Annotated in this window: 52 protein-coding genes (1 of these 52 cut by a window edge); 24 read left to right on the plus strand and 28 right to left on the minus strand. The window is 53.2% G+C overall.

The window, feature by feature from the left end:
• Positions 1-12: 12 nt before the first annotated feature.
• Positions 13-831, minus strand: a complete 819-nt coding sequence (gene cof, locus FDX01_RS21040) for an HMP-PP phosphatase (RefSeq protein ID WP_137400406.1) — start codon at positions 829-831, stop codon at positions 13-15.
• A gap of 123 nt (positions 832-954) precedes the next feature.
• Here cof and FDX01_RS21050 point away from each other — a divergent pair, with 123 nt between their 5' ends.
• Both FDX01_RS21050 and queC read left to right on the plus strand, forming a co-directional pair.
• Positions 955-2,655: an SgrR family transcriptional regulator gene (locus FDX01_RS21050; RefSeq protein WP_137400407.1), complete on the plus strand. Its 1,701-nt coding sequence runs from the start codon at positions 955-957 to the stop codon at positions 2,653-2,655.
• Positions 2,656-2,719: 64 nt separating this feature from the next.
• On the plus strand, positions 2,720-3,415 hold the full coding sequence (gene queC, locus FDX01_RS21055; RefSeq protein ID WP_115259230.1) for a 7-cyano-7-deazaguanine synthase QueC: 696 nt from the start codon (positions 2,720-2,722) through the stop codon (positions 3,413-3,415).
• 104 nt (positions 3,416-3,519) lie between these two features.
• On the opposite strand, the gene fadM is transcribed toward queC, so the two are convergent.
• From fadM to bolA, 9 genes are all read right to left on the minus strand, one after another.
• Entirely contained in the window at positions 3,520-3,918 is a 399-nt protein-coding gene (gene fadM, locus FDX01_RS21060; protein ID WP_096758059.1) for a long-chain acyl-CoA thioesterase FadM, read from the minus strand.
• A gap of 106 nt (positions 3,919-4,024) precedes the next feature.
• The gene (locus FDX01_RS21065; protein WP_096758060.1) at positions 4,025-4,399 is read right to left on the minus strand and encodes a helix-hairpin-helix domain-containing protein; all 375 of its coding nucleotides are present in this window, start codon (positions 4,397-4,399) and stop codon (positions 4,025-4,027) included.
• Positions 4,400-4,545: 146 nt separating this feature from the next.
• On the minus strand, positions 4,546-6,420 hold the full coding sequence (gene ppiD, locus FDX01_RS21075) for a peptidylprolyl isomerase (protein ID WP_137400408.1): 1,875 nt from the start codon (positions 6,418-6,420) through the stop codon (positions 4,546-4,548).
• Positions 6,421-6,623: 203 nt separating this feature from the next.
• Entirely contained in the window at positions 6,624-6,914 is a 291-nt protein-coding gene (gene hupB / locus FDX01_RS21080) for a nucleoid-associated protein HU-beta (RefSeq protein WP_219352570.1), read from the minus strand.
• Positions 6,915-7,104: 190 nt separating this feature from the next.
• Entirely contained in the window at positions 7,105-9,459 is a 2,355-nt protein-coding gene (gene lon, locus FDX01_RS21085; protein ID WP_096758062.1) for an endopeptidase La, read from the minus strand.
• Positions 9,460-9,646: 187 nt separating this feature from the next.
• The gene (gene clpX / locus FDX01_RS21090; RefSeq protein WP_096758063.1) at positions 9,647-10,921 is read right to left on the minus strand and encodes an ATP-dependent protease ATP-binding subunit ClpX; all 1,275 of its coding nucleotides are present in this window, start codon (positions 10,919-10,921) and stop codon (positions 9,647-9,649) included.
• A gap of 251 nt (positions 10,922-11,172) precedes the next feature.
• A complete protein-coding gene (gene clpP, locus FDX01_RS21095; protein ID WP_096758064.1) occupies positions 11,173-11,796 on the minus strand; it encodes an ATP-dependent Clp endopeptidase proteolytic subunit ClpP in 624 nt (207 codons plus the stop codon).
• A 247-nt stretch (positions 11,797-12,043) separates the two neighbouring features.
• On the minus strand, positions 12,044-13,342 hold the full coding sequence (gene tig, locus FDX01_RS21100) for a trigger factor (protein WP_096758065.1): 1,299 nt from the start codon (positions 13,340-13,342) through the stop codon (positions 12,044-12,046).
• 346 nt (positions 13,343-13,688) lie between these two features.
• Positions 13,689-14,006 carry a transcriptional regulator BolA gene (gene bolA, locus FDX01_RS21105; protein ID WP_096758066.1) on the minus strand — a complete coding sequence of 106 codons (318 nt, stop codon included), beginning with the start codon at positions 14,004-14,006 and terminating at the stop codon, positions 13,689-13,691.
• Positions 14,007-14,313: 307 nt separating this feature from the next.
• Here bolA and FDX01_RS21110 point away from each other — a divergent pair, with 307 nt between their 5' ends.
• From FDX01_RS21110 to FDX01_RS21150, 8 genes are all read left to right on the plus strand, one after another.
• Positions 14,314-14,892: a lipoprotein gene (locus FDX01_RS21110; protein ID WP_137400409.1), complete on the plus strand. Its 579-nt coding sequence runs from the start codon at positions 14,314-14,316 to the stop codon at positions 14,890-14,892.
• Between the two features lie 43 nt (positions 14,893-14,935).
• A complete protein-coding gene (gene ampG, locus FDX01_RS21115) occupies positions 14,936-16,411 on the plus strand; it encodes a muropeptide MFS transporter AmpG (protein WP_115259234.1) in 1,476 nt (491 codons plus the stop codon).
• 725 nt (positions 16,412-17,136) lie between these two features.
• Complete coding sequence (cyoA, locus tag FDX01_RS21125) at positions 17,137-18,084, plus strand: cytochrome o ubiquinol oxidase subunit II (RefSeq protein WP_115259235.1); 948 nt, start codon at positions 17,137-17,139, stop codon at positions 18,082-18,084.
• A 19-nt stretch (positions 18,085-18,103) separates the two neighbouring features.
• Complete coding sequence (gene cyoB / locus FDX01_RS21130; RefSeq protein ID WP_096758070.1) at positions 18,104-20,095, plus strand: cytochrome o ubiquinol oxidase subunit I; 1,992 nt, start codon at positions 18,104-18,106, stop codon at positions 20,093-20,095.
• On the plus strand, positions 20,085-20,699 hold the full coding sequence (locus FDX01_RS21135; RefSeq protein ID WP_096758071.1) for a cytochrome o ubiquinol oxidase subunit III: 615 nt from the start codon (positions 20,085-20,087) through the stop codon (positions 20,697-20,699). Before cyoB ends, FDX01_RS21135 begins: the two co-directional genes overlap by 11 nt.
• Positions 20,699-21,028, plus strand: a complete 330-nt coding sequence (locus tag FDX01_RS21140; RefSeq protein WP_096758072.1) for a cytochrome o ubiquinol oxidase subunit IV — start codon at positions 20,699-20,701, stop codon at positions 21,026-21,028. Before FDX01_RS21135 ends, FDX01_RS21140 begins: the two co-directional genes overlap by 1 nt.
• Positions 21,029-21,039: 11 nt before the next feature.
• Positions 21,040-21,930, plus strand: a complete 891-nt coding sequence (cyoE, locus tag FDX01_RS21145; protein ID WP_096758073.1) for a heme o synthase — start codon at positions 21,040-21,042, stop codon at positions 21,928-21,930.
• Between the two features lie 156 nt (positions 21,931-22,086).
• A complete protein-coding gene (locus FDX01_RS21150) occupies positions 22,087-23,451 on the plus strand; it encodes an MFS transporter (RefSeq protein ID WP_137400410.1) in 1,365 nt (454 codons plus the stop codon).
• 94 nt (positions 23,452-23,545) lie between these two features.
• Here the strand turns inward: FDX01_RS21150 and FDX01_RS21155 are convergent, their stop codons facing one another.
• A complete protein-coding gene (locus FDX01_RS21155) occupies positions 23,546-24,037 on the minus strand; it encodes a YajQ family cyclic di-GMP-binding protein (RefSeq protein ID WP_096758076.1) in 492 nt (163 codons plus the stop codon).
• A gap of 174 nt (positions 24,038-24,211) precedes the next feature.
• On the opposite strand from FDX01_RS21155, the gene panE reads away from it, so the two are divergent.
• From panE to FDX01_RS21170, 3 genes are read left to right on the plus strand one after another with little or no spacing between them, the layout of a single operon-like run.
• A complete protein-coding gene (gene panE / locus FDX01_RS21160) occupies positions 24,212-25,123 on the plus strand; it encodes a 2-dehydropantoate 2-reductase (RefSeq protein ID WP_137400411.1) in 912 nt (303 codons plus the stop codon).
• On the plus strand, positions 25,086-25,676 hold the full coding sequence (gene yajL, locus FDX01_RS21165) for a protein deglycase YajL (protein ID WP_096758078.1): 591 nt from the start codon (positions 25,086-25,088) through the stop codon (positions 25,674-25,676). The genes panE and yajL overlap by 38 nt, the downstream gene beginning before the upstream one ends.
• 32 nt (positions 25,677-25,708) lie before the next feature.
• Entirely contained in the window at positions 25,709-26,791 is a 1,083-nt protein-coding gene (locus tag FDX01_RS21170; RefSeq protein ID WP_137400412.1) for a hypothetical protein, read from the plus strand.
• A 100-nt stretch (positions 26,792-26,891) separates the two neighbouring features.
• On the opposite strand, the gene thiI is transcribed toward FDX01_RS21170, so the two are convergent.
• On the minus strand, positions 26,892-28,340 hold the full coding sequence (gene thiI / locus FDX01_RS21180; RefSeq protein WP_135912466.1) for a tRNA uracil 4-sulfurtransferase ThiI: 1,449 nt from the start codon (positions 28,338-28,340) through the stop codon (positions 26,892-26,894).
• A gap of 194 nt (positions 28,341-28,534) precedes the next feature.
• Between thiI and xseB the strand changes: the two genes are divergently transcribed.
• Genes xseB through FDX01_RS21200 form a run of 4 tightly spaced genes read left to right on the plus strand, consistent with a single transcriptional unit; the run spans position 28,535 to position 32,594 of the window.
• Positions 28,535-28,777, plus strand: coding sequence for an exodeoxyribonuclease VII small subunit (gene xseB, locus FDX01_RS21185; protein ID WP_096759458.1), 243 nt, complete (start codon positions 28,535-28,537; stop codon positions 28,775-28,777).
• Positions 28,778-29,677 carry a (2E,6E)-farnesyl diphosphate synthase gene (ispA, locus tag FDX01_RS21190; protein ID WP_137400413.1) on the plus strand — a complete coding sequence of 300 codons (900 nt, stop codon included), beginning with the start codon at positions 28,778-28,780 and terminating at the stop codon, positions 29,675-29,677.
• A gap of 24 nt (positions 29,678-29,701) precedes the next feature.
• Positions 29,702-31,564 (plus strand): 1-deoxy-D-xylulose-5-phosphate synthase, encoded by a 1,863-nt coding sequence (gene dxs, locus FDX01_RS21195; protein WP_115259241.1) that lies wholly within the window; start codon positions 29,702-29,704, stop codon positions 31,562-31,564.
• Between the two features lie 55 nt (positions 31,565-31,619).
• On the plus strand, positions 31,620-32,594 hold the full coding sequence (locus tag FDX01_RS21200) for an aldo/keto reductase (protein WP_137362731.1): 975 nt from the start codon (positions 31,620-31,622) through the stop codon (positions 32,592-32,594).
• A 58-nt stretch (positions 32,595-32,652) separates the two neighbouring features.
• On the opposite strand, the gene pgpA is transcribed toward FDX01_RS21200, so the two are convergent.
• From pgpA to nrdR, 6 genes are all read right to left on the minus strand, one after another.
• Positions 32,653-33,171 carry a phosphatidylglycerophosphatase A gene (pgpA, locus tag FDX01_RS21205; RefSeq protein ID WP_096758084.1) on the minus strand — a complete coding sequence of 173 codons (519 nt, stop codon included), beginning with the start codon at positions 33,169-33,171 and terminating at the stop codon, positions 32,653-32,655.
• Positions 33,149-34,126: a thiamine-phosphate kinase gene (thiL, locus tag FDX01_RS21210; RefSeq protein WP_137400414.1), complete on the minus strand. Its 978-nt coding sequence runs from the start codon at positions 34,124-34,126 to the stop codon at positions 33,149-33,151. The genes pgpA and thiL overlap by 23 nt, the downstream gene beginning before the upstream one ends.
• Positions 34,127-34,202: 76 nt before the next feature.
• Complete coding sequence (gene nusB / locus FDX01_RS21215) at positions 34,203-34,622, minus strand: transcription antitermination factor NusB (protein WP_096758086.1); 420 nt, start codon at positions 34,620-34,622, stop codon at positions 34,203-34,205.
• A 19-nt stretch (positions 34,623-34,641) separates the two neighbouring features.
• Complete coding sequence (ribE, locus tag FDX01_RS21220; RefSeq protein WP_003021575.1) at positions 34,642-35,112, minus strand: 6,7-dimethyl-8-ribityllumazine synthase; 471 nt, start codon at positions 35,110-35,112, stop codon at positions 34,642-34,644.
• Between the two features lie 86 nt (positions 35,113-35,198).
• The gene (ribD, locus tag FDX01_RS21225; protein WP_096758087.1) at positions 35,199-36,302 is read right to left on the minus strand and encodes a bifunctional diaminohydroxyphosphoribosylaminopyrimidine deaminase/5-amino-6-(5-phosphoribosylamino)uracil reductase RibD; all 1,104 of its coding nucleotides are present in this window, start codon (positions 36,300-36,302) and stop codon (positions 35,199-35,201) included.
• Between the two features lie 3 nt (positions 36,303-36,305).
• Positions 36,306-36,755: a transcriptional regulator NrdR gene (nrdR, locus tag FDX01_RS21230; protein ID WP_096758088.1), complete on the minus strand. Its 450-nt coding sequence runs from the start codon at positions 36,753-36,755 to the stop codon at positions 36,306-36,308.
• A 154-nt stretch (positions 36,756-36,909) separates the two neighbouring features.
• Here nrdR and FDX01_RS21235 point away from each other — a divergent pair, with 154 nt between their 5' ends.
• Both FDX01_RS21235 and FDX01_RS21240 read left to right on the plus strand, forming a co-directional pair.
• A complete protein-coding gene (locus FDX01_RS21235; RefSeq protein ID WP_117342111.1) occupies positions 36,910-37,449 on the plus strand; it encodes a DUF3251 domain-containing protein in 540 nt (179 codons plus the stop codon).
• Between the two features lie 298 nt (positions 37,450-37,747).
• Entirely contained in the window at positions 37,748-38,626 is an 879-nt protein-coding gene (locus FDX01_RS21240; protein ID WP_115259246.1) for a nucleoside-specific channel-forming protein Tsx, read from the plus strand.
• A gap of 177 nt (positions 38,627-38,803) precedes the next feature.
• Here the strand turns inward: FDX01_RS21240 and secF are convergent, their stop codons facing one another.
• The 5 genes from secF to queA are packed head-to-tail and all read right to left on the minus strand — an operon-like array spanning position 38,804 to position 44,267.
• Complete coding sequence (gene secF, locus FDX01_RS21245) at positions 38,804-39,775, minus strand: protein translocase subunit SecF (protein ID WP_096758091.1); 972 nt, start codon at positions 39,773-39,775, stop codon at positions 38,804-38,806.
• Positions 39,776-39,785: 10 nt separating this feature from the next.
• A complete protein-coding gene (gene secD, locus FDX01_RS21250) occupies positions 39,786-41,633 on the minus strand; it encodes a protein translocase subunit SecD (RefSeq protein WP_096758092.1) in 1,848 nt (615 codons plus the stop codon).
• A 27-nt stretch (positions 41,634-41,660) separates the two neighbouring features.
• Positions 41,661-41,993 carry a preprotein translocase subunit YajC gene (gene yajC / locus FDX01_RS21255; protein WP_052283894.1) on the minus strand — a complete coding sequence of 111 codons (333 nt, stop codon included), beginning with the start codon at positions 41,991-41,993 and terminating at the stop codon, positions 41,661-41,663.
• A 22-nt stretch (positions 41,994-42,015) separates the two neighbouring features.
• A complete protein-coding gene (tgt, locus tag FDX01_RS21260; RefSeq protein ID WP_096758093.1) occupies positions 42,016-43,143 on the minus strand; it encodes a tRNA guanosine(34) transglycosylase Tgt in 1,128 nt (375 codons plus the stop codon).
• Between the two features lie 53 nt (positions 43,144-43,196).
• Positions 43,197-44,267: a tRNA preQ1(34) S-adenosylmethionine ribosyltransferase-isomerase QueA gene (queA, locus tag FDX01_RS21265; RefSeq protein WP_137400415.1), complete on the minus strand. Its 1,071-nt coding sequence runs from the start codon at positions 44,265-44,267 to the stop codon at positions 43,197-43,199.
• 93 nt (positions 44,268-44,360) lie between these two features.
• Between queA and acpH the strand changes: the two genes are divergently transcribed.
• Together acpH and FDX01_RS21275 are read left to right on the plus strand one after the other, a co-directional pair.
• Positions 44,361-44,942 carry an ACP phosphodiesterase gene (gene acpH, locus FDX01_RS21270; RefSeq protein WP_137400416.1) on the plus strand — a complete coding sequence of 194 codons (582 nt, stop codon included), beginning with the start codon at positions 44,361-44,363 and terminating at the stop codon, positions 44,940-44,942.
• Positions 44,943-45,109: 167 nt separating this feature from the next.
• Positions 45,110-45,712: a peroxiredoxin gene (locus FDX01_RS21275; protein ID WP_048212444.1), complete on the plus strand. Its 603-nt coding sequence runs from the start codon at positions 45,110-45,112 to the stop codon at positions 45,710-45,712.
• Between the two features lie 46 nt (positions 45,713-45,758).
• Here FDX01_RS21275 and malZ read toward each other — a convergent pair whose 3' ends face one another.
• The 5 genes from malZ to phoB form a co-directional block, all read right to left on the minus strand.
• Positions 45,759-47,576 (minus strand): maltodextrin glucosidase, encoded by a 1,818-nt coding sequence (malZ, locus tag FDX01_RS21280; RefSeq protein WP_137400417.1) that lies wholly within the window; start codon positions 47,574-47,576, stop codon positions 45,759-45,761.
• Positions 47,577-47,714: 138 nt separating this feature from the next.
• Positions 47,715-49,088 carry a proline-specific permease ProY gene (gene proY / locus FDX01_RS21285; RefSeq protein WP_115259248.1) on the minus strand — a complete coding sequence of 458 codons (1,374 nt, stop codon included), beginning with the start codon at positions 49,086-49,088 and terminating at the stop codon, positions 47,715-47,717.
• Between the two features lie 81 nt (positions 49,089-49,169).
• A complete protein-coding gene (brnQ, locus tag FDX01_RS21290) occupies positions 49,170-50,489 on the minus strand; it encodes a branched-chain amino acid transporter carrier protein BrnQ (protein ID WP_135912471.1) in 1,320 nt (439 codons plus the stop codon).
• A 412-nt stretch (positions 50,490-50,901) separates the two neighbouring features.
• Positions 50,902-52,197, minus strand: coding sequence for a phosphate regulon sensor histidine kinase PhoR (gene phoR / locus FDX01_RS21295; protein ID WP_096759459.1), 1,296 nt, complete (start codon positions 52,195-52,197; stop codon positions 50,902-50,904).
• Between the two features lie 50 nt (positions 52,198-52,247).
• Positions 52,248-52,937, minus strand: coding sequence for a phosphate response regulator transcription factor PhoB (phoB, locus tag FDX01_RS21300; RefSeq protein WP_096758099.1), 690 nt, complete (start codon positions 52,935-52,937; stop codon positions 52,248-52,250).
• Positions 52,938-53,129: 192 nt separating this feature from the next.
• On the opposite strand from phoB, the gene sbcD reads away from it, so the two are divergent.
• The 3 genes from sbcD to araJ form a co-directional block, all read left to right on the plus strand.
• Entirely contained in the window at positions 53,130-54,332 is a 1,203-nt protein-coding gene (gene sbcD, locus FDX01_RS21305; protein ID WP_137400418.1) for an exonuclease subunit SbcD, read from the plus strand.
• Positions 54,329-57,460 carry an exonuclease subunit SbcC gene (gene sbcC / locus FDX01_RS21310; RefSeq protein WP_137400419.1) on the plus strand — a complete coding sequence of 1,044 codons (3,132 nt, stop codon included), beginning with the start codon at positions 54,329-54,331 and terminating at the stop codon, positions 57,458-57,460. The genes sbcD and sbcC overlap by 4 nt, the downstream gene beginning before the upstream one ends.
• Positions 57,461-57,653: 193 nt before the next feature.
• A protein-coding gene (araJ, locus tag FDX01_RS21315; protein ID WP_137400420.1) for an MFS transporter AraJ crosses the window boundary here: on the plus strand, positions 57,654-57,671 show its 5' end (the start). Its footprint extends 1,167 nt past the window's final position; only the first 18 of its 1,185 coding nucleotides appear in the window; its start codon is at positions 57,654-57,656; its stop codon lies off the right edge, out of view.

Genomic DNA, 57,671 nt, shown 5'->3' on the forward strand with positions numbered 1-57,671 from the left:
GGAAGGGATCTCTCATTCGGGGGAATAAGGTAGATGCGGATTATCCAGCCAATGTGTTAAAAAGTGCGATACCGCCTGATTGCGACAATGTCCAATCACCGGTAAATCAGGAAGCTCAGCAATTAATTGCGGCATGGCGTTGCCCATAATCAAACCTCGCCCTACGCTGCCCAGCATCTCGCGATCGTTCATCGCGTCACCAAATGCCATGCACTCGGCCATAGAAAAACCTAAATGGTCGCTCAGTACCGCCAGCGCGGAGCCTTTGTTACAGCCCAGCGGCAGCACTTCAAGACAGTCTACGGCGGAAAAACAGAGATTTGCCTGCTCACCTAGCGCCTCATTCAATTGAATGCGCAGGCGTATCAGGTCGTCATGATCGCCGCAGAAGCAGATCTTCGTCACCTGATGCGCGGGGATACGTTTCACATCCACGATCTGATAACGGAATCCGCTGTACACATGCGCCTTGAGGATCGACGGGATCTCCTGCCCGGTGAACCATCCATTGTCATTGAAGACATGCATGCTGGCCTGGGTATCCCACTTCTGATGCAGGACGATATCTGCTGCCTCGGGTGCCAGATCCTGACGATGCAGTACGTCCCCTTCCAGCGAATGAATACGCGTCCCGTTACCCGTTATCAAAAATGCGTCCAGCGAGAGGGTCCCTAAGATATGACGCATCTCCAGCACATGGCGGCCAGTGGCAAACGTCAGGGTGATGTCGCGTTCACGCAGGCGCGCCAGCGTCGAGAGTGTTTCGTCACCTAAATGGTGATTCGGCATCAGCAGGGTGCCATCCATATCAAATGCAGCCAGACGAGCCATTTCTTTCTCCACACTGTGACGCGGTTAACTTGTGGTTCAGTATCACCTGAGATATACGGAAGTAATAGTGAATAGATAAAACGAATTGTTCCGGGTTTATGTTGCCCGAAGGATGAAGTGCAAATGCGACTTTTGAATCGATTGAATCAGTACCAACGCCTCTGGCAGCCCTCAAACGGAGAGCCGCAGTCGGTCACCGTCGGCGAACTGGCTGAACGCTGTTTTTGCAGCGAGCGCCATGTCCGTACGCTGCTACGCCAGGCACAGGAGGCGGGCTGGCTGGCATGGGAAGCACGCTCAGGACGCGGAAAACGGGGACAATTGCGCTTTTTGGTCACGCCCGACTCGCTGCGCAATACGATGATGGAGCAGGCGTTGCAAAAGGGAGAACAGCGTAGCGTGCTGGAGCTGGCGCAGCTGGCTCCCGGAGAATTAAGAACGCTGCTGCAGCCGTTTATGGGCGGCCAGTGGCATAACGATACGCCAACCCTGCGTATTCCCTACTATCGCCCACTTGATCCCCTCCGCCCCGGCTTTCTCCCCGGTCGTGCCGAACAACATCTTGCCGGGCAAGTCTTCTCCGGACTGACCCGTTTTGACAGTACGACCCAGCGCCCCTGCGGTGATTTGGCCCACCACTGGGATATCTCCGCCGACGGCCTGCGCTGGGATTTCTATATTCGCTCCACGCTGCACTGGCATAACGGTGACGCGCTTAGCACCTCGCAGCTACATCAACGCCTGCAACAGCTGCTGGAGCTGCCCGCGCTCAATAAATTATTTATCAGCGTGAAGCGTATTGAGGTGACTCACCCTCAATGCCTGACGTTTATTTTACATCGCCCCGACTTCTGGCTGGCACACCGTCTGGCCAGCTACAGCAGTCATCTGGCGCACCCGGAACAGCCGCTCGTCGGCACCGGTCCGTTTAGGCTGACGCTGTTTACACCGGAGCTGGTCCGTATCGAGAGCCATGACCACTATCACCTCAGCCACCCGTTGCTGAAAGCCATTGAATTTTGGATAACACCGCAGCTTTTCGACCAGGATCTGGGTACCAGCTGCCGCCATCCGGTGCAAATTGCCATTGGCAAGCCTGAGGAACTGCCGATGCTTAGCCAGGTTAGTTGCGGGATCAGCCTCGGATTTTGTTATTTAACACTCAGGAAAAGCGCGCGACTGAACGTGCTTCAGGCGCGTCGGCTGGTCAATATCATCCACCGCTCTTCCCTGTTGCAGACGCTTGAGGTGGAAGAGAATCTGATTACCCCAAGCAATGCGCTGCTGCCAGGGTGGACCATTCCGCAATGGGATCAGTTGGATGAAGTGGCCCTGCCGGAAAAACTGACGCTGGTATATCACCTGCCAGTAGAGTTGCACGCCATGGCCGAACAGCTTCGCCAGGTACTGGCAACGCTGGGCTGCGAGTTAACGCTGATTTTTCACAATGCCAAGAACTGGGACGGTGACCATCCTCTGGCCCAGGCCGACCTGATGATGGGCGACCGTCTGATTGGCGAAGCACCAGAATATACACTTGAACAGTGGCTACGCTGCGATCAGCTCTGGCCACATGTTCTGGATGCCCCGGCATTCTCTCATCTACAGGCCACGCTGGATGCGCTGCAAACCCAGGCTAATGAGGATCATCGTCACGCGGCGTTACAGCAGGTTTTCACTAACCTGATGAATGACGCCACGCTAACGCCGCTGTTTAATTACCATTACCGCATTAGCGCCCCACCGGGCGTCAACGGCGTGCGGCTCAACCCCAGAGGCTGGTTTGAATTCACCGAGGCCTGGCTGCCGCCGCCTTCATCGTGAAGAAGCTGGTCGACGCCGCGCCCAGGCGCTACCATAGGGTTTTCGTTATTTGTCAGGAAAAACCATGAAACGTGCCGTTGTCGTATTTAGTGGAGGTCAGGACTCCACCACCTGTCTGGCGCAGGCGCTGCATCAATATGATGAAGTGCACTGTGTGACCTTTGATTATGGTCAGCGCCATCGCGCTGAGATTGATGTCGCACGTGACCTGGCCTTAAAACTCGGCGCACGCGCACACAAAGTTCTCGACGTCACGCTGCTTAGCGAACTGGCGGTCAGTAGCTTGACCCGCGATAACATTCCGGTACCGGATTACGAACCGGAAGCCAACGGCATTCCCAACACCTTTGTGCCCGGACGTAATATTTTGTTCTTAACGCTGACGGCGATTTATGCATATCAGGTGCAAGCGGAAGCGGTCATTACTGGCGTTTGCGAGACCGATTTCTCCGGCTATCCTGATTGTCGCGATGAGTTTGTCAAAGCGCTGAATCATGCCGTAAGTCTGGGCATGGCAAAAGATATCCGCTTTGAAACCCCGTTGATGTGGCTTGATAAAGCCGAAACCTGGGCACTGGCCGACTACTGGGGCAAGCTGGATCTGGTGCGTGAAGAGACGCTGACTTGCTATAACGGCGTTAAGGGCGACGGTTGCGGCCAGTGTGCCGCCTGTAACCTGCGTGCCAACGGCCTGAACCATTATCTGGCGGATAAACCGGCAGTGATGGCGGCCATGAAGCAGAAAACCGGGTTAAAGTAATTTATCGCGATGATAATGCCGGATGGCGACGCTAATGCGTCTTATCCGGCCTACAAATCGGTATCATTTGCAGGCCTGATGTTTGCAGGCCCGGCAATCTTCCCTTACTTCACCATCTGCTCCAGCTTTTCGCGCAACTCCCCTTCCAGCGGCAGCGCTTTCTGCGTTTTTAAATCGATACAGACGAAGGTAATCAACGCATCGGCCACTACCTGCCCTTCCGGCTCTAACGTGATGGTCTGGTTTAACACACCGCTTTTGCCATTTAACTGTTGTACCTGACTGGTGACGGTCAGCAGATCACTCAGCACGGCGGGGCGCCGGTAGTTGATATTAATGTTAACCACCACAAAAGCGATGTTGTGCGCGGTCATCCACTGGAAGCTATCACTGTTTTCCAGACCGTCCCAGCGGGCTTCTTCCAGAAACTCAAGGTAGCGGGCATTGTTAACATGTTGATAGACATCGAGATGAAAACCACGAACTTTGATTTGTGTTTGCATAGCGCAGGAACCCTAATTTGTTTTTATAGGAATAGACTTGAGGATAAGGAGGCCATAACTGGTATGACCTCTACAGTCTGGCAAATTTTCAGCGCTCTGCAAGTTATTAAAGTGTTAAAACAGCCAGGTTACGCTCCACCAGTGAACTGCCCATTCCCGGCACCTGTTTTAAGTCATCAACCGTTTTAAACGGCCCGTACTCCTCCCGGTAGCTGACAATCGCCTGCGCTTTCTTTAGCCCGACACCATTCATGACCCGCGCTAAATCCTCCGCCGACGCGGTATTGATGCTTACCCTGGTGCCTTCATCATCGCTGGCTTTCGTCGGTACCGTTGCTTTGCTATGCGCCGCACCCGCCCCCTCTGCTTTGGTCTGGACTGCCTGGCTTTTAGCGACCGGTTCCGCGGCCAGAGTACTTTGGCTCACGCCAGCACAGGTTAATGAAAGGGTGATAAGCAGTGCTTTGATTCCATGTTTCATACTGTTTTCTCCTTGTTTGTTAACAGTGGAATCACGATAGCGAGGTGGAGAACGGCAGACAAATGGCAAAATTCAGAAATGGAAAAGGCCGCGAAAGCGGCCTTTGGTGTATACAACTTTTTGCAATTTTTTGCGAAGCGTCTCGATTATTGCTGCTGTTCCAGCGCGTCACCGACTTTAATTTTTGCCGCTTTACGCAGGTTACTCATCAGCGCTTCGAAGACGATCTGCGCGTTGTTCTGAGTAATCCCCTGAACCATTGCTTTCTTCTGCTCTTCTGGCATCGAACCCGCTTTCACCGCGTCGAGCGCCAGCAGAACAACGTTGCCCTGCATATCGTTCGCTACGCCGTAGCTCGGCTTGTCATTCGCCGGCAGCGCCAGACCAAACGCCGCCTGGCTCAGCGGATCCTGACCTGTACGGCTCAGGGTTTTCGCTTCACCAAAACTCAGACCTGCCGCTTTCATTGCTTCATCGCCTTTACCGGCTTTCAGCGCAGCCAGCAGTTTGTCGGCATCCAGCTTCGCTTGTTGCTCTGCTTTGTTATGCTTAACAAGCGCGGTTACCTGATCTTTCACTTCAGCCAGCGGCTTAACAGCTTCCGCTTTGTGCTCTGCAATACGCAGCACAAACGCGCGATCGCCATCCACGGTGATGATGTCAGAGTTGCTGCCCGGAGTGCCATTCTCACCAACCAGGCCACCATTGAAAATGATGTCTGAAACCGGTTTGAAATTCAGCTCTTCAGGCAGGCTGTCACGGCTAAACCAGCCCGTTTCAACGGCTTTCATACCCGCTGCCTGCTCAGCCCCCGCGAGGGATTCGTTATCGTTGCTTGCCGCATCGCTGACTTTCTGCTGCAGCGCATAGTAGGCATCCAGCGCTTTTTCCTGCTTCACTTTCGCCGCAATCTCGTCACGTGCTTCGCTCAGCGGTTTAACCTGCGCTGGCTGGACATCATCAAGACGAGCAACCAAGAAACCCACAGAAGACTTGATCACGCCTGACAGTTGGCCTTTTTCTTTCAGACCCGCATTCTTCAGCTCTTCTGGCGTGGTGGATTCTTCCAGCCATCCCATATCACCGCCGTTACGGGCAGAGATAATGTCGGCGGATTTTTCCTTCGCCAGGGCGGCAAAATCACCACCTTTGTTCAGCGCATCCAGTACCGCTTTGGCTTCATCTTCCGTTTTGGTCTGGATGATGCTGTAGCGATTACGCTGCGGTTGAGTGAACTGATCCTGATGCTGGTCATAATAAGACTGAATATCCGCATCGCTGGCTGTTTCCTGCATAGCTGCAGCATCCAGCTTGATGTAGCTCACACGGAACTGCTCCGGCATCATAAAGTGGTTTTTATTCTGCTCGTAGTAGCTGGCAACTTCCTGCTCGGAAACCGACTGTTTCGCTGCAAGTGCGTTGACGTCAATAGTCGCTTCACGCACGATACGCTGCTGTGCAACCAGCGCCGCCAGTTCGTCCGTTTCCCCCTTCAGCATGAACTCTGTCCCGGCTACGCCGTTGATCAACTGCTGGGTGGTGAGTTGGTTACGCAGCGCCTGAGCATACTGGTCTGCGGTCATCCCCATCTGATTTACAATTGCGTTATAGCGGTTGTTATCAAATTTACCGTCAACCTGGAAAGCAGGCGTTGAGAAGATAGCCTGTTTAACCTGCTCATCGCTGATGCTGAGCTTCAGTTCGCGAGAGTATTGGTCCAGCAGCGCTTCGTCTACCAGACGATTCAGCACCTGCTGACGCAGCGTTTTCATGTAGCCTTCATTCGCCGCCAGCTCAGAGAACTGATCGCCCAGCTGCTGCTGAATGCGATTACGTTCACTGTTAAACGCATTCTCAAACTGCCCGCGGCTAATTTCCTGGCCATTCACTTTTGCGGCGTAGTTGTTGCTTCCGCCAATCAGGTAACCACTCACGCCGGTCAAAATGAACGACACGATAATGATACCGAAAATAATCTTGAGCACGAGACTGTTAGCAGCCGTGCGTAAGCTGTCCATCATGGTGTAACCACACTCCGCTGTAGGTGACTGTATACCTCACGCAGCATAGCGTTTTCTGAACGCTGCGTGGAAAGGTCTATTGTGACAAGAAACAGGGGCGATTGTCAGCCCACAACACGTAGAAAGTCCCGGAATCACAAATAAAAAAGGCACATCTGTTGATGCGCCCTTGTACTTAGTCACATCCCCAAAGGGGGAATCACTTAGTTTACCGCGTCTTTCAGTGCTTTACCTGCACGGAAACCCGGTACTTTAGCCGCGGCGATAGTGATCTCTTTACCAGTTTGCGGGTTGCGACCAGTACGGGCAGCACGCTCTTTAACGGCAAAAGTACCAAAACCTACCAGCGCTACGTCATCACCTTCTTTCAGGGATTCGGTAACAGAAGCAATAATTGCATCTAACGCACGTCCAGCCGCAGCTTTAGAGATATCAGCCCCTGCAGCAATTTTGTCGATCAGTTGAGATTTATTCACTCTTCTCTTCCTCTTTATAATTTATATCGCACCTGAATCCTTCAAAGTGCGAACGCGCAGCAGTTATATCAGGCCTGCCATGCCCTTACAACACCCGTTAATGATGGCAAGCCTAATCCGTCATCTAAATTAGCTATACAAAAAAAGGCTGGCAAGCCCGAAATGGCCTGCCAGCCCTGTTTTTATTGACGCTCTTTGCGCGAGGTCACTATTTTGCCGTCACAACCTGCATACCTGAAGGTTCGTTTTGCAGTGCCAGAGTCAGAACTTCCTCAATGCGCTTCACCGGATGGATGTCCAGATCGGCGAGAACGTTGTCCGGAATCTCTTCCAGGTCACGTTTGTTTTCATCAGGAATTAAGACCGTTTTGATACCACCACGGTGTGCTGCCAGCAGTTTTTCTTTCAAACCACCGATCGGCAAAACCTGACCACGCAGGGTGATCTCGCCGGTCATGGCAACATCCGCACGAACCGGGTTACCGGTCAGGCACGATACCAGTGCGGTACACATAGCAATACCTGCGCTTGGACCATCTTTCGGCGTTGCCCCTTCAGGGACGTGAACGTGAATATCACGTTTTTCGTAGAAGTCCGGGTTAATACCCAGTTTCTCCGCACGTGCGCGTACCACGGTCAGCGCTGCCTGAATGGATTCCTGCATCACTTCGCCCAGAGAACCGGTGTAGGTCAGCTTGCCTTTACCCGGCACACAGGCGGTTTCGATGGTCAGCAGATCGCCACCCACTTCAGTCCACGCCAGACCAGTGACCTGACCTACGCGGTTTTCGTTGTCCGCACGGCCGTAGTCAAAGCGCTGCACACCCAAGTAGTCGTGCAGGTTATCGCCATTGATCTCGATATGTTTCAGTGACTTATCAAGCAATAGTTGTTTCACCGCTTTGCGGCACAGTTTGGAGATTTCACGCTCCAGACTACGCACGCCCGCTTCACGGGTGTAGTAACGAATAATGCCCACAATGGCGCTATCGTCGACCGTCAGTTCACCTTTTTTCAGCGCGTTACGCTCAATCTGCTTCGGCAGCAGGTGGCGTTTAGCAATATTCAGCTTCTCGTCTTCGGTATAACCGGACAGACGGATCACTTCCATACGATCCAGCAGCGGTGCCGGAATGTTCATGGAGTTAGAGGTCGCAACAAACATCACGTCGCTGAGATCGTAGTCCACTTCCAGGTAGTGATCGCTGAACGCCACGTTCTGTTCGGGATCCAGCACTTCAAGCAGTGCGGAAGCCGGATCGCCACGCATGTCGGAAGACATTTTGTCGATCTCATCGAGTAGGAACAGCGGGTTTTTAACGCCCACCTTGGCCATTTTCTGGATCAGTTTGCCCGGCATTGAACCGATATAGGTCCGGCGGTGACCGCGGATTTCCGCTTCGTCACGCACGCCACCCAGCGCCATACGGATGTATTTACGCCCGGTCGCTTTAGCAATGGACTGCCCCAGAGAGGTTTTACCCACCCCCGGCGGCCCTACCAGGCACAGGATCGGCCCCTTGATTTTGTTGACTCGGCTTTGAACCGCAAGATACTCAAGGATGCGGTCTTTCACGCGCTCCAGACCATAATGATCGGTATCGAGGATCTCCTGCGCCTGACGCAGGTCTTTTTTGACCTTGCTACGCGCGTTCCACGGTACCTGCACCATCCAGTCGATGTAGCCGCGAACCACGGTCGCTTCTGCCGACATCGGAGACATCATTTTCAGCTTCTGCAGTTCTGCTTCCGCTTTCTCTTTTGCCTCTTTCGGCATTTTCGCCGCGTCGATTTTACGTTTCAGCGCTTCGTTTTCATCCGGCGCGTCGTCCATCTCGCCGAGTTCTTTCTGAATGGCTTTCATTTGCTCGTTCAGATAGTACTCTCGCTGGGACTTCTCCATCTGCTTTTTCACGCGGTTGCGAATACGCTTCTCAACCTGCAGCAGATCGATTTCAGATTCCATCATTGCCATCAGATATTCCAGACGTTCGTTAACGTCTGACATCTCCAGCACGGACTGCTTATCCGCCAGTTTTAGTGGCATGTGCGCAGCGATGGTGTCCGCCAGGCGTGCAGGATCGTCAATGCTATTAAGCGACGTCAGCACTTCTGGTGGGATTTTCTTGTTCAGCTTGATATAGCCTTCGAACTGGCTGATTGCGGTACGCACCAGCACTTCCTGTTCGCGCTCATCAATGGCCGGCGAATCAAGGTACTCCGCTTTCGCAGAGAAATGCTCACCGTTATCAGACAGCGCAGAAATACGCGCGCGCTGTAACCCCTCGACCAGCACCTTTACGGTGCCGTCAGGCAGTTTCAGCATCTGCAAAATAGAGGCCACGGTCCCGACGGTGAAAAGATCGTTTACACCCGGCTCATCCGTTGATGCTTCTTTCTGTGCGACCAGCATGATTTTTTTATCATGGTCCATGGCCGCTTCCAGACAACGGATAGATTTTTCCCGCCCTACAAATAAGGGTATGACCATGTGCGGATAAACCACCACATCGCGCAACGGCAATACGGGGATTTCAATGCGTTCAGAACGCTCAGGATTCATAGAGCTCTCTCTTAGTTTAGTGTCCGCCAGGTAATCAGGTGGCATTGCTGTGCTTCTTATTACCACCTTTAACATGTATGTCAGTATATGGGGATGTTTCCCACACATTCAACGCCATGTTTACGGAAAAATAAAAGGGGAGATAAAATCCCCCCTTTTTGATTAACCGATTGTATAAAATGGTTAATTATTCGCCAGATGCCTGCTGCGCTTCCGGCTTACCGTAAATCAGTAATGGCTTGCTCTGACCACCGATAACGGACTCGTCGATAACCACTTTTTCGACGTCTTCCATAGAAGGCAGATCGTACATGGTGTCGAGCAGTGCAGCTTCAACGATAGAACGCAGACCACGAGCACCGGTTTTACGCGCCATCGCTTTCTTGGCGATAGCATCCAGCGCTTCGTCACGGAATTCCAGATCCACGCCTTCAAGATTGAACAACGCCTGATACTGCTTGGTCAGGGCATTTTTCGGCTCTTTCAGGATTTGGATCAGCGCATCTTCGCTCAGCTCTGTCAACGTTGCCACCACCGGCAGACGTCCTATGAACTCGGGGATCAGACCAAATTTGATCAGATCTTCCGGCTCAACCTGCGACAGCAGTTCACCTTCGCTGGCTTTATCAGACTGGGCTTTTACCGTCGCGCCAAAACCAATGCCGGAGCCGGTTTCAACACGGTTAGCAATCACCTTATCCAGACCGGCAAATGCACCGCCACAGATAAACAGGATCTTAGAGGTATCAACCTGCAAGAACTCCTGCTGCGGATGTTTACGTCCGCCCTGCGGAGGCACAGCAGCAACCGTACCTTCGATCAGTTTCAACAGCGCTTGCTGTACGCCTTCGCCGGAAACATCACGCGTGATGGACGGGTTGTCTGATTTACGCGAGATCTTGTCGATCTCATCAATATAGACAATGCCGCGCTGCGCTTTCTGTACGTCGTAATCGCACTTCTGCAACAATTTCTGAATGATATTCTCAACGTCCTCACCCACATAACCTGCTTCGGTCAGGGTGGTGGCGTCGGCCATAGTGAACGGAACGTCCAGCAGGCGCGCCAGCGTTTCAGCCAGCAGCGTTTTACCGGAACCCGTCGGGCCGATCAGCAGGATGTTACTTTTGCCCAACTCGACGCCATTGCTGGTGTCGCCGTTGCGCAGACGTTTGTAATGGTTGTATACCGCGACCGCCAGCACTTTCTTCGCCTGCTCCTGACCGATAACGTAATCGTCCAGGTGGTTGCGAATTTCATGCGGCGTCGGCAGCGCACTGCGTTCACGATGCGGTGCGACTTCCTTAATCTCTTCGCGAATGATGTCATTACATAAATCAACACATTCGTCGCAGATATACACGGATGGTCCGGCAATCAGCTTGCGCACTTCATGCTGGCTTTTGCCGCAAAAAGAGCAGTACAACAATTTGCCCGAGCCATCTTTGCGTTTATCTGTCATGAGTCAAAACCTCTTCTTTGTTCTTTGTGCCGCACACGACGACGCAAATGCCATTCTCAGGCGCAAGCCGCTTGTCAGCGTTGTGCCGCCCTTCATTAGTATATACACAAAATCATTCGAGCTACATCGAGGCGGCAACTAAGCGACTCCCCAGGCGCTTACATAAGTAAGTAACTGGGGGGAGCGCTGGCAGCCAACAAAGAGGTAGCGTGAAGGATGAAGTGTATAGCGACACACTTGCGTCCTGGGCATCAATTACGATGGGTCAAAATCGAGTCGACCAGACCGTACTCTACTGCTTCAGAAGCAGAGAGGAAGCGATCGCGCTCGGTGTCACGTTCAATCTGCTCAAGCGATTGACCCGTATGATGCGCCATAAGTTCATTCATGCGCCCTTTCACTTTAAGGATTTCACGGGCATGAATTTCAATATCCGTTGCCTGGCCCTGGTAACCGCCCAGAGGCTGGTGGATCATGACGCGAGAGTTAGGCAGGCAGAAGCGTTTATCTTTTGCCCCTGCAGTCAACAGGAACGCGCCCATTGAGCACGCCTGGCCCATACAAATGGTGCTAACGTCCGGCTTAATAAACTGCATGGTGTCATAGATAGACATCCCTGCGGTAATTACCCCACCCGGGGAGTTGATGTACAGGTAGATATCTTTTTCTGGGTTTTCCGCTTCCAGGAACAGCATCTGCGCCACGATCAGGTTAGCCATATGGTCTTCGACCTGGCCGGTCAGAAAAATGACGCGTTCCTTAAGTAGACGAGAATAGATATCAAAAGAGCGCTCGCCACGTGAGGTCTGTTCAATGACCATCGGCACCAGCGCCATATGGGGTGCAAAGTTATCTCGTTCGCCGCTGTATGACATTTCCGTCTCCTGGATAAAATTTGAAAAAACCTGCTGTGCTGATTGTAACCTTATGGACGGATTATCAGCTAGTCCCTCAGTAATGGGTACGACATCGCCATAATTCAAGCATAACAATCTTTTGTTGTAACGCTAACACTGAAACGCTGTTTTCGCACCCTTCCCATGCAAAATGCGTGACAAAAAAAAACCCGCCACCGGAAGGTGACGGGCTTATGTGCGAATTTCGTGCTAAAAACGCGACGAATTACGCCTGCTGGTTCATCAGTTCGTTGAAGGTAGTGGCTTTTTCAGTCACTTTTGCCTTCGCCAGAACCGCTTCAACAGCCTGCTCTTCCAGAGCGACGTTACGCATGTTTTCCATCAGCTCTTTGTTCTTGCTGTAGAATTCAACCACTTCTTTCGGATCTTCGTAAGCAGAAGCCATCTCTTCGATCAGGCCTTTTACGCGTTCTTCGTCAGCTTTCAGCTCGTTGGTACGAATAACTTCGCCCAGCAGCAAGCCAACAACAACGCGACGCTTAGCCTGTTCTTCGAACAGTTCACGCGGCAGTTCCAGAGCTTGTTTCTCGTTGCCACCGAAACGCTGTGCAGCCTGACGACGCAGAACGTCGATTTCGTTGTCAATCATGGCAACAGGAACGTCGATGTCATTCGCTTTTACCAGACCTTCGATCGCCTGAGACTTAACGCGGTTACGCACGGCGCCTTTCAGCTCGCGTTCCATGTTTTTACGCACTTCAGCACGCAGACCGGCAACAGAACCATCTTCCACGCCGAAACGCTTGATGAATTCTTCAGTCAGTTCCGGCAGTTCACGTTCTTCAACTTTCTTCAGGTTGATAACGAATTTAGCCGCTTTACCTTTCAGGTTTTCAGCGTGGTAGTCTTCCGGGAAGGTCACTTCGATAGTGAACTCTTCGCCAGCTTTGTGACCTTTAACGCCTTCTTCGAAGCCTGGGATCATACGACCCTGACCCATTGCCAGTACGAAGTCAGACGCTTTGCCGCCTTCGAACTCTTCGCCGTCTACAGAACCGGTGAAGTCGATGGTGACACGGTCTTCTGCATCAGCAGCGCCGTCTTTGTCTTTCCAGGTCGCCTGCTGCTTACGCAGGGTGTCCAGCATGACGTCAACGTCAGCGTCGGTGACTTCAACAACCGGTTTTTCAACTTCGATTGCGTCCAGACCCTTCAACTCAACTTCCGGGTAAACTTCAAACTCTACCGCGTAAGTAAAATCTTCACCCAGTTTGTATTCGCCCGGAACGTAGTTCGGAGAGCCAGCCGGATTAATTTTTTCTTTGATGATTGCATCAACGAAGTGACGGCTCATCAGGTCGCCCAGAACGTCCTGGCGAACAGAAGCGCCATAACGCTGAGCAACAACATTCATCGGTACTTTTCCCTTGCGAAAGCCGTCAATACGCACTTTCTTCGCTACGTTGACCAGCTCGCTTTTCACAGCGTTTTCGATGCTGTCAGCAGCGATAGTAATCGTTACACGGCGGCCAAGGCCTTGAGTGGTTTCAACTGAAACTTGCATCTTGTTACCTCAAAAAATCACAGTGCTCGGTCAACTCTTCTCCGCAAGCACAGGTTGTTGGCTTCGCGGAACCGGGATGTTCTCAAAATCAATCACATTCCCTGTCGTCAGAATCATCCCGAAGACATTCCGAAAAATAAGACGCGCATTATAGCGGCATCACTTTTATGAGTCGAGAACGGTTATCGCGCGTTGCTGCGGCTTTTTTCACAATTCCCGGCTAATTTTTGTCTGAATACTGTACGACTGACTCAGAATTCAGACAAAATAAAACGGCCCGTAGGCCGTTTTCACATAATCTGTAGCAACATACTGGAAAAGCGCCGGTTGTTGCAAATCCGTTTTTCTACGCGATGCTTCCCGCTCCACGACAGGGAGGCGATGCAAAAATCGTGTCCTGCAACGCTTCCCACTCCTTGGTGGTGTAGGTATGCAGGGCTAACGCATGTACGGTTGTGGAGAGTTCCGCCGTTAACGTACTGTAAATCATCCGATGACGATTAAGAAAACGTTCACCTGTAAAGCGATCGCTGACCAGCACAACCTTAAAGTGGCTTTCAGAACCTGCCGGAACATTGTGACGATAGCTTTCATCCACAACTTCGAGGAACACGGGTTGGAACGCTGCCCTTAATTTTTCTTCTATTTGCTCACGAATCATCATGAAATTTTTCCTCCGACAACGCTGAGATGTCACCCATCCCTTTAAATACTAGCCGCTTTTACCGTTTCCATTACACCTTAGCAACAAAAAATTAGCGTTTATCTGATTTTCTCAGCCAAACGAATGAAGTTCACTGATTCAACTGTCCGGTTTATTGCAAAAAGTCCATTTATGGTCTCATCAAAGTAGATAAACGGACAACGCAATGAATTTACATGCGTTACCCACTTCCCCTCGTCTCTGGCAATGTTATGATGGCGGGAATTTTCTCTAACCATAAAATGTAGATCCACTGAGAACCCCTGGCATGTTTAAAAAAATCCTCTTTCCGTTAGTCGCGCTGTTTATGTTAGCTGGATGCGCAACGCCACCGACCACCATTGACGTTTCGCCAAAAATGACCCTGCCGCAGCAGGACCCTAGCCTGATGGGTGTGACCCTCAGCATTAATGGGGCCGATCAGCGTCAGGATCAGGCTCTGGCCAAAGTCACCCGCGACAATCAACTGGTAACGCTGACTGCATCCCGCGATCTGCGTTTCCTGCTGCAAGAAGTGCTGGAAAAACAGATGACCGCACGCGGTTATATGATTGGTCCAAACGGTGCTGTTAACCTGCAAATCATCGTGAGCCAGCTGTACGCCGACGTGTCTCAGGGTAGCGTGCGTTACAACATCGCCACCAAGGCAGACATCGCCATTATTGCTACCGCAGCCAACGGCAACAAGATGACCAAAAACTACCGCGCAAGCTATTCTGTTGAAGGCGCGCTGCAGGCCTCTAACAAAAATATTGCTGATGCCGTTAACAGCGTCCTGACCGATACCATCGCTGATATGTCTCAGGACACCAGCGTTCACGATTTCATCAAGCAGAACGCACGTTAATTTCTGCCCTTATGGCCCGGCGCACGTCGGGCCTAAAGACGCCATGTCCAGTCACTACTTACGTATTTTTCAGCAACCTAAGTCAGCAATTCTGCTGATGCTGGGTTTTGCTTCCGGTTTACCGCTCGCGCTGACCTCCGGTACGCTTCAGGCGTGGATGACGGTCGAGAACATCGATCTTAAAACTATCGGCTTCTTTTCTCTGGTCGGTCAGGCCTACGTCTTTAAGTTCCTCTGGTCCCCTGTGATGGACCGCTACACACCGCCGTTTTTGGGTCGACGTCGAGGCTGGCTGCTGACCACACAGATTTTGCTGCTGGTTTCTATTGCTGCAATGGGTTTTCTGGAGCCAGGCACGCAGTTGCGATGGATGGCAGCACTGGCGGTAGTAATCGCCTTTTGCTCAGCGTCGCAGGATATCGTCTTTGATGCCTGGAAAACGGATGTTTTACCCGCCGAAGAACGCGGCACCGGCGCTGCCATCAGCGTGCTCGGCTACCGCTTAGGGATGCTGGTTTCCGGTGGCCTGGCACTGTGGATGGCCGATCGCTGGCTTGGCTGGCAAGGCATGTACTGGCTGATGGCGGCTCTGCTGGTACCGTGTATTATCGCCACCCTGTTAGCCCCCGAACCCACAGATGCGATTCCGGTCCCTAAAACACTGGAACAAGCTGTTGCCGCGCCGCTGCGCGATTTCTTTGGCCGTAACAACGCCTGGTTAATCCTGCTGCTGATTGTGCTGTACAAGCTTGGCGATGCCTTCGCCATGAGCCTGACCACCACCTTTTTAATCCGCGGCGTCGGATTTGACGCCGGTGAAGTTGGGGTGGTCAATAAAACGCTGGGGCTGCTGGCGACAATTGTTGGCGCTCTGTACGGCGGGATCCTGATGCAACGCCTGTCGCTGTTTCGCGCATTGCTGATTTTTGGCATTTTGCAGGGCGCATCGAACGCGGGTTACTGGTTGCTCTCCATTACCGACAAACATATGTTTAGCATGGGTGCGGCAGTATTCTTCGAAAACCTGTGCGGTGGGATGGGGACAGCAGCATTTGTCGCTCTGCTGATGACGCTGTGCAATAAATCCTTCTCCGCAACGCAGTTTGCCCTGCTCTCCGCGCTTTCCGCTGTGGGGCGCGTTTATGTCGGCCCGGTCGCGGGCTGGTTTGTCGAAGCACACGGTTGGCCCACGTTTTATCTGTTCTCCGTCTTTGCCGCGATCCCAGGCCTTATTCTGTTGCTGGTCTGTCGCCAGACGCTGGAACATAGCTGGAAAAACGAAAGTTTTATCCCGCGCACGGAGTTTCGTAGCGCGTACAACCTGGCATTGATGACGCTGGTGGCGGGCTGTTGTTTGCTGGTGGTCTGGCTGTTACTGCTGACAATGAACGCCCTGGACTACACTAACTTCTCCTTCCTGCCGGAACTGCTTGAAGTTGCGGTCGTGGTCGCAGTCTGCGGTGTGGTATTCGGTGGATTGCTGGATTATCTGGCGCTGCGTAAAACGCGTCTGGCGTGATGTTGCATATTTATGCTCTAAATAATTCGAGTTACGGGACAAAAGGCGTGAGCGTTTTGAACAGCGCTTGCGCTGGCCCCGTAGGGGAGAGGCCGAAAGGCCGAATCACGCGGCGACGCAGCAAATCCCCAGGAGCTTACATAAGTAAGTGACTGGGGTGAGCGAGGACAAATTCGTCGGGAACGAATTTGAACGCTGTTCACAGCGCCCGTAAGGGTGAGGCCCAGGATGGGCCGAGTTATTGCCAACACACCCGTAGCTTGAAGTATGACGAGCATATTTGGCCGTTGTAATAACTCTGCGTAATTATAACGGCTAAATAAACAACACTTAATAAAAATATTATTTGTTGTTTTGTGCGCCATAGATTTTGGAAATTATTGACGCCTTTTATAAATTCTATTTTCCTTACTCGATTCAGCCAACGCCATTCTATTTTTTGTTCTCTAATTGTCCTTTTAATGATAATCAATTGTTAATTAATTGTTTTATTTTAGCATTGGTTATACCAATTGCCCTTCGCACTACCCCCGCATGCCCGCTTTCGTTATAACGTGATGTTGCAACAGGTTCTTAAAGTCAACGCGGTATATATTGCAACATATGTGACATGCACGGCAGAACCCGGTAACACAGATCCAATGATGTTTACAGTAATGTAACCTTCCCGTAAAATGCCCTCACACTTTAAACGCCACCCGGTCCCGTGGAATTGAGGTCGTTAAATGAGACTCAGGAAATACAATAAAAGTTTGGGATGGTTGTCATTAATTGCAGGCACTGCATTACTCAGTGGCTGTAATTCTGCGCTGCTTGACCCTAAAGGACAGATTGGTCTGGAACAACGTTCATTGATACTGACGGCATTTGGCCTGATGTTGATCGTCGTTATTCCTGCCATCTTGATGGCTGTTGGTTTTGCCTGGAAGTACCGTGCAAGCAATAAAGATGCGAAGTACAGCCCGAACTGGTCACACTCCAATAAAGTGGAAGCTGTGGTCTGGACGGTGCCTATCTTAATCATCATTTTCCTTGCCGTACTGACCTGGAAAACCACGCACGCGCTTGAGCCAAGCAAACCGCTGGCGCATGACGAGAAGCCCATTACCATCGAAGTGGTTTCCATGGACTGGAAATGGTTCTTCATCTATCCGGAACAGGGTATCGCTACCGTGAATGAAATCGCCTTCCCGGCGAACACTCCGGTTGAATTCAAAGTGACATCCAACTCCGTGATGAACTCCTTCTTTATCCCGCGTCTGGGTAGCCAGATTTATGCCATGGCCGGTATGCAGACTCGACTGCATCTGATCGCCAACGAAGCCGGTACTTATGATGGTATCTCCGCAAGCTACAGCGGACCAGGCTTCTCCGGTATGAAGTTCAAGGCTATCGCAACAAAGGACCGCGCCGAATTCGACCAATGGGTTGCTAAAGCTAAACAGTCCACGAACACCATGAGTGACATGGCAGCGTTCGAGAAAGTGGCTGTACCAAGCGAATACAACCAGGTGGAATATTTCTCCAACGTGAAACCGGATTTGTTTAAAGACGTTATTAACAAATTTATGGCTCACGGTAAGAGCATGGACATGGCCAAACCAGAAGGTGAGCACAGCGCACACGAAGGAATGGAAGGCATGGACATGAGCCACGCGGAATCCGCTCACTAAGGGGCCGAGGAAGAATACGATGTTCGGAAAATTGACACTGGATGCAGTCCCGTTCCATGAACCAATCGTCATGGTTACGATCGCTGCCATTATCATCGGTGGGGCGGCCTTACTGGGCCTCATTACTTACTTCGGTAAGTGGACCTACCTGTGGAAAGAGTGGCTGACTTCGGTTGACCACAAACGTCTTGGCATCATGTATGTCATCGTCGCCATCGTCATGTTGATTCGTGGCTTTGCTGACGCCATCATGATGCGTAGTCAGCAGGCGCTGGCGTCTGCAGGTGAAGCGGGCTTCCTGCCACCTCACCACTACGACCAGATCTTCACGGCTCACGGCGTGATCATGATCTTCTTCGTCGCCATGCCATTTGTTATCGGTCTGATGAACCTGGTGGTTCCGCTGCAGATCGGCGCACGTGACGTTGCCTTCCCCTTCCTGAACAACCTGAGCTTCTGGTTCACCGTTGTCGGCGTTATCCTGGTTAACCTGTCTCTGGGCGTAGGTGAATTCGCACAGACCGGCTGGCTGGCCTATCCGCCGCTCTCGGGAATAGAGTACAGTCCAAGCGTCGGGGTTGATTATTGGATATGGGCGGTGCAGTTGTCCGGTATAGGTACAACCTTAACCGGTATCAACTTCTTTGTGACCATCATCAAGATGCGTGCACCGGGTATGACGATGTTCAAGATGCCGGTATTTACCTGGGCATCTCTGTGCGCCAACATCCTGATTATCGCCTCCTTCCCAATCTTGACGGTTACCGTCGCGTTGCTAACCCTGGATCGCTATCTGGGCACCCATTTCTTTACCAACGATATGGGCGGCAACATGATGATGTACATCAACCTGATTTGGGCCTGGGGCCATCCGGAAGTGTACATTCTGATTCTGCCGGTCTTCGGGGTGTTCTCCGAAATCGCAGCAACCTTCTCGCGTAAACGCCTGTTTGGCTACACCTCGCTGGTGTGGGCAACCGTGTGTATCACCGTTCTGTCGTTCGTTGTTTGGCTGCACCACTTCTTCACCATGGGTGCAGGCGCTAACGTTAACGCCTTCTTCGGTATTACCACCATGATTATCGCCATCCCTACCGGGGTGAAGATCTTCAACTGGCTGTTCACCATGTATCAGGGCCGTATCGTATTCCACTCAGCGATGCTGTGGACGATTGGCTTCATCGTGACCTTCTCAGTCGGCGGTATGACCGGCGTACTGCTGGCGGTTCCGGGTGCGGACTTCGTACTGCACAACAGCCTGTTCCTGATTGCGCACTTCCACAACGTTATCATCGGCGGCGTGGTATTTGGTTGCTTCGCCGGTATGACCTACTGGTGGCCAAAAGCGTTTGGCTACACGCTGAACGAAACCTGGGGCAAACGCGCATTCTGGTTGTGGATCATCGGCTTCTTCGTGGCATTTATGCCGCTGTATGTGCTGGGCTTTATGGGTATGACCCGTCGTCTCAGCCAGCAGATTGACCCGCAGTTCCATCCGATGCTGGTCGTTGCCGCCTGCGGTGCCGCGCTGATTGCACTGGGTATCCTGTGCCAGCTGATTCAGATCTACGTGTCTATTCGCGACCGCGAGCAGAACCGTGACCTGACCGGTGACCCGTGGGGTGGTCGTACGTTGGAGTGGGCAACCTCTTCCCCGCCTCCGTTCTACAACTTTGCCGTTGTGCCACACGTTCACGAGCGTGATGCCTTCTGGGAAATGAAAGAAAAAGGCGAAGCGTATAAGCAACCTACGCACTATGAAGAGATTCATATGCCGAAGAACAGCGGCGCCGGTATCGTCATTACCGCCTTCGCAACACTGTTTGGTTTCGCCATGATCTGGCATATCTGGTGGCTGGCAATTGCAAGCTTCGCAGGCATGATTATCAGCTGGATCGTGAAAAGCTTTGATGAAGACGTGGATTACTACGTGCCGGTCCCGGAAGTCGAAAAACTGGAAAATCAGCATTTCGATGAGATTACTAAGGCAGGGCTGAAAAATGGCAACTGATACTTTAGCGCACGCGAATGCCCACGCGCACGAACACGGGCACCACGATGCAGGTCAGAACAAAATCTTCGGATTTTGGGTCTACCTGATGAGCGACTGCATTCTGTTCTCTATTCTGTTTGCAACCTATGCCGTTCTGGTGAACGGCACCGCAGGTGGCCCAACAGGTAAGGACATTTTTGAGCTGCCGTTCGTCCTGGTAGAGACCTTCCTGCTGTTATTCAGCTCCATTACTTACGGCATGGCGGCGATCGCCATGTACAAGAACAACAAGAGCCAGGTCATTTCCTGGCTGGCGTTGACCTTCTTGTTCGGTGCCGGATTCATCGGGATGGAAATCTATGAATTCCATCACCTGATTGTTAACGATATGGGCCCAGATCGTAGCGGTTTCCTGTCGGCGTTCTTCGCGCTGGTTGGTACGCACGGTCTGCACGTCACTTCCGGCCTTATCTGGATGGCGGTGCTGATGGTGCAAGTTGCCCGTCGCGGCCTGACCAGCACTAACCGTACCCGCATCATGTGCCTGAGCCTGTTCTGGCACTTCCTGGATGTGGTGTGGATCTGCGTGTTCACTGTTGTTTATCTGATGGGGGCGATGTAATGAGTCATTCAAACGTGAGCGGCGGCGCATCCCATGGCAGCGTAAAAACCTACATGACAGGTTTTATCCTGTCTATCATCCTGACGGTCATTCCGTTCTGGATGGTGATGACAGGTTCTGCCTCTCCTGCCGTTATTCTGGGGACTATCCTCATTATGGCAGTGGTACAGATACTGGTTCACCTGGTGTGCTTCCTGCACATGAATAGCAAATCTGATGAAGGTTGGAACATGACGGCCTTTGTCTTTACTGTGCTAATCATCGCCATTCTGGTTGTGGGCTCCATCTGGATTATGTGGAACCTGAACTACAACATGATGATGCACTAAGAGCGGCGATTATGATGTTTAAGCAATACCTGCAAGTAACGAAACCAGGCATCATCTTTGGCAACCTGATCTCGGTGATTGGTGGATTCCTGCTGGCCTCTAAAGGCAGCATTGATTATCCCCTGTTTATCTACACGTTGGTTGGGGTGTCACTGGTTGTGGCGTCGGGTTGTGTATTTAACAACTACATCGACAGGGATATCGACAGGAAGATGGAGAGGACCAAAAACCGTGTGCTGGTTAAAGGTCTGATTTCTCCTGCGGTCTCGCTGGTATACGCCACCTTGCTGGGTATTGCTGGCTTTATGCTGCTGTGGTTTGGCGCGAACCCTCTGGCCTGCTGGCTGGGGGTGATGGGCTTCGTGGTCTATGTTGGCGTGTACAGCCTGTACATGAAACGCCACTCGGTCTACGGTACGCTGATTGGCTCACTCTCCGGCGCTGCGCCGCCGGTGATTGGCTACTGCGCCGTGACGGGGAGCTTTGACAGCGGTGCGCTGATTCTGCTGGCGATTTTCAGCCTGTGGCAGATGCCGCACTCTTACGCCATCGCGATTTTCCGCTTTAAGGATTATCAGGCTGCTAACATTCCGGTACTGCCGGTGGTGAAAGGCATTTCGGTGGCGAAGAACCATATCACGCTGTATATCATCGCCTTTGCTATCGCCACGCTGATGCTGTCTCTGGGCGGTTACGCCGGCTACAAATATCTGGTTGTGGCGGCTGCGGTCAGCGTCTGGTGGTTAGGCATGGCGCTGCGTGGGTACAAAGTGGAAGATGACAGAGTCTGGGCGCGCAAGCTGTTCGGTTTCTCCATCATTGCCATCACCGCGCTTTCCGTGATGATGTCCGTCGACTTTATGGTGCCAAACTCGCAGAACCTGCTGACTTACGTCTGGTAAAATCTGCTCATACTATAAAGGGTGCTTCGGCACCCTTTTTTATTTGTCGTTTTGCTACGCCCTCCCCTCACAACCACAACATTTGTTAATGAAGCGCATATTTACCCCGCCCGCATACCGCTTTACACTAGGCGCGAAATTAAAACAGAGGTGGGAATGAACGATTATAAAATGACGCCCGGTGAGTTGCGCGCCACCTGGGGTTTAGGGACCGTATTCTCGTTGCGCATGCTTGGCATGTTTATGGTCCTGCCGGTTCTGACCACCTATGGCATGGCGCTGCAGGGCGCCAGCGAAGCGCTGATCGGGCTTGCCATCGGCATTTATGGTCTGGCACAAGCGGTCTTCCAGATCCCCTTCGGCTTGCTATCCGACCGCATCGGTCGTAAACCGCTTATCGTCGGAGGGCTGGCGATATTCGTTTTCGGTAGCGTGATCGCCGCGCTCTCGGACTCTATCTGGGGAATTATACTCGGACGTGCACTGCAGGGTTCCGGGGCGATTGCCGCCGCAGTGATGGCGCTGCTGTCTGACTTAACCCGCGAACAAAACCGCACAAAAGCGATGGCGTTTATTGGCGTCAGCTTTGGTATCACCTTCGCCATTGCCATGGTGCTTGGGCCGATCGTTACCCACGAGCTGGGATTACACGCGCTGTTCTGGATGATCGCCGCACTGGCAACCACCGGTATCTTACTGACCATTTGGGTGGTTCCCAATAGCACCACCCACGTGCTGAACCGCGAATCAGGCATGGTCAAAGGCAGCTTCAGTAAAGTCCTGGCGGAGCCTAAACTGCTGAAGCTCAATTTTGGCATCATGTGCCTGCATATTTTACTGATGTCCACTTTCGTCGCCCTGCCAGGCCAGCTGGCAAAAGCGGGCTTTCCCGCCGCCGAACACTGGAAGATTTATCTGGTGACGATGCTGCTGTCCTTTGTTTCCGTGGTGCCGTTCATCATCTATGCCGAAGTAAAACGCCGGATGAAGCGGGTATTTCTGTCGTGTGTGGTGCTAATCCTGGCTGCTGAGATTGTCCTGTGGAGCGCTAACATTCGTTTCTGGGGGCTGATTGCAGGTGTTCAGCTCTTCTTCCTCGCCTTTAACCTGATGGAAGCACTTCTCCCCTCGCTCATCAGCAAAGAATCACCGGCGGGTTATAAAGGAACGGCGATGGGCGTTTACTCCACCAGCCAGTTCCTCGGCGTCGCCATCGGGGGTTCGCTGGGCGGTTGGGTGGTCGAAATGTTTGATGGTCAGGCGGTATTTTTGGCAGGCGCATTACTGGCTGCAATCTGGCTACTGGTGGCCAGCACGATGAAAGAGCCGCCGTATGTCAGCAGCCTGCGCGTGGAGATCCCCCCTGAGATCGCCGCAGATGACACACTAAAACAGCGACTGCAGGCAAAAGAAGGCGTGAGTGAGGTGTTAATTGTGGCAAAAGAGCATTCTGCCTATGTGAAAATCGACAGCAAAGTGACCAATCGATTTGAAATTGAGCAGGCGATAAGCCAGGCGTGAGGATTGCCGGATGGCGACTATCGCCTTATCCGGCCTACAAATAGCGTGTGCGATCGGTAGGCCTGATAAGCGTAGCGCCATCAGGCAGAACGGCTTAGTCGCGGAAGTTCTTGAACTGGAACGGCTGGCCGAGGTCGCCGCCACGCACCAACGCCATGACGGATTGCAGATCGTCACGCGCTTTGCCGGTCACACGAATTTCTTCGCCCTGAATCTGCGCCTGCACCTTCAGTTTGCTGTCTTTAATCAGCTTGACGATTTTCTTCTGTACCGCGCTTTCAATGCCCTGCTTCAGCTTCGCTTCCACAAACCAGGTTTTTCCGCTGTGCGTAAAGGTTTCCGGTACGTCCAGTGACGTCCCTTCAATCCCGCGCTTCAGCAGCTTGGCGCGCAAAATATCCAGCAACTGATTAACCTGGAAATCAGACTCGCTCAGCACCTTAATGGTCTTATTGGCTTCGTTCAGCTCAAAAGTGGCTTCAACGCCACGAAAATCGAAGCGTGACTCCACTTCGCGGCTCGCGTTATCGACCGCGTTACGCGCTTCCTGAAGATCAACTTCAGAGACAATATCGAAAGATGGCATCTTTTCCTCTCCCTTCGTTTTTGATGCGAAGCATAATACCTGCAAAGTTACTCAACAGACAGCGCTATACTAGGCTGTATCCCCTAATTGTACGTGCCAATGGTAGCGGCGAACAATAATGGGATGCAGACGATATGGATTAGCACCTGGTGCTGTTGCAGGTGAGGAGGATGAATGAGAATTACCGTACTGGGATGCGGAGCCTTAGGGCAGCTTTGGCTTACCGCGCTATGCAAACATGGACATGAGGTTCAAGGGTGGCTACGCGTGCCACAACCTTATTGCAGCGTGAATTTGATTGACACGGATGGGTCAGTTTTTAATGAATCCCTGACGGCAAACGATCCCGACTTTTTGGCGAAAAGCGATCTGTTACTGGTGACGCTGAAAGCCTGGCAGGTTTCTGATGCGGTAAAAAGCCTGGCAACTATTCTGCCAAAGACCACCCCAATTCTGTTGATTCACAACGGAATGGGCACCATTGATGAGCTGCAAAGCATTACGCAACCACTGTTGATAGGCACCACCACGCAGGCCGCTCGCCGTGATGGCAACGTCATAATCCATGTGGCGAAAGGAACAACGCGCATCGGCCCGGCGCGTGAACAGGATGGCGATTTCAGTTATCTGGCTGAGATCCTGCAACAGGTGCTGCCTGACGTTGCCTGGCACGACAACATCCGCGCGGAACTGTGGCGCAAGCTGGCAGTCAATTGCGTCATTAACCCACTCACCGCGCTGTGGAACTGCCAAAACGGTGAGTTACGCCAGCATCCTGAAAAAATAGCGCAGATATGCGAGGAAGTGGCGGCGGTTATCGAACGCGAAGGCCACCATACATCCGTGGATGATTTACGCTATTATGTTGAGCAAGTAATTGACAGTACGGCAGAAAATATCTCATCCATGCTGCAGGACATTCGTGCTCTGCGCCATACGGAGATTGACTACATTACCGGTTATTTGTTGAAACGCGCGCGTGCGCACGGCATCGCCGTCCCGGAAAATGCCCACCTGTTTGAAATGGTAAAGCGAAAGGAAAGTGAATATGAGCGCTCAAGCACTGGTATGTCTCGCCCCTGGTAGTGAAGAGACCGAAGCGGTCACCACTATCGACCTGCTGGTTCGAGGCGGGATCCAGGTAACAACCGCCAGCGTAGCCAGCGATGGCGACCTGACGATTGTCTGCTCGCGCGGCGTCAAGTTGCTGGCGGATGCACCGCTGGTTGAAGTCGCCGACGGCGATTACGACATTATCGTGCTGCCCGGCGGCATTAAAGGCGCAGAATGTTTTCGCGACAGCCCGCTGCTGATTGAAACCGTTAAACAGTTTCATCGCTCCGGGCGTATTGTGGCAGCTATATGTGCCGCAGCCGCCACCGTGCTGGTTCCGCATGACATTTTCCCCATCGGCAATATGACCGGCTTCCCGGCGCTGAAAGACAAAATCCCCGCTGAACAATGGCAGGACAAACGCGTCGTCTGGGATCCGCGCGTCAACCTGCTGACCAGCCAGGGGCCAGGAACATCAATTGATTTTGGCTTAAAAATCATTGATCTGCTGGTCAGTCGCGAAAAGGCTCATGAAGTGGCGTCACAACTGGTGATGCCCGCAGGCATTTATAACTACTACGAGTAACACTTAGGCCACTCCCTCTAAAAGGAACCGTTATGAAAGGATATCTGAGCGGAGTGGTTTTACTGCTCCTTTCCAGCACCACCGCCGCAACCCAGCTTGAAATTAAGAGCCTTGAGTACCGTTATCCCAATAGCACTGAAATGCAGTATCGCGTGCCATGGTTTTCCTCAACGGATAACCCGCAGGTTGCAAAACGCATTAACGATTATATTTTCGCAAGCTTCATCAATCGGTTACCAGGGAATAACCCGCAGGCGACAGTGAATCAGTTTGCGAAATCAGAGATGAATGCCACCGCCAACCTTGACTACACGGTCGAGTATCGCGACGCCAACGTGCTGACCCTGAATATGTTTGCCGAAGGCTGCGGGGCCTATTGCGAGTCGTATAACGTGCCGATGAGCTTCGATTTAGCCAATGGCGCGGCAATTACCCTTAACGATCTCTTTTCTCGCGCCACGATGGCCGAATTAAACACCCGCATCAGAAAAGATATCCGCAGCCAAATTGATACCTTTGTTGCCGCACAGAAATCACAAAAGTCGGAGCCAATAAAAGAGGAAGACGGTGAAGATTTGGGCTATGACGACTTCTACGCCTCATGCGCCACCTACACCGACGGGTTGTACTACATCGACAAATTCTCCCTGCAAAAAGATCATCTGGCTTTCCTGAACGGACGCTGTAGCAACCACGCCAACCGCGCGGGTGATGAACTGGGCGATTTCACAACAAAAATCCCGACCGCAGATCTGCATAATCAGTTCACGCCATACGGCCAGTATCTGACTGGCGCAAAGGGTACAACACCGGTTGAGCCCGCGCCCGGCATCGATGGCAAGGTGATGTACGGCACGCTGGGAAAAAGCATGCGTATCGTGTTGAAGGTGGACTGTAAATACGGTGATTATTTTGAAGGGGCTTACTTCTACCAGAAATTTGGCGCACCGATTGAATTAACCGGCAAGTGCAACACCGCCAACAATCAACATTATGAACTGAAGACCTCTGACGCAGAACAGGCGCAAGAGAAGATGACGCTGGAATTGAAAGACGGTGTCTATCAGGGCGTCTGGGAGTCGAACGGGAAGACGCTTCCCGTGCGTTTTGAATAATATCGTGATATTGCCGGATGGCGGTGTAAACACCTTATCAGGCCTACAAAGACGTACAGTTTGTAGGCCTGATAAGCGCAGCGCCATCAGGCAGAAGTCACTACGGGCGATACACCTTCACGTTTGCAAAACCCTGCTCGCGCAGATACAGCGCCTGCAGGCGGCTCATCACACCGCGTTCACACCACAGCAGCCAGGTTTTATTCTGGTCCAAATCGCCAAAGTGGGTGCTCAGCTTGTAGAACGGCAGCGAAACCACGTCCACGCCTTCCACTTTCAGCGGCTTATCATCCTGTTCATCCACAGAGCGGATGTCCAGAATCACGTCGTTGGGGCCAAAACCGCTCACGGTTTCAACTTCCACCACGGCCTGCTCGGTCTGCTGAGCGATATCGCGGATATCGATATTATTGGCTTCTTCCACCACTTTATCGAGGATGGCAAAATCGAAGTTTTGTTCTTCGGCTTCAATCTTCGCTTTAATGGCTTTTACCGTCGGGCTTTTTGAGATCACACCGCAGTACTCCGGCATGGTTCGAGCAAAGTCTTCGGTACCAATTTCACGCGCCAGATTAATGATGTGTTCTTTATCGTGCGAGATCAGCGGACGCAGGATCAGCGTGTCGGAGACGTTGTCGATCAAACGCAGGTTAGTCAGCGTCTGGCTGGATACCTGCCCAAGCGCTTCACCGGTCACCAGCGCCTGGACGCCGTAGCGCTCGGCCACTTTAGACGCCGCGCGAACCATCATGCGCTTGAGGACCACGCCCATCTGGCCATCGTCAACTTTCTCGAGGATCTCACCCACCACCGGTTCAAAGTTGATGGCGACAAAACGTACGCGATGCGAACTCCCGAAGCGGTTCCACAGGTAATGCGCCACCTGACGAACACCGATTTCGTGCGCCGCACCACCGAGGTTAAAGAAGCAGTAGTGCACGCGGCAGCCGCGACGCATCAGCATATAGCTGGAAACGCCAGAGTCAAAACCGCCGGAAATCAGCGACAGTACGTCTTCCTGGGTGCCAATCGGATAGCCGCCAATACCTTCGTAGCGACCTTTCACCAGCAGCAGTCGGTCGTTTTCGATTTCAAGATTGACGGTCACATCAGGCTTGGTCAGCTTCACGCGCGCGGATTCAATATGTTGATTCAGCCCACCGCCAACATAACGTTCCACTTCAATGGAGCTAAACTCATGCTTACCACGGCGCTTCACGCGCACGCAGAAGGTTTTGCCTTCCAGTTGATCGCGGTACTGCACCAGCGCTTTCTCGAAGATATCGTGCATATCGGTAAACGGCACGTCTTCCACTTCGAGAATATGGTGGATACCCGGAATGCGGGTCAGCGCGTCACGAATATCCAGACGCTGGGTTTCATCTTTGGCGCGAACCTCAACATGGTCCCAGTGGCGGACGACAGCAAGGTCTTCATCATAGTGTTTTAAAACGTTACGGATGTTCCCTGTCAGAATTTTTATAAAGCGCAAACGCACAGATTGGCTTTTGATGGTGATTTCTGGGAACAATTTAATGATAAACTTCATGGCGGCAATGGTTCTTTGGCAAGCATCAAAGGCTTGTATTGGGGAATAATACAGCAGCCCATACCTGCGGCTGCATCCAGGCGCGGAAGTATACCACTACGCGAGCTTCCTGTGCACATTGCGCATTATTTGATAATTGCTCTAAGTCCGTTACCATGGCTTGGGCTGAAAATATTGAGAGTCAGACATTCATTATGCCGAAGAAAAATGAAGCGCCCGCCAGCTTTGAAACAGCGCTGAGCGAGCTGGAACAGATTGTTACCCGTCTGGAAAGCGGCGACCTGCCGCTGGAAGAGGCGCTGAACGAATTCGAACGTGGCGTACAGCTGGCGCGTCAGGGACAGGTTAAGTTGCAACAGGCTGAACAGCGCGTGCAAATCCTGCTGTCTGAGACGGAAGATGCCGCCCTCACGCCTTTTACACCGGATAATGAGTAAATGGATTTTACGCAGCAGCTACAGGCTTGCGTTGAGCAGGCCAACCAGGCACTGAGCCGTTTTATCGCGCCATTGCCCTTTCAGAACACTCCCGTGGTCGAGACCATGCAGTATGGCGCATTATTAGGCGGTAAACGTCTGCGCCCATTCCTGGTATACGCAACCGGTCAGATGTTTGGCGTCAGCCTGAGTACGCTCGACGCTCCCGCCGCGGCGGTTGAGTGCATCCATGCTTATTCGCTGATGCACGATGATTTACCCGCGATGGACGACGACGATCTGCGACGCGGCCTGCCGACCTGCCACGTTAAGTTTGGCGAGGCGAATGCGATTTTAGCGGGTGATGCGCTGCAAACGCTGGCGTTTTCCATTATCAGTGACGCCTCCATGCCGGAGGTCGCCGACCGTGACCGCATCGCCATGATCTCTGAACTGGCTCAGGCCAGCGGTATTGCCGGCATGTGCGGCGGTCAGGCGCTGGATCTGGCGGCTGAAGGCCTCCAGGTTGAGCTGGAGGCGCTGGAGAAAATCCATCGCCATAAAACCGGGGCCTTGATTCGCGCCGCCGTGCGTCTGGGGGCATTAAGTGCCGGAGACCAAGGCCGAAACGTCCTGCCGATACTCGACAAGTACGCCGAAAGCATCGGTCTGGCGTTCCAGGTTCAGGATGACATACTGGATGTGGTAGGCGATACTGCAACATTGGGTAAACGTCAGGGTGCCGACCAGCAGCTTGGCAAAAGTACCTATCCTGCACTTCTGGGTCTTGAGCAAGCCCGGAATAAAGCCCGGGATTTAATCGAGGATGCCCGCCAGTCGCTCAGTCTGCTGGCCGCACAGTCACTCGATACCTCGGCACTGGAAGCGCTAGCGGACTACATAATCCAGCGTGATAAATAAACCAACATATCCGATGAGCTTGCGATGAGTTTTGATATAGCCAAATACCCGACCCTGGCGCTGGTCGACTCCACCCAGGAGTTACGCCTGTTGCCAAAAGAGAGCCTGCCCAAGCTTTGCGACGAACTGCGCCGCTATTTGCTCGACAGCGTGAGCCGTTCCAGCGGGCATTTTGCCTCCGGTCTGGGCACGGTGGAGCTGACCGTCGCGCTGCACTACGTCTACAACACCCCGTTTGACCAGTTAATCTGGGATGTGGGACATCAGGCGTACCCGCACAAAATTCTGACGGGGCGCCGCGATAAAATCGGCACCATCCGCCAAAAAGGTGGCCTGCATCCGTTCCCCTGGCGTGGCGAGAGCGAGTATGACGTTTTAAGCGTCGGACACTCCTCCACCTCCATCAGCGCCGGTATTGGCATTGCGGTTGCCGCCGAGAAAGAAGGCAAAGAGCGCCGTACCGTTTGCGTGATTGGCGACGGTGCCATCACTGCCGGCATGGCGTTTGAAGCCATGAACCACGCGGGCGATATTAAGCCCGACATGCTGGTTATCCTGAACGACAACGAAATGTCGATTTCAGAAAACGTCGGCGCGCTGAACAACCACCTGGCACAACTGCTCTCCGGCAAACTGTATTCCTCATTGCGTGAAGGCGGGAAGAAAGTCTTCTCCGGCGTGCCGCCGATAAAAGAGCTGCTTAAACGTACCGAAGAACACATTAAAGGCATGGTAGTGCCGGGTACGCTGTTTGAAGAATTGGGCTTTAACTACATCGGCCCGGTAGACGGTCACGACGTGCTGGGACTGATCACCACGCTGAAGAACATGCGCGACCTGAAAGGCCCGCAGTTCCTGCACATCATGACCAAAAAAGGTCGTGGCTATGAGCCTGCGGAAAAAGACCCAATCACGTTCCATGCGGTACCCAAATTCGATCCGTCCAGCGGATGTCTGCCGAAAAGCAGCGGCGGCCTGCCGAGCTACTCCAAAATCTTCGGCGACTGGTTATGTGAAACGGCGGCCAAAGACAACAAGCTGATGGCGATTACCCCGGCCATGCGCGAAGGCTCCGGTATGGTGGAGTTTTCACGTAAATTCCCGGACCGCTACTTCGACGTGGCGATTGCCGAGCAGCACGCGGTCACCTTTGCTGCCGGACTGGCAATTGGCGGCTATAAGCCGGTGGTCGCGATTTATTCCACCTTCCTGCAACGCGCCTACGATCAGGTGCTGCATGATGTCGCCATTCAGAAACTGCCGGTCCTGTTCGCCGTGGATCGCGCGGGGATCGTGGGCGCAGATGGACAAACCCACCAGGGCGCGTTCGATCTTTCTTTCCTGCGCTGCATCCCGGAGATGGTCATTATGACCCCGAGCGATGAAAACGAATGCCGCCAGATGCTGTTTACCGGTTATCACTACACTAACGGCCCGGCCGTGGTGCGCTACCCGCGCGGTAATGCGGTTGGTGTTGAGCTGACCCCGCTGGAAAAATTACCTATTGGTAAAGGCATCGTGAAGCGTCACGGGACAAAAGTGGCAATCCTTAACTTCGGCACCCTGATGCCAGAAGCCGCTCAGGTTGCGGAATCGCTAAACGCCACGTTGGTCGATATGCGCTTTGTCAAACCGCTGGACGAAACGTTGATTCTGGAGATGGCAGCCCGCCACGAGGTGCTGGTTACGCTGGAAGAAAACGCCATTATGGGCGGCGCGGGCAGCGGCGTAAACGAAGTGCTGATGGCGCATCGTAAGCCGGTTCCGGTGCTTAACATTGGTCTGCCTGACTTCTTCATCCCACAGGGGACACAGGACGAAGCGCGCGCCGATCTCGGTCTTGATGCCGCCGGCATTGAGGCCAAAATCAAGGCCTGGCTGGCATAATCCCCTCCCCGCTCCTGCTATGCTTAATGATTAACACGCTAAGCAGGAGCGGAATATGCAATACAACCTCTTAGGAAAAACTGACCTTCGGGTTTCTCGCCTTTGTCTGGGCTGCATGACGTTTGGCGAGCCCAATCGCGGCAACCACGCCTGGACGCTGCCGGAAGAAAGCAGTCGCCCAATTATCAAACATGCTCTTGAAGGCGGTATTAACTTTTTTGATACTGCCAATAGCTACTCCGCTGGCAGCAGTGAAGAAATTGTCGGTCGTGCCCTGCGTGACTTCGCCCGCCGCGACGAGGTGGTGGTCGCCACAAAAGTATTTCACCAGGTAGATGATTTAGCGGAAGGGTTATCCCGGGCGCAAATCCTGCGTTCTATCGACGACAGCCTGACTCGCCTTGGCATGGACTATGTCGATATCCTGCAAATTCACCGCTGGGATTACAACACGCCTATCGAAGAAACCCTGGAAGCGCTCAACGACGTGGTGAAGTCCGGCAAAGCACGCTATATCGGCGCCTCTTCGATGCACGCCTCCCAGTTTGCGCAGGCGCTGGCCTTGCAGAAACAACACGGCTGGGCACAGTTTGTCAGCATGCAGGATCACTACAACCTTATCTACCGTGAAGAAGAACGCGACATGCTGCCGCTGTGCTACCAGGAAGGTGTGGCGGTGATCCCGTGGAGTCCACTGGCACGGGGACGTCTGACGCGCCCCTGGGGAGAAACGACCGCGCGTGTCGTGTCGGATGAAGTCGGAAAAAATCTGTACCGCGAGAGTGATGAAAACGACGCGAGAATAGCGGAACGGTTAACCGGGGTGAGTGAGGAAATCGGCGCTTCGCGCGCGCAGGTAGCGCTGGCGTGGCTGCTGAGCAAACCGGGCGTCGCTGCGCCCATAATTGGCGCCTCGCGCGAAGAACAGCTGGATGAGTTGCTCAACGCGGTCGATTTAACGCTAAAACCGGAACAGATTGCCGAACTGGAAATGCCGTACAAACAGCATCCGGTGGTGGGATTTAAATAATCTGGTATTGCCCGATGGCGCTGTGCTTATCGGGCCTACAACATAACCCTGGGAAGGGTTAAATAATGCCAAGCGGCCAGTGATGCCCGATAAAATAGAGGATCCCTGCGGAAAGTATCCCCGCCACAATATCGTCGATCATAATCCCCGTACCGCCATGCACGTTACGATCGAACCAGCGGATCGGCCAGGGCTTCCACATATCCAGAATGCGGAAAATCACAAATCCGGCGGCGACCCACTGCCAGTCGAGTGTCGGCAGAGCCATCAAGGTTATCCACATCCCGACAAACTCATCCCAGACGATACTGCCGTGATCGTGTACACCCATATCTTTCGCCGTTTGATGGCACAGATAGACACCGATACAAATAGCCAGCATGACGACCAGTGAATACAGCTGCCACGGCAGAAACGTCATCAAATACCAAAATGGGATCGCCGCCAGCGATCCCATGGTACCGGGTATAATTGGACTTAATCCGCTGCCGAATCCGGTGGCCAACAGGTGCCACGGATTACGCATACTCAAGCGGCTTTTTGCGACATCTTTTTTAAGGCGCAGCAAAATGGTCATATCCTTTCCAGTCAAACGTGACAGGCTTACCGTCACGCGTAAAGTGCATCCCTTCCACGTCCGCACTCATCTGCCCAATGCAGGTAAATGATACGCCAAGATGCCCCAGCGCGACGTCCAGTGCACCACGGTTTATTTCCGGTACGGTAAAGCATAACTCATAATCTTCACCACCTGAGAGCGCCCAGCGCAGCGCCTGCTCCGGCTCAACGTGCTGAGATAATGCCGTGGAATACGGTAACGCATCGACATTAACGCGCGCGCCGCAACCGCTGGCATTAACGATATGCCCGAGATCGGAAATCAGACCGTCGGAAAGATCGATAGCCGCACTGGCCAGGTCGCGCAGGGCCTGCCCCTGTAAAATTCTCGGCGTGGGACGCAGGTGACGTTTAAGCAGATACTCCGCGTCTTTGGCATCTGTTACCTGCAATCGGTTTTGCAGAATAGCCAAACCGGCAGCGCTGTCGCCCGGCGTACCGGTAACGTAAATCCAGTCACCCGGCTTCGCACCCGAGCGTTTTAAGGCTCGCCCGACCGGGACGTAGCCATGGATACCCAACGTCATCGACAGTGGCCCACGCGTGGTATCACCGCCAATCAGCTGCATATCATAGTAATTAAGGAGTTCAAACAGGCTGTCACTGAAGGCTTCGAGCCAGGATTCATCAACGTCAGGTAACGTGAGCGCCAGCGTCAGCCATGCCGGGTCAGCTCCCATCGCCGCCAGATCGCTTAAATTAACCGCCAGCGCTTTCCAGGCCAGGTCCGTTGGATCAATATCGGGAAGGAAGTGATTGCCTGCCACCAGCGTGTCGGTGCTGATCGCCAGCGTTTGTTTTTCAGGGATGTTCAGGAGTGCACAATCGTCACCAATGCCGGTTTCGACGTCAAGACGAGAGCTTCTAACACGGTCAAAATAACGGGCAATCAGGGAGAATTCGCCACATGCCATACGTTATGCCTCAGCAGGAAAAAAGAAAAGGCCGGCGACAGCGGAAATAGATTCCGCCATCCTGCCGGCCTGGCGATCACTTTTTGTTGGGGCGAATCGCAGGTGCTGCTTTATCCAGTACGCCGTTGACGAACTTGTGGCTATCTTCGGCACCGAAGGTTTTCGCCAGTTCAATCGCTTCGTTGATGGCCACTTTATACGGCACATCACTACGTTTAGACAGTTCAAACAGTGCAATACGCAGTACGGCTTTCTCTACCTGACCCAGCTCTTCCAGCAGACGAGACAGGTAAGGCTTCATCAGGCCATCCAGGTACGCGCTGTTAGTCGCCACCCCGGACAGCAGTTCACGAAAATACAGGACGTCGACATCTTTCACGTCCTGTTCCGCCAAGAACTGGTATTCAACATCAGAGATGTCGTTCTGGGACAACTGCCAGGAGTAGAGCGCCTGGACGGCACACTCACGGGCGCGGCGACGAGCAGCAGGTTTCACGGATTTCCCCTTACAAAAATCAGGCCTTAATGGCTTTCAATACATTAATCATTTCAAGCGCGGTCAGTGCAGCTTCTGCGCCTTTATTACCGGCTTTCGTGCCAGCACGTTCGATGGCTTGTTCAATACTTTCGGTGGTCAGAACACCGAAGGCTACCGGAATACCGCTGTCCTGAGCGACGTGCGCCAGGCCATTGCTTGCACCGCCAGCCACATATTCGAAGTGTGCGGTACCGCCACGGATAACTGTACCCAGCGCAATCACCGCGTCATATTTACCGGTTTTCGCCAGTGCATCAGCTGCCAGCGGCAGCTCATACGCGCCTGGAACCCAAACGACGGTAATGTTTTCATCTTTAACCTGGCCAATACGCTTCAGGGCGTCGATAGCACCTTCCAGCAGGCTGTCATTGATAAAGTTGTTGAAACGCGCAATGGTGATGGCGACGCGAGCGTCCGGAGTAGCAACGTTAGCTTCAATAATGTTCATATTCTTCCTTCGGATTCACTAGACCCCGCAGGGGGGCGGATTTTATCATAATAATCTGTGCGCTGCTTCCCTTTCGAACCGGGAGATCATGCGCTCACTAAATGCAGGCAAACGTCCGGACCTACATGGCGTATCTCGTTGAATTTGAAATGGGGGGCATCGGCCAGTTTCTCAAGGCCTGGCAGCACACATAATCCTCGCGCGTCACTGCCTAACAGTTTAGGCGCAACATAGACGATTAGCTCATCCACCACCCCGGCCTGCAATAATGCGCCTGCAAGCGTTGGGCCAGCCTCAACCCAAATGCTGTTAATTTGCTGCTTGCCCAGTTGCATCATCAACACCACCAGATCCAGATTGCCGTTATGCTCCGGCACATTCAGCGTGCGAACACTCTCCGGCCAGATACGCGAATCGTCGCTGCTGCGCGCAATCCAGGTTTCTCCCGGCTGCTGCACAATACGATGTTCAGGTGTGACCTGGTTTTGACGATCGAGAACAATGCGGATTGGCTGACGCAGGTTTTCCTGCGGATACAGCGCCTGGGTCGATTCATCAAGCTCCGACCAACGGACGGTAAGCTGGGGGTCGTCAGCCAGCACCGTGGCGCTGCTGGTTAAAATAGCATGGCTTTGCGCACGCAGGCGCTGAACGTCGCGACGTGCCTGTGGTGATGTTATCCACTGGCTTTCGCCGCTGGCCATCGCCGTACGGCCGTCAAGCGATGCGCCGAGCTTAAGCTGAACATACGGAAATCCGGTGCGCATCCGCTTGAGAAAACCTTTATTCAGCTGTTCGACGTCGTTCATCATCATGCCGTGGCTGACATCAATACCGGCCTGCTGCAAGCGGTAAAGTCCACGCCCCGCCACCTGCGGGTTAGGATCCTGCATCGCGGCAACAACACGCGTCACGCCCGCAGCAATCAGCGCATCGCAGCACGGCGGCGTACGCCCGTGATGACTGCACGGTTCGAGCGTGACGTAGGCGGTTGCCCCCTGCGCTTTAACACCGGCCATACGCAGCGCATGGACCTCGGCATGGGGTTCGCCCGCGCGGTGATGGTATCCTTCACCGACGATTTCCCCGTCTTTAACAATGACACAGCCCACGTTGGGATTAGGGTGGGTCGTGAAACGTCCACGCGCGGCCAGCTTCAGCGCTCGCGCCATGTACAACTCATCCTGCATGGCTTAATCCTGTAGGCGAGCAATCTCTTCGCCAAATTCTTTGATATCTTCAAAGCTCCGGTAAACCGAAGCAAAACGGATGTAGGCCACTTTATCGAGCTTTTTCAGTTGCTCCATCACCAGATTACCGATCATTTTACTCGGCACCTCGCGCTCGCCCGTCCCACGCAGCTGTGATTTTATATGGTTTAACGCCATTTCGACGTCATCTGCGCTGACCGGCCGTTTCTCAAGCGCTCTCAGCATGCCGCTGCGCAGCTTCTCTTCATTAAAAGGCTCGCGCACGTCGTTGCTTTTTACAACGCGTGGCATAACCAGTTCTGCCACTTCAAAAGTGGTAAAACGTTCGTTACAGACCAGACACTGCCGACGGCGGCGTACTGAAGAGCCCTCGCCGACAAGACGAGAGTCAATTACCTTAGTGTCTACGGCGAAACAGAATGGGCAATGCATACGGCGTCCTGTACCTCAGTGGTTCATAGAGATCTATTTTACCCTGAACTGGCGCGACAACAAAGGCAGAGCGCTTTTGAGACAAAGGATCGATGCCTTCGTGCTCTGAGCACACTACCATTATGCTATCGCGACAATGTAGGAAGTAATCATAATGACAAGACGTTACCTAAGAATTCTCCTGGTGGGAAGCCTCTTTAGTCTTAATGCCTGCGCACAGCAAGCTGAAGTACGACAGATGCATCAAAGCGTAAGTACCTTGAGCAAAGAGATGACCCAGCTCAATCAGGAAACGGTAAAAATAACGCAACAAAATATGTTGAATGCGAAATCCACCCGCGGCGTCTATTTATTACCGGGTTCGAAAACCCCCGCCCGCCTGAACAGCCAGATTGGTACGCTCCGCATGTCACTGGTCAATATTGCACCGAATGCGGACGGTACGCGCCTGACGCTGCGCATTCAGGGAGAATCCAACACACCGTTACCGGCATTTAGCGCCACCGTAGAGTACGGGCAAATCCAGGGCACCACGGACAACTATCAGGAAGTGAACGTTAAGAATGAATTGATCAACGCTCCGGCAAGCCTTCTTGCCCCCAGTGACGTAGACATTCCGCTGCAGCTCAATGGCCTGTCACTTGACCAACTCGGCTTTGTACGCATCCATGACATCCAGCCTGTGACCCAATAAACTTTTTTGCGGAGCGTTTTGTGCGTTCCGCAACACCCATCCCCGTCATTTTGTTACTCCGCTGACATCACCGATATTTTTAGTAAAACTTGGCAACATTCATGGGAGTCAGTACAATTCGCCGCCTAAAGTACGCAAACGTGAACGCAATCGATTACGTAAATGATAGAACTGTGAAACAAGACATATTTTTGTGAACAATGATTTTTATAATAGGCTCCGAAGAATTACGAAATATTTAGAAACGCAAATTGCGCCTTTTTCACTCCCGAAAGGGATTTCAAACAGTGGCATACATATGAAAAAAACATTACTTGCAGCCGGTGCAGTGCTGGCGCTCTCCTCGTCTTTCACTGCTAATGCAGCAGAAAACAACAAACCGGAATACCTGTCCGACTGGTGGCACCAGAGCGTTAACGTTGTCGGCAGCTACCACACCCGTTTCGGACCGCAGATCCGTAACGATACCTACCTGGAATATGAAGCTTTCGCTAAAAAAGACTGGTTTGACTTCTATGGTTATATGGATGCGCCGGTATTCTTCGGTGGTAACACCGATGCGAAGGGTATCTGGAACCACGGCTCCCCGCTGTTTATGGAAATCGAACCACGTTTCTCCATCGACAAATTGACCGGTGCCGATCTGAGCTTTGGTCCGTTCAAAGAGTGGTATTTCGCGAACAACTATATCTACGATATGGGTCGTAACAAAGATGGTCGCCAGAGCACCTGGTATATGGGTCTGGGTACTGATATCGACACCGGCCTGCCGATGAGCCTGTCCATGAACGTGTACGCCAAGTACCAGTGGCAGAACTACGGTGCCGCGAACGAAAACGAATGGGATGGCTACCGTTTCAAAGTGAAATACTTTGTCCCGATTACCGAACTGTGGGGCGGTAACCTGAGCTATATCGGCTTCACCAACTTTGACTGGGGCTCCGATCTCGGTGACAAAGACTTCACCGATGTAAATGGCAAGAAAGCACGTACCAACGATTCGATCGCCTCCAGCCACATTCTGGCGCTGAACTACGATCATTGGCACTATTCTGTTGTTGCCCGTTACTGGCATAACGGCGGCCAGTGGAAAGATAACGCGGACGTGGTCTTTATGAACGAAAACGTTCGTTCTACCGGTTGGGGTGGTTACTTTGTTGTAGGTTACAACTTCTAAATTGAGGTTGGTTGTCGCCGGATGGCGCTATGCTTATCCGGCCCAGGTATACAAAAGCCAGCTTAATTGCTGGTTTTTTTTTGTCTAAAGAAAACCCATAGACAATTTGTAGGCTTTCTTCAGGCAAAAAAAATCCCGACCTTGCGATCGGGATTCTAATGTAACGCCCTGCGTCGGTTAAGGCAGAATAGACGGCTGATCCGCCCCTTCTTTCTCAACTTTCTGCTGCAGCATGTGCTCACGCTTCATACCCAGCTTCAGCGCCAGCGCCGATGCCACGTAGATAGACGACGCGGTACCGATGGACACACCGATAAGCATAGTCAGCGAGAAGCCTTCCAGTACCGGACCACCAAAGAGGTACAGCATCAGAATAACCACTAACGTTGTACCGGAGGTAATCAACGTACGGTGCAGCGTTTGGGTCAACGACACGTTAAAGATTTCATAAGGCGTCCCGCGACGGATTTTGCGGAAGTTCTCACGAATACGGTCAGAAACCACGATGCTGTCGTTCAGCGAGTAACCGATAACCGACATCAACGATGCGACGATAGTCAGGTCAATCTCGATATGGAACAACGACAGGATCCCAAGCGTGATGATCACGTCGTGCGCCAGCGAGATAACCACGCCCGCCGCCAGTCGCCACTCAAAGCGGAAACCGACGTACACGAGGATGGAGATCAGCGCCACGATCAGCGCCATCGCACCGTTTTGTGCCAGATCGGCACCGACGCTAGGCCCGACGAATTCGATACGCTTCACCGCTGCATGCTGGTTGGTGGCTTCGTTAATGACGCTCAGCACCTTGCTACCCAGCACTTGCCCACCGTTTTCACCTTCGGTTGGCGGCATACGTACCATAATGTCGTGGCTGCTACCGAAGTTCTGCAGCAGCGGCTCAACGAAGCCCGCTTTCTCCAGCGCATCGCGCATCACGTCCATTTCCGCCGGTTTTTCCAGCGTGATTTCAATTACCGTACCACCGGTGAAATCGAGCCCCCAGTTAAAGCCACGTACGCCCATCACCACGATGGCCGCAATCAGCAGGAAACCAGAGATGCCGAAAGCCCAGTAGTCCCAGCGCATAAAGTCGATGACTTTACGGCCGTGGTTCAATTGTTCAACAGTATATTCCTGTGCCACTTCGCACTCCTCAGATTGACAGCTTTTTGACGCGCTTGCCGCCATACAACAGGTTTACGATGGCACGTGTCCCGACGATCGCGGTAAACATCGACGTCGCCACACCAATACCGGTAGTAATCGCGAACCCTTTAATTGCCCCGGTACCGACTGCATACAGGATCAGAACTTTAATCAGCGTCGTGATGTTCGCATCGAAGATGGAACTGAATGCGCCCGCATAACCTTCGTTGATCGCCTGCTGAATCGAACGTCCGTTACTCAACTCTTCTTTGATACGTTCGTTGATCAGTACGTTCGCATCGACCGCTACGGCAAGGGTTAAGACGATCCCCGCGATACCCGGCATACTTAGCGTAGCGCCCGGCAGCAGCGACATGATACCGACAATCAGTACCAGGTTCGCAATCAGTGCGCTGGTCGCAATCAAACCAAACTTCTTGTAGAAGAAGATCATAAACAGAATAGAAACAGCCAGACCAGCCAGACACGCTTCCAGACCCTGCTTGATGTTCTGCATACCCAGAGTCGGGCCGATGGTGCGTTCTTCAACAATCTGAATCGGCGCAATCAACGCACCGGCACGTAGCAGCAGTGAAAGCTGACGCGCTTCATTCGGGTTGTTGATACCGGTGATACGGAAGCTGTTGCCCAAGCGAGACTGGATGTTGGCGATGTTAATCACCTCTTCCTGTTTCACCAGCACTGAACGGCCATTCGCATCTTTTTTACCGCTGTCTTTATACTCCACGAACAGGGTCGCCATCGGCTTACCGATGTTATCCTTGGTGAAGTTAGACATGATGTTACCACCCGCGCTATCCAGCGAGATGTTAACCTGCGGCTGATTGTATTCGTCCTGGCTGGAAGTGGAATCGGTGATATGGTCACCGGTCAGGATCACGCGTTTATACAGCACAACCGGCTGTCCTTCACGAGACTGTTTCACTTCCGAGTCACCCGGTACGCGCCCGGATGCCGCCGCAGACTGGTCCACGTTGGTGTTTACCAGACGGAACTCCAGCGTCGCCGTTGCGCCCAGAATCTCTTTCGCACGCGCGGTGTCCTGAATACCCGGCAGTTCGACCACGATGCGGTCGGCGCCCTGGCGTTGAACAACCGGCTCAGCGACACCCAGTTGGTTAACACGATTACGCAGAATATTGATGTTCTGCTGTACCGCGTACTCACGGGCTTCACTCAGACGTGCATCGGTCATCACTGCACGCAGCGCATTGCTGCCCTGGCTGGAAATAACCAGATCCTGATGACGCTTGCTCAGATAAGAGATCGCGTCGTCACGCGCCTTGCCATCACGGAAGGTGATGCTCAGACCGTAGTTATCTTCTTTACGAACGGTAGTATAAGGAATGCCTTTTTCACGCAGATCGCTGCGCAGGCTATCGATATTTTGTTCCTGCAGTTTACCCAGCGCGGTGTCCATATCCACTTCCATCAGGAAGTGAACGCCACCACGCAGATCAAGACCGAGTTTCATCGGTTCCGCGTGAATAGCAGCCAGCCAGCGAGGGGTTGCCGGAGCAAGGTTAAGCGCCACGACGTATTGATCACCCAGCACGCCCAGCAGCACTTCACGTGCGCGCAATTGGGTATCGGTGGAGTCGAAGCGCGCAAGAATAGCGCCCTCTTCCAGAGCCACAGACTTAGGTGTGATTTTTTCTTCTTGTAACGTTTTCTGGACCTGGATCAGCGTTTGCTCACTGGCGGCGGCACCGCGCACGCCAGTGATTTGAACAGCCGGATCCTCACCATACAGGTTGGGAAGTGCGTAAAGCAGGCCGACGATAATCACGACGACCAGCATGATGTACTTCCACAAAGGATAACGGTTTAACACGGCAGTTCCCTTTGGGAAAACGGAATATTACAGCGCCTTCATGGTGCCTTTCGGCAGAACGGCAGCTACGAAGTCACGTTTGATAACCACTTCAGTGGTGTCGTTCAGTGCGATAGAGATGTAGCCAGTTTCCGCTACTTTGGTCACACGACCGACCAGGCCACCGTTCGTCAGGACTTCATCACCTTTGGCAATGGAGCTCATCAGATTTTTATGCTCTTTGGTACGCTTTTGCTGTGGACGCAGGATCATGAAGTAGAAAATCAGACCAAACACCACCAGCATCAGAATCAGAGACATCGGGCTGCCCTGCGCCGGAGCACCTGTTGCCGCTACCGCATCAGAAATAAAAAAGCTCATTCAAATTCCCTCATTATTAAAATTAATCAACGTTCACAGGTGGAACAGGTCGACCCTGACGTTGGTAAAAATCGGTTACGAAGCTCTCTAATTTACCCTCTTCAATAGCCTTGCGTAAACCCGCCATCAAGCGCTGGTAGTAGCGAAGGTTATGAATGGTATTGAGTCGCGCGCCCAATATTTCGTTGCAACGGTCAAGATGATGCAAGTAAGCGCGTGAATAATTGCGACAGGTGTAACAATCGCACTCAGCGTCGAGTGGACTGGTGTCGCTTTTATGTTTCGCGTTACGAATTTTTACCACGCCGTCAGTCACAAACAAATGGCCATTACGGGCATTTCGCGTTGGCATCACACAGTCAAACATATCGATACCACGACGCACGCCTTCAACCAGATCTTCTGGTTTGCCGACGCCCATCAGGTAACGAGGTTTATCTGCCGGAATTTGTGGGCAAACATGTTCCAGAATACGGTGCATGTCTTCTTTCGGTTCACCCACAGCCAAACCGCCGACAGCGTAGCCATCAAAGCCTATATCTACCAGACCTTTAACAGAGATATCACGTAAATCTTCGTAAACGCTGCCCTGAATGATGCCAAAAAGCGCATTTTTGTTGCCGAGGCTATCAAAACGGTCACGGCTACGCTGTGCCCAACGCAATGACATCTCCATCGAGCGTTTAGCATAGTCCCAGTCAGCCGGGTACGGTGTACATTCGTCGAAAATCATCACGATATCGGAACCGAGATCGTATTGAATCTCCATCGATTTCTCAGGATCGAGGAAAATCGGATCGCCGTTGATCGGGTTGCGGAAATGTACACCCTGCTCGGTAATCTTACGGATATCGCCCAGGCTGAATACCTGGAAACCGCCAGAATCGGTGAGGATCGGTCCTTTCCACTGCATGAAGTCATGCAAATCGCCATGCAGCTTCATGATTTCCTGCCCTGGGCGCAGCCACAGGTGGAACGTGTTGCCGAGAATAATTTGTGCGCCGGTCGCTTCAACTTCTTCCGGCGTCATACCTTTCACCGTACCGTAGGTACCGACAGGCATAAAAGCAGGCGTTTCCACTACGCCACGATCAAAAACAAGGCGTCCGCGGCGAGCGCGACCGTCTGTGGTATCCAGTTCAAATTTCATCTTAACTCCTGCGTCAGAAAAACAGTCCGACGTAAAATACTCATGCCGGGAACTTACTCCCCGACACGCTCAGAAATAGCCTGCGGATTGTACGTGATAAACATCGCATCACCGTAACTAAAAAAGCGATATTCCGCTTTAACCGCTTCATGATAGGCGTTCATGGTGTTTTTATAACCTGCAAACGCCGAAACCAACATAATCAATGTCGATTCAGGGAGATGGAAGTTGGTTACCAGCGCATCGATGACGTTGTACTGATAGCCCGGGTAGATAAAGATTTGCGTATCCCCGAAGAACGGTTCGATCAGATCATTTTTCGCCGCCTGAGCCGCGCTTTCCAGCGAACGAACTGAGGTCGTCCCTACCGCGATCACGCGATTACCGCGCGCTTTCGCCGCCAGTACCGCGTCGACCACGTCCTGCGGAACTTCCGCATATTCGGAATGCATGATGTGATCTTCAATGGTGTCTACGCGCACCGGCTGGAACGTCCCCGCCCCAACGTGCAGCGTCACAAACGCCATCTCAATGCCCTTTTCACGCAGTTTTGCCAGTAACGGATCGTCAAAGTGCAGACCCGCTGTCGGTGCCGCCACGGCGCCAGGTTTTTCGCTGTATACGGTCTGGTACAGTTCACGGTCGGCGTCTTCATCCGGGCGGTCGATATACGGCGGCAGCGGCATATGGCCGATGGCGTTGAGGATATCCAGTACGCTGCGTTTGTCGTCAAACGCCACTTCAAACAGCGCATCATGGCGCGCAACCATCGTCGCTTTAATGCTTTCATCATCGCCCAGCAACAGCTCAGCACCCGGCTTCGGCGCTTTGGATGCGCGAATATGAGCCAGAATACGTTTGTCATCGAGCATGCGCTCAACCAGCACTTCAATCTTGCCGCCGCTGGCTTTACGCCCAAACAGGCGGGCCGGGATCACGCGGGTATTGTTAAAGACCAGAAGATCTCCGGGGTTGAGCTTGTCGAGCAAATCGGTAAAAGTACCGTGCGTCAGCGCGCCCGTTGGCCCATCCAGTGACAGCAAGCGGCAGCTACTGCGCTCTGCTTGCGGATAGTGGGCAATCAGGGATTCAGGAAGTTCAAAGGTGAAATCGGTAACGCGCATGACACTGACTCAGACTAAAATAAGAGGCGGGTAGTCTAGTGCCGGGGCGCTTTCCCTGCAACCTTTACCCCGCTTTTGGACAGATAATCGATAATGAATTTTCTTGCACATTTACATCTGGCGCATTTAGCCGACAGTTCACTCTCCGGCAACCTGCTGGCGGATTTTGTTCGCGGAAACCCGGCATCCAGTTTTGCGCCTGAGGTGGTGGACGGCATTTTCATGCATCGTCGAATCGACGTCATGACCGACAACCTGCCGGAAGTCCGTGAAGCTAAAGAGTGGTTTCGCAGCGAAACGCGCCGCGTCGCGCCGATTACGCTCGACGTGATGTGGGATCACTTTTTATCGCGCCACTGGGCAGAAATCTCGCCCGACTTCCCATTAGCAGCCTTTGTCCGCTACGCCCATACTCAGGTTGCCACAATCTTGCCTGAATCGCCGCCGCACTTTGTCAATCTGAACAATTACATGTGGTCAGAGAAATGGCTGGAGCGCTATCAGGATATGGATTTTATCCAGGATGTGCTCAATGGCATGGCCAGCCGCCGCCCGCGTCTCGATGCCCTGCGCGACTCGTGGTATGACCTGGACAGACATTACGACGCGCTGGAAGAACGCTTCTGGCGTTTTTATCCGCAGATGATGGAACAGGCCCGCCGTAAAGCACTTTGATCGCCCGACAGCACTGGGCCGGATAAGGTGACGCCACCATCCGGCAAAACATTGATAGCCAAAACCTGTCTCATTGATTGTCAGCGCCTCTTTGTCTTATTCCCGAACACTCTCTATACTGGCCCGCGTTGCGTTCCAAAAAACCCTTAACTTTGCAGGAGAATTATATGGTACTGGTAACTCGTCAGGCTCCGGATTTCACAGCAGCTGCGGTACTGGGTAGCGGTGAGATTGTTGATAACTTCAACTTCAAACAGCATACCAACGGTAAAACCACCGTTCTGTTCTTCTGGCCGATGGACTTCACCTTCGTTTGCCCGTCTGAACTGATCGCGTTCGACAAACGTTACGAAGAATTCCAGAAGCGCGGCGTTGAAGTGGTTGGCGTTTCTTTTGACTCTGAATTTGTCCATAACGCATGGCGTAACACCCCTGTCGACAAAGGCGGCATCGGTGCAGTGAAATACGCAATGGTTGCTGACATCAAGCGCGAAATCCAGAAAGCTTACGGTATCGAGCACCCGGAAGCGGGCGTTGCTCTGCGCGGTTCTTTCCTGATCGACGCGAACGGCGTTGTTCGCCACCAGGTGGTTAACGATCTGCCGCTGGGTCGTAACATCGACGAAATGCTGCGTATGGTTGACGCGCTGCAGTTCCACGAAGAGCACGGTGACGTTTGCCCTGCACAGTGGGAAAAAGGTAAAGAAGGTATGAACGCGTCTCCGGACGGCGTGGCAAAATACCTGACCGAAAACGTCTCCAGCCTGTAATTGGCATGAATTGAACAAGGCCCGCAAATGCGGGCCTTTTTTTATCTCAATGACCCGACCACACCGACGCTGAGATTGCAGGCAACGTCAGTACATCGCCCATAGTCTGGCCTTTGCCCTCTTCGTGCCGCCACTGCGCGACATTGAGCAACGGCGACGACGGCAGCACCACTTCACAGGCGTGTCCCCGGTTAATCGCCACCAGTACGCGCTGCTGGTTAAGTACCCGGACAAATACCACCACGTTATCTTCGGCGTAAATTACCTGACAGCCGCCGTGGCGTAGCGCCTTGCTACGATGACGTAATTTCGCCAACCGCTGGTACAGCGCCAACAGTTCGCCGTCCTGTTGATCCTTCTGCCACGGGAACGGTTTACGACAGAACGGATCGTTATTTCCATCCAGCCCCACTTCATCACCGTAGTAAATACACGGCACGCCAGGCCACGTAAACAGCCACACCACCGCCAGAGGCAGGCGCGCAACATCTTTGCCCAGTAAAGATTTAAAACGAGCGGTATCGTGGCTGTCGAGCTGGTTGAACATACGCAACTGCTGCTGATGCGATAATCCCGCACGGTAGTTATCCATCCACGCCATGCACGTTTGAGCATCAATAGACTGCGGATCGTAAGAGATGTCGGTGTTGGCGAGAAATCCCCAGAGCGGGAAGGTAAAACCACGGTAGTTCATGGCGGCATCTTCGGCATCGGCCTGCAGCCACTGGCGCGCATCGCCAAAGTGTTCACCGACCACATAGGCTTCTGGCTGCGTTTCTTTCGCCGCCTGGGTGATCCCGGCCACATGCTGCAGGTTATTGCGCGCTCCACCGGCTTCTCCCAGCATGTGCACAACATCAAGCCGCCAGCCGTCCATGCTCCACGGCGCTTTTAACCAGTGACGGACAATGCTGTCCTCGCCGCGATAAATTTCGTTCACCAGGCTTTCCGAGGCAAAATCCAGCTTCGGCAGGCTGGCGTAACCCAGCCAGTCCAATGCGACGCCGTCGTCAGAGAAATGGTACCAGTCGCGCCAGGGCGAGTCCGGGTTATGGCACGCCCCGTCTGTTCCCTGATGATGCCTGTCGAACCAGGCGTGCGAATCGCCACTGTGATTGAATACGCCGTCCAACACCAGGCGCATTCCCTGTTGCTGCGTGTTATGCCTCAGGCGTAATAGCGCCCTGTCGCCACCAAACCGGGGGTCAACATGGCGATAATCTTCAGTATCGTATTTATGCATGCTCGGTGCGGTAAACACCGGGTTCAGATACAGTGCTGTTACCCCTAAGCTTTTCAGGTACGGCAGCTTCTCGCTGATCCCGTCCAAATCACCACCATAGAAAGTCGAGCCTCCGGCCTGTGCGTTCAGCGGTTCATCCCAGTCGCGCAGCACAATATCGTGCCCGGCCGCGTGGTGGTAATAGACGTTATCCTGTTCTGTATCGCGCGACTGACTGCGGGCAAAGCGGTCCGGGAAAATCTGATAGAAAACCTGGTCGGCCACCCATTGCGGACCATTGTCTGGCACATCCACAGCAAACTGTTCCAGCCGCGCGGGCGGAAATCGGCTGAACCCTTGCGGGGTAAACCACAGCTGGCGATCGAGCCACAGCAGCTTAAAGCTATAGCGTCGACGTGGCTGGCCGCAGGAGAGATCGATTGCCGCGCGCCACGCGGTCACGCCAGGCTGCGGCTGGCTGCGCTGCTTATGCATGCCGAGCGAGATCTCTTCGTTATCATTTTCTGCGCGTAACGTGACCCGCTGGGGTTGATTGTCCCCTGCCAGCCAGAGCGTAATCGTCAGTTTATCGTTGTTTTGCTTAACAAATGGGGCAACCGGAAGGTGCCAAGCGTTCAACATCACGTATCCCCTTTGATGAAAATGAAGTCACCTTGCCATAGGAAAGTTAAGGATCACTCATCATCTTAACGTTTATTGGGGGAGGAGTTCGGGGGAGGAGAAAATGCCGGGAGGCGCAAGCCTTACCCGGCAAAAAAATTACTGTGCTTCAGCCGGTTGACGCTCACGGCGGCGTTTGAACACCCACCCCACCAGCAGCAGGGCAATCCACGCAAAACCAACGTACAGTGAAATACGGGTATCCGGATGGTAGCCAATAAGCCCGATAATAAAGACCAGGAAAATCAGGCCAATCACCGTCGTAACCACACCGCCCGGTACTTTAAACGTCAGTGCTTTGACCTCTTCCGGCGGCAGACGACGGCGGAAGGCAATCTGCGACAGCAGGATCATGATCCATACCCACACCGTGGCAAACGTCGCCAACGAGGCGATCACCAGGAAGATGTTCTCCGGCATGATGTAGTTGAGATACACCGCAAACAGCAGGGCAATGGTCATCACCATCACCGTCACCCACGGCACGCCGCGACGCGAGGTTTTGGCGAACATTTTCGGTGCACTTCCCTGCTCCGCCATACCGTGCAGCATACGGCCCACGCCAAAGACATCAGAGTTGATCGCCGACAGCGAAGCGGTCAGCACCACAAAGTTAAGGATACCTGCCGCAAAGGTAATGCCCATATGCTGGAACGTCAGAACAAAAGGACTCCCGTCGGTGCCCACCTGATTCCATGGGTAAATAGACATAATGACGAACAGCGTGCCCACGTAAAACACGAGGATTCGCATCGGCACGGAGTTAATTGCACGCGGGATCGACTCCTGCGGGTTCTTCGCTTCACCGGCAGTAATGCCGATGATTTCAATGCCACCATAGGCAAACATCACCATTTGCAGCGACATAATCATGCCCAGCCAGCCGTTACTGAAGAACCCACCGTTGCTCCACAGGTTATGGATGCCGGTTGGTTGCCCACCGTTGCCGATCCCCCAAATGATGATGCCAAAACCGGCGACAATCATAATGATGATGGTGGCGACCTTAAAGAATGAGAACCAGAACTCCAGTTCGCCAAACACCTTCACACTCATCAGGTTGATGGCGCAGATAATCAGCACTACGCTCAGAACCCAAATCCAGTGCGGCACCGCCGGGAACCAGACGCCCATATAAATACCGAAGGCGGTCACGTCGGCAATAGCGACAATCAGGATTTCAAAACAGTAGGTCCAGCCGGTAATGTAGCCTGCCAACGGTCCGAGGTTTTCCTGCGCATAGCGCGAAAACGAGCTGGCTGCTGGGTTATGAACGGACATTTCGCCCAGCGCGCGCATGATAATGTACGCCGCCGCGCCGCCGATAATATAGGCCAACAACACGCTCGGCCCTGCCATTTTGATGGCATCGGCTGAGCCATAGAACAGCCCGGTACCAATTGCCGAACCTAATGCCATAAAGCGGATGTGCCGGGTGCTCAGCCCACGCTTTAGCTTGTTATTACTTTCCATCGATTCCTAACCTGTTAACACAATAAAAAAACCACGGGGCCATATTAATAGCCCCGTGGTTAAAACTTATTGTCAGTGATATTAGTGTGCGCTGGAGGTCACTTGTCGACCTGCTGCGCGGTCCCAAATTACGGCCAGGACCACCATCACGACTGTTGGCATCAACCACGCCAGACCTTGCTCTGCCAGCGGTAAACGCTGGGTCCAGGCCGGTAACACGTCGCCAATTGCAGAAGCTTTAATGCCATCAAGGATACCAAAAATCAGGCTGATAAACATCGCAGGTGCAATGACGCGGGAAGAATTATGCCACCATGAGCGGGTAAAGCTTAATACAACCAGTGCGATACAGGGCGGATAGATAGCCGTCAGGACCGGAATCGAGATCTGAATCAGGTGGCTCAAGCCGAGGTTTGACACCACCATCGAGAAGCCGCCAAGGATAAACACCAGCGTACGGTAAGACAGTGGAATGTACTGCGCAAAGAACTCAGCACACGCACAAGTCAGGCCAACCGCCGTCACCAGGCAAGCGATGAAAATCAACGCGGCCAGCAGCAGGCTACCTGCACCGCCGAAGGTGTGCTGAACATACGCATGCAGAATTGCCGCGCCGTTAGCAGACTGATCGACCAGAATCGCGCTGTCTGAACCCAGACGGAACAAGGCGAGGTACAGCAGCGTTAAGCCGACACCAGCCATCAAACCTGCCCAGACGGTATAACGTGTCAGTAGACGTGCTTCAGTAACGCCACGCGAACGCGCGGCGTTCACGATAACAATACCAAAGACCATCGCCCCCAGCGTATCCATCGTCAGATAGCCGTTCACGAAGCCGTTGGAAAACGCCGCAGTTTGATAGGCTTCTATGGCATTGCTGATCGGACCGGCAGGCCAGATAATCGCAGCAACAGACAGCACAACCAGCGCCAGAATTTTCAGCGGCGCGAGGAAATTCCCCACGGTATCCAGCAGTTTGCCCGGATAGAGCGACACCAGGATGACAATCGCGAAATAGACCACGCTGTAGATAAACAGCGGCAGCGCGGAGTCACCGGTCAGCGGGGCAATCCCCACTTCAAAGGAGACCGTTGCGGTACGCGGCGTTGCAAATAACGGCCCAACGGCCAGATAACAGACGGTAGCCAGTACTAAACCGGCCACTTTGCCGATCGGAGTGCTGAGGCTGTCTACACCACCGCCGACTTTCGCCAGCGCCACAACGGTGAGCACCGGCAGGCCAACAGCGGTAATCAGAAAGCCAAAAGCCGCAGTCCAGACGTGTTCGCCGGCCTGCAAACCAACCATTGGGGGGAAAATAATGTTACCTGCACCTACAAACAGTGCAAATGTCATAAATCCCAGTGCGATGATATCGCGCGATTTTAACTGATGGGTCATAAAGTCTTACAGCCTGTGGATGTGAATGTGGTGTTGTAAAGGTTAAATTTTTGCCCTTCCCTTTTGGGACGATACAGCGGCATTTTTAATCAATTCCAGCGGGAAATTCTCCCAGCCGGGCGCGGCGAAGAATAGTTTTTCGATTTACCGCGTAAATGCAGTCGGTATGACAGCACATGGTGCGCAATTTAAACGCTTATAACGTTTTAAAGCAAGGTGGGATCTAAAAACCAGAACAATATAGCGATATGAAAAATCCAGTTAGAACAAAACACCATTTCCGGGAAAAAGGTATGGGTAATAATGCGAACAAAAAACAATCAGACGTCGTAAAATTCAGGATGACTGTATTGACCCGCGTAAAAAAGCCAGCTTTCGCTGGCTTTTGGAAAGATAATCTTACGGATACGCCTCAATCGTTACTTTTGGCAAGTAAACGTTCCGCTAGCACAAAGCTAAACCGCGTCCCTTTGCCCGGCGTACTCTCGATATTCAATCGGCTGTCGTGATGATTTAAAGCATGCTTCACAATAGCCAGCCCCAGCCCGCTACCGCCCGTTTGCCGCGATCGCGCTTTATCCACGCGGTAGAAACGCTCGGTCAAACGAGGAATGTGCTCAGGCGCAATTCCAGGCCCATTATCTTCGACGCTGAACTCGGCTCCCGCCGTCGCCCGCTGCCAGCGCACGGTGATGTGCGTTCCCGCCGGCGTATGGTTCACCGCGTTATAGATAAGATTCGAGATTGCGCTACGCAGTTGCTCCTCGTTACCCATCACGCTCAGGCGATTATCCACGTCGAAGGTAAACGTGTGTTTATTCTGGCTCAGCGTTTGTGCTTCGTGCTCAGCCACGCGCAGTATCATCGGCACATCTACTTTTTCATTCTGCGGCAGTGTCGGTGCGGCTTCTATTTTCGATAGCGTCAGCAACTGTTTCACCAGCCCTTCCATACGCTGCGTTTGCTCACGCATGGTATCCAGCGCTTTCTCTCGCGTTGCCCCTTCCAGGGGATGCTCCTGCATCATCTCCAGATAACCTTGCAGCACCGTCAGCGGCGTACGCAACTCGTGGCTGGCGTTGGCAAAGAAATTACGCCGCGCGCCTTCCAGTTGGTGCATCTGCGTGACATCGCGCGCCACCATCAGCAACTGCTTGTCGGTATACGGCATCACCCTAATTTCCAGATGCCGCCCGGTATTAAGTACCAAATTAATTGGCCGACTAAAGTCGCGCGTTTTCAGGTATGAGGTAAATTCCGGGTAGCGAAGCAGGTTAAGAATATTTTGCCCACTATCGTCCGGCCAACGCAGTCCCAGAACCTGCTGTGCCAGGCCGTTACACCAGAAAATCCCACCCTCTTCGGTGGTCAGTACCACCGCATCAGGCAGCGATTCAGCCCCGCTGCGAAAACGCTTAATCAGATTACCCAGTTCGCGGCGGCGTTTTTTGTTACGCAGTTGCATTTGATGCAGGCCGTAAAGCAGCGGTTCCCAACTGCCCCGCCCCGGCGGAGGCGTCATACTCCTGTCGACCCACAGCCACCAGGACAAACGCAGTAAATTCCAGAAATGCCAGATAAGCAGACCCGTTACCGATGCCAGTAAAAACCACGGCAGATAACCGAAAAAAGCACTAAGGATAAAAGCCGGAATGCAGCAAAGTATCAGCTCCAGTACCAGCCTTTTCCATGACAATCGTTCCAGCAAACGTCGCACTCCCTATACAACTTGATCTAATGGGCTATTTTCCGTGCCGGTCAGAAGCGGGTTGAAAAACGGTATCCCGTTCCGCGTACCGTCTGCACCATGCGATCGTGGCCGCTGTGCTCCAGCGCCTTACGCAAGCGGCGGATATGCACGTCAACCGTCCGGTCTTCTACGTACACGTTGGTGCCCCAGACATGATTAAGTAGTTGTTCGCGGCTGTAGACGCGCTCAGGATGAGTCATAAAGAAATGCAGCAGTTTGAACTCAGTTGGCCCCATATCCAGCGGTTCTTCGCCGGTCATTACACGATGCGAGGTGGGATCAAGGCTCAGCCCCTGCATCTCAATAACTTCTTCAACCGCCATTGGTGAAATACGACGCAGTACGGCTTTAATGCGCGCCACCAGTTCCTTCGGCGAAAACGGCTTGGTGATATAGTCATCCGCACCGGTTTCCAGCCCACGTACGCGATCTTCTTCATCACCTCTTGCCGTCAGCATCATCACCGGGATGTCCCGCGTCATCGCTTCACGTTTGAGGTGTTTAATGAACTGTAACCCCGAGCCGCCGGGAAGCATCCAGTCAAGCAGGATAAGATCCGGCCAGGGTTCATTGAGTTGATTCACCGCACTGTCATAGTCTTCGGCTTCTACAGGTTGGAACCCGTTTTGCTCGAGCACGAAGCAGACCATTTCACGAATTGGAGCCTCATCTTCTACGACCAGAATACGTCTCGCCATGATTTGCCCTGTTTTAATTTAATCGTTCATACCCTCTATACGCCGCCATTATGCGTCAGATTTATGACAGATTTATGAAAAAGATAGTCCAGGCTTAACCAATGTTGTTGAATTATGACAGCCCGGAAACAAGATATTCACGCCGTTGCAAGGGTATAATCCCCCTCATTGCTTTTTCGTCATGGAACTCGTATGCGCATCCTTCATACCTCAGACTGGCATCTGGGCCAAAACTTCTACAGCAAGAGCCGCGCCGCCGAGCATCAGGCCTTTCTCGACTGGCTGCTGGAGACCGCACAATCCCATCAGGTGGATGCCATTATTGTGGCAGGCGATATTTTTGATACCGGCTCACCGCCGAGCTATGCCCGCGAGATTTACAACCGCTTTGTCGTCAATTTGCAGCAAACAGGCTGCCACCTGGTGGTGCTGGCAGGCAACCATGACTCGGTCGCCACGCTTAATGAATCACGCGATATTTTGGCGTTTCTGAACACCACGGTGGTCGCCAGCGCAGGCCATGGACCGCAAATACTGAAACGCCGCGACGGCACGCCAGGCGCCGTGCTGTGCCCGATTCCCTTTTTACGCCCACGCGACATCATCACCAGCCAGGCGGGACTCACCGGCAGCGAAAAACAACAGCATTTGCTGGGGGCAATTACCGACTATTACCAGCAGCAGTACCTGGACGCCTGTGAACTGCGCGGTGAACGCAACCTGCCGATCATTGCAACCGGGCACCTGACGACCGTCGGTGCCAGCAAAAGTGACGCGGTACGTGACATTTATATTGGCACACTGGATGCCTTTCCGGCGCAGAATTTCCCGCCAGCAGATTACATCGCGTTGGGACATATTCACCGGGCGCAGGTCATCGGCGGAACAGAACATATTCGCTACTGTGGCTCGCCGATTGCCCTCAGTTTTGACGAATGTGGCAAAAGCAAAGGCGTGCATCTGGTGAGCTTCGAAGACGGCAAGCTACATACCGTCGACAATCTCACCGTACCGGTCACGCAGCCGCTGGCAATATTGAAAGGCGATTTAGCCGCTATTACCGCCCAGCTTGAGCAATGGCGCGATGTAGAGCTGCAAACGCCCGTCTGGTTAGATATTGAAATCACCACCGACGATTACCTGCACGACATGCAGCGCAAAATTCAGGCGTTGACGGAAGACCTGCCGGTAGAGGTTCTGCTGGTGCGCCGCAGTCGGGAGCAGCGCGAGCGTATTATGGCCAATGAGCGGCGTGAAACGCTGAGCGAACTGAGCGTGACGGAAGTCTTTGACCGCCGTCTGGCGCTGGAGGAACTGGAAGCGCCGAGGCGGGAACGTCTTAATCAACTGTTTAATGACACGTTACAGACGCTTGCCGGGGAGGCTGACGCATGAAAATTCTTAGCCTGCGCCTGAAAAACCTCAACTCCCTGAAAGGGGAATGGAAAGTCGACTTCACGGCAGAGCCTTTTGCCAGCAACGGTCTGTTTGCCATCACCGGGCCTACAGGGGCCGGAAAAACCACCCTGCTTGATGCGATTTGTCTCGCGCTGTACCACGAGACACCGCGCCTGAATACCGTATCACAGTCGCAAAACGACCTGATGACCCGCGACACCGCCGAGTGTCTGGCAGAGGTCGAGTTCGAAGTTAAAGGCGAAGCCTACCGCGCGTTCTGGAGCCAGAATCGGGCGCGTAATCAGCCTGACGGCAATCTGCAGGTCCCGCGCGTGGAACTTGCCCGCTGCGCCGACGGAAAAATCCTCGCCGATAAAATCAAAGATAAACTGGACATGACCGCCACGCTCACCGGGCTGGATTACGGACGGTTTACGCGTTCGATGCTGCTGTCGCAGGGGCAATTTGCCGCCTTCCTTAACGCCAAACCCAAGGAGCGCGCTGAGCTGCTGGAAGAGCTGACCGGCACCGAAATCTACGGACAAATTTCGGCAATGGTGTTTGAAAAACACAAAGCGGCGCGCAATACGCTCGAAATATGCGAAGCGCAGGCGGCGGGTGTCGTACTGTTAAGCGAAGAGCAGCAACAGCAGTTGCAGCAAAGTTTGCAGGTACTTACTGACGAAGAAAAAATTTTGCTGGCGCAGCAGCAACATCAGCAGAAAGATTTTCAATGGGTTACGCGCAGCGACGAACTGGTTCGTGAACAGCAGCGCGTGGCTAGCTTAGCGCAGCAGGCCCAACAGGCGCTTGCGGACGCCGCGCCTGAGCTGGCAAGACTCCAGCTCGCTCAGCCTGCCAACCAGCTTCGTCCACTGTGGGATCGCCAGCAGGAGCAGACTGCGCGCTTGGCGCAAACAAAGCAGCGGATCATTGAAGTAAATACTCGCTTACACGCTAAAACCTCGCTGCGCGCGCGCATCCGCAACGGTGCACTGCGCAGCCACGAGCAACTTCAGACCGAACTTACCGCACTGGCGCAGTGGTTGGCGGAGCATGATCGATTCCGCTTATGGGGCCAGGAGATTGCGGGCTGGCGCGCACTTTTTTCTCAGCGTAGTCGCGATAAGCATCAGCTTACGGCGCTCGCTGCCCGTATCGCTGAGTTACGCCAGAAACTGGCGGCGTTGTCGGAAAATGCCCTGACGCTCACCGCGGATGAGGTTGCGGTCGCGATGGAACAGCAAGCGCAATCACGGGCTTTCCGTCAGCGTCTGACCTCACTTCATGCTCGCTATCAGCCGTTGCAAAAACGTCTGCGTCAGAACGGTGAAAGCGTGCAAAAAGCGCAGGCGCAGCAGGCCGAGCTCAATGAAACGCTCGCGCTACGCCGACAGCAATATAAAGAAAAAAATCAGCACTACCTGGACGTTGAAACGCTCTGCAAACAGGAAGAAAAAATCAAAAGTCTGGAGGCAGAGCGCGCGCTTTTGCAGGCCGGACAGCCCTGCCCGTTATGCGGCTCTACTGCACATCCTGCGGTCTCGGAGTATCAGGCGCTGGAACTGAGTGCAAACCAGCAACGTCGCGACCAGTTAGCCAAAGAAGTCGCAGCACTGAAAGAGGAAGGTCTGCTGGTTCTGGGGCAGGTCAATGCCCTGACACAGCAAATCCAGCGTGAGACAGAAGAGATACAGACGCTCTCTCAGGAAGAGCAAGCACTCACTAAAGAGTGGCAGGACGTTTGCACCGCTCTGAATATTACGCTGAATATTCAGGAGGATATTACCGGCTGGATGGGCGAACAGGAGCACTACGAGCGCCAGCTTTATCTGCTCAGCCAGCGCCTGACGCTGGAAAACCAGTTACACGATCAGCAACAACAGGAACGCCAGTATCAACAACAGCTGGCGACGACGCATCAGGGGCTGGAAAGCGCCTTGTCCGCGCTGTCACTGACTGCACCGGAAGACGGCACAGAGGCAGCCTGGTTAAGCGCCCGCGAAACCGAATTCGCGCAGTGGCAGGAGAAACAGACGCAGCATGGCGTGATTCAGGAACGCATTCACGCCCTGAAGCCGCTGCTCGACACGCTTCCGGCAACGGACACCGCAGAAGCCGAAACGGTTATCCCTGAAAACTGGCGCGAAATTCACGACGACTGCGTGTCGCTGCAAAGCCAGCTTGCCGCACAGCAACAGCAGGAAACGCTGGAAAGCGAACGCTTGCAACAGTCGCAGGCGCAATTTACCGCCGCCCTGGCGGCCAGTTGCTTTGCCGATCAAGAGGCGTTCCTTGCCGCGCTGCTGGACGACGACACCGTCCGCCGCCTTGAGCAGTTAAAACAGACGCTGGAAAATCAATCGCAGCAGGCAACGGCGCTGTCCGGGCAAGCCAGCCAACAACTGCAGACGCATCAGGCGCTGCGCCCGGAGGGGCTGGACGCCGACGCACAAACCCTGCAAGCCCGGCTGCAACAACTGGCGCAACAACTGCGAGAGAACACCACCCAACAGGGGGAGTTACGCCAGCAGCTTAAGCAGGACAGCGATAACCGCCAGCGCCAGCAGGCATTAATGCAGCAGATTAAAGAGGCGGCCAGCCAGGTCGAAGACTGGGGCTATCTGAATGCGCTAATTGGCTCGAAAGAAGGGGATAAATTCCGCAAGTTTGCCCAAGGCCTGACGCTGGATAACCTGGTGTGGTTGGCTAACAATCAACTGACCCGCCTGCACGGTCGCTATCTGCTACAGCGAAAAGCCAGCGAAGCGCTGGAGCTGGAAGTGGTTGATACCTGGCAAGCCGACGCCGTTCGCGATACCCGCACGCTGTCCGGCGGTGAAAGCTTCCTGGTAAGTCTGGCCCTAGCACTGGCACTGTCCGATCTGGTCAGCCACAAAACGCGCATTGACTCCCTGTTTCTTGATGAAGGTTTTGGCACGCTGGACAGCGAAACGCTGGATACCGCTTTGGACGCGCTGGATGCGCTAAATGCCACCGGCAAAACCATTGGCGTTATAAGCCACGTCGAGGCCATGAAAGAGCGCATTCCGGTGCAAATCAAGGTGAAGAAAATCAACGGACTGGGTTATAGCAAACTCGACAAGATGTTTGCGGTGGAGTAGTCGACAGACGGGTGCGGCTTCACAGGCCGGATAAGCGTTAGCGCCATCCGGCACAATATGTAGCATAATATTGCATACTCAGAGATGGATATGAAATGGCATTTCATTTCACTTATCCGCAAGCTATGCTCTTATTGGCGGCGAACGTTCGCCGCTGTGGCGCACATCTGCGCTGATATTGCTGGCAGGTCGTATGAAAAAAGTGATTTTC

Source organism: Citrobacter sp. wls613, from assembly GCF_005281195.1.
Lineage (GTDB): Bacteria > Pseudomonadota > Gammaproteobacteria > Enterobacterales > Enterobacteriaceae > Citrobacter > Citrobacter gillenii.

Bases quoted from the DNA above. Each gene is read 5' to 3' on its own strand.
- cof (WP_137400406.1), bottom strand. From the start codon at position 831: ATGGCTCGTCTGGCTGCATTTGATATGGATGGCACCCTGCTGATGCCG.
- FDX01_RS21050 (WP_137400407.1), top strand. From the start codon at position 955: ATGCGACTTTTGAATCGATTGAATCAGTACCAACGCCTCTGGCAGCCC.
- queC (WP_115259230.1), top strand. From the start codon at position 2,720: ATGAAACGTGCCGTTGTCGTATTTAGTGGAGGTCAGGACTCCACCACC.
- fadM (WP_096758059.1), bottom strand. From the start codon at position 3,918: ATGCAAACACAAATCAAAGTTCGTGGTTTTCATCTCGATGTCTATCAA.
- FDX01_RS21065 (WP_096758060.1), bottom strand. From the start codon at position 4,399: ATGAAACATGGAATCAAAGCACTGCTTATCACCCTTTCATTAACCTGT.
- ppiD (WP_137400408.1), bottom strand. From the start codon at position 6,420: ATGATGGACAGCTTACGCACGGCTGCTAACAGTCTCGTGCTCAAGATT.
- lon (WP_096758062.1), bottom strand. From the start codon at position 9,459: ATGAATCCTGAGCGTTCTGAACGCATTGAAATCCCCGTATTGCCGTTG.
- clpX (WP_096758063.1), bottom strand. From the start codon at position 10,921: ATGACAGATAAACGCAAAGATGGCTCGGGCAAATTGTTGTACTGCTCT.
- clpP (WP_096758064.1), bottom strand. From the start codon at position 11,796: ATGTCATACAGCGGCGAACGAGATAACTTTGCACCCCATATGGCGCTG.
- tig (WP_096758065.1), bottom strand. From the start codon at position 13,342: ATGCAAGTTTCAGTTGAAACCACTCAAGGCCTTGGCCGCCGTGTAACG.
- bolA (WP_096758066.1), bottom strand. From the start codon at position 14,006: ATGATGATTCGTGAGCAAATAGAAGAAAAATTAAGGGCAGCGTTCCAA.
- FDX01_RS21110 (WP_137400409.1), top strand. From the start codon at position 14,314: ATGTTTAAAAAAATCCTCTTTCCGTTAGTCGCGCTGTTTATGTTAGCT.
- ampG (WP_115259234.1), top strand. From the start codon at position 14,936: ATGTCCAGTCACTACTTACGTATTTTTCAGCAACCTAAGTCAGCAATT.
- cyoA (WP_115259235.1), top strand. From the start codon at position 17,137: ATGAGACTCAGGAAATACAATAAAAGTTTGGGATGGTTGTCATTAATT.
- cyoB (WP_096758070.1), top strand. From the start codon at position 18,104: ATGTTCGGAAAATTGACACTGGATGCAGTCCCGTTCCATGAACCAATC.
- FDX01_RS21135 (WP_096758071.1), top strand. From the start codon at position 20,085: ATGGCAACTGATACTTTAGCGCACGCGAATGCCCACGCGCACGAACAC.
- FDX01_RS21140 (WP_096758072.1), top strand. From the start codon at position 20,699: ATGAGTCATTCAAACGTGAGCGGCGGCGCATCCCATGGCAGCGTAAAA.
- cyoE (WP_096758073.1), top strand. From the start codon at position 21,040: ATGATGTTTAAGCAATACCTGCAAGTAACGAAACCAGGCATCATCTTT.
- FDX01_RS21150 (WP_137400410.1), top strand. From the start codon at position 22,087: ATGAACGATTATAAAATGACGCCCGGTGAGTTGCGCGCCACCTGGGGT.
- FDX01_RS21155 (WP_096758076.1), bottom strand. From the start codon at position 24,037: ATGCCATCTTTCGATATTGTCTCTGAAGTTGATCTTCAGGAAGCGCGT.
- panE (WP_137400411.1), top strand. From the start codon at position 24,212: ATGAGAATTACCGTACTGGGATGCGGAGCCTTAGGGCAGCTTTGGCTT.
- yajL (WP_096758078.1), top strand. From the start codon at position 25,086: ATGAGCGCTCAAGCACTGGTATGTCTCGCCCCTGGTAGTGAAGAGACC.
- FDX01_RS21170 (WP_137400412.1), top strand. From the start codon at position 25,709: ATGAAAGGATATCTGAGCGGAGTGGTTTTACTGCTCCTTTCCAGCACC.
- thiI (WP_135912466.1), bottom strand. From the start codon at position 28,340: ATGAAGTTTATCATTAAATTGTTCCCAGAAATCACCATCAAAAGCCAA.
- xseB (WP_096759458.1), top strand. From the start codon at position 28,535: ATGCCGAAGAAAAATGAAGCGCCCGCCAGCTTTGAAACAGCGCTGAGC.
- ispA (WP_137400413.1), top strand. From the start codon at position 28,778: ATGGATTTTACGCAGCAGCTACAGGCTTGCGTTGAGCAGGCCAACCAG.
- dxs (WP_115259241.1), top strand. From the start codon at position 29,702: ATGAGTTTTGATATAGCCAAATACCCGACCCTGGCGCTGGTCGACTCC.
- FDX01_RS21200 (WP_137362731.1), top strand. From the start codon at position 31,620: ATGCAATACAACCTCTTAGGAAAAACTGACCTTCGGGTTTCTCGCCTT.
- pgpA (WP_096758084.1), bottom strand. From the start codon at position 33,171: ATGACCATTTTGCTGCGCCTTAAAAAAGATGTCGCAAAAAGCCGCTTG.
- thiL (WP_137400414.1), bottom strand. From the start codon at position 34,126: ATGGCATGTGGCGAATTCTCCCTGATTGCCCGTTATTTTGACCGTGTT.
- ribE (WP_003021575.1), bottom strand. From the start codon at position 35,112: ATGAACATTATTGAAGCTAACGTTGCTACTCCGGACGCTCGCGTCGCC.
- ribD (WP_096758087.1), bottom strand. From the start codon at position 36,302: ATGCAGGATGAGTTGTACATGGCGCGAGCGCTGAAGCTGGCCGCGCGT.
- nrdR (WP_096758088.1), bottom strand. From the start codon at position 36,755: ATGCATTGCCCATTCTGTTTCGCCGTAGACACTAAGGTAATTGACTCT.
- FDX01_RS21235 (WP_117342111.1), top strand. From the start codon at position 36,910: ATGACAAGACGTTACCTAAGAATTCTCCTGGTGGGAAGCCTCTTTAGT.
- FDX01_RS21240 (WP_115259246.1), top strand. From the start codon at position 37,748: ATGAAAAAAACATTACTTGCAGCCGGTGCAGTGCTGGCGCTCTCCTCG.
- yajC (WP_052283894.1), bottom strand. From the start codon at position 41,993: ATGAGCTTTTTTATTTCTGATGCGGTAGCGGCAACAGGTGCTCCGGCG.
- tgt (WP_096758093.1), bottom strand. From the start codon at position 43,143: ATGAAATTTGAACTGGATACCACAGACGGTCGCGCTCGCCGCGGACGC.
- queA (WP_137400415.1), bottom strand. From the start codon at position 44,267: ATGCGCGTTACCGATTTCACCTTTGAACTTCCTGAATCCCTGATTGCC.
- acpH (WP_137400416.1), top strand. From the start codon at position 44,361: ATGAATTTTCTTGCACATTTACATCTGGCGCATTTAGCCGACAGTTCA.
- FDX01_RS21275 (WP_048212444.1), top strand. From the start codon at position 45,110: ATGGTACTGGTAACTCGTCAGGCTCCGGATTTCACAGCAGCTGCGGTA.
- malZ (WP_137400417.1), bottom strand. From the start codon at position 47,576: ATGTTGAACGCTTGGCACCTTCCGGTTGCCCCATTTGTTAAGCAAAAC.
- proY (WP_115259248.1), bottom strand. From the start codon at position 49,088: ATGGAAAGTAATAACAAGCTAAAGCGTGGGCTGAGCACCCGGCACATC.
- brnQ (WP_135912471.1), bottom strand. From the start codon at position 50,489: ATGACCCATCAGTTAAAATCGCGCGATATCATCGCACTGGGATTTATG.
- phoB (WP_096758099.1), bottom strand. From the start codon at position 52,937: ATGGCGAGACGTATTCTGGTCGTAGAAGATGAGGCTCCAATTCGTGAA.
- sbcD (WP_137400418.1), top strand. From the start codon at position 53,130: ATGCGCATCCTTCATACCTCAGACTGGCATCTGGGCCAAAACTTCTAC.
- sbcC (WP_137400419.1), top strand. From the start codon at position 54,329: ATGAAAATTCTTAGCCTGCGCCTGAAAAACCTCAACTCCCTGAAAGGG.